The sequence below is a fragment of the Klebsiella sp. GB_Kp047 genome (assembly GCF_040065235.1).
Lineage (GTDB): Bacteria > Pseudomonadota > Gammaproteobacteria > Enterobacterales > Enterobacteriaceae > Klebsiella > Klebsiella quasipneumoniae.
The window spans coordinates 448,736-505,427 of the sequence record NZ_JBEAJG010000041.1; the positions used below are offsets into that span (position 1 = coordinate 448,736).

Annotated in this window: 52 protein-coding genes and 1 pseudogene (2 of these 53 cut by a window edge); 27 read left to right on the top strand and 26 right to left on the bottom strand. The window is 59.9% G+C overall.

Annotated elements, in window-relative coordinates; translation table 11 throughout:
• A protein-coding gene (gene pntB, locus ABLV76_RS22725) for a Re/Si-specific NAD(P)(+) transhydrogenase subunit beta (protein WP_004887040.1) crosses the window boundary here: on the bottom strand, positions 1-63 show its start. Its footprint begins 1,326 nt before the window's first position; only the first 63 of its 1,389 coding nucleotides appear in the window; it begins with the start codon at positions 61-63; its stop codon lies off the left edge, out of view.
• A 10-nt stretch (positions 64-73) separates the two neighbouring features.
• Positions 74-1,603, bottom strand: coding sequence for a Re/Si-specific NAD(P)(+) transhydrogenase subunit alpha (gene pntA / locus ABLV76_RS22730; protein ID WP_348878490.1), 1,530 nt, complete (start codon positions 1,601-1,603; stop codon positions 74-76).
• Between the two features lie 521 nt (positions 1,604-2,124).
• Here pntA and ydgH point away from each other — a divergent pair.
• The 3 genes from ydgH to folM all read left to right on the top strand — a co-directional run bounded on the left by ydgH (position 2,125) and on the right by folM (position 5,394).
• A complete protein-coding gene (gene ydgH / locus ABLV76_RS22735) occupies positions 2,125-3,075 on the top strand; it encodes a DUF1471 family protein YdgH (protein WP_004887044.1) in 951 nt (316 codons plus the stop codon).
• Between the two features lie 177 nt (positions 3,076-3,252).
• Complete coding sequence (locus ABLV76_RS22740) at positions 3,253-4,635, top strand: amino acid permease (protein WP_348878491.1); 1,383 nt, start codon at positions 3,253-3,255, stop codon at positions 4,633-4,635.
• Positions 4,636-4,671: 36 nt separating this feature from the next.
• On the top strand, positions 4,672-5,394 hold the full coding sequence (folM, locus tag ABLV76_RS22745; protein ID WP_004887050.1) for a dihydromonapterin reductase: 723 nt from the start codon (positions 4,672-4,674) through the stop codon (positions 5,392-5,394).
• On the opposite strand, the gene ABLV76_RS22750 is transcribed toward folM, so the two are convergent.
• Positions 5,391-5,726 (bottom strand): GlpM family protein, encoded by a 336-nt coding sequence (locus ABLV76_RS22750; protein ID WP_004887053.1) that lies wholly within the window; start codon positions 5,724-5,726, stop codon positions 5,391-5,393. The two genes, folM and ABLV76_RS22750, sit on opposite strands and share 4 nt — an antisense overlap.
• Positions 5,727-5,854: 128 nt before the next feature.
• On the opposite strand from ABLV76_RS22750, the gene rstA reads away from it, so the two are divergent.
• The 4 genes from rstA to tus all read left to right on the top strand — a co-directional run bounded on the left by rstA (position 5,855) and on the right by tus (position 9,739).
• Positions 5,855-6,571: a two-component system response regulator RstA gene (gene rstA / locus ABLV76_RS22755; RefSeq protein ID WP_017898700.1), complete on the top strand. Its 717-nt coding sequence runs from the start codon at positions 5,855-5,857 to the stop codon at positions 6,569-6,571.
• Between the two features lie 232 nt (positions 6,572-6,803).
• The gene (locus tag ABLV76_RS22760; RefSeq protein ID WP_004887058.1) at positions 6,804-7,166 is read left to right on the top strand and encodes a hypothetical protein; all 363 of its coding nucleotides are present in this window, start codon (positions 6,804-6,806) and stop codon (positions 7,164-7,166) included.
• A gap of 263 nt (positions 7,167-7,429) precedes the next feature.
• Complete coding sequence (gene rstB, locus ABLV76_RS22765; protein WP_004887061.1) at positions 7,430-8,731, top strand: two-component system sensor histidine kinase RstB; 1,302 nt, start codon at positions 7,430-7,432, stop codon at positions 8,729-8,731.
• Positions 8,732-8,806: 75 nt separating this feature from the next.
• Entirely contained in the window at positions 8,807-9,739 is a 933-nt protein-coding gene (gene tus / locus ABLV76_RS22770; RefSeq protein ID WP_062913903.1) for a DNA replication terminus site-binding protein, read from the top strand.
• Here tus and fumC read toward each other — a convergent pair.
• Entirely contained in the window at positions 9,729-11,129 is a 1,401-nt protein-coding gene (gene fumC / locus ABLV76_RS22775; RefSeq protein WP_004887066.1) for a class II fumarate hydratase, read from the bottom strand. The two genes, tus and fumC, sit on opposite strands and share 11 nt — an antisense overlap.
• 338 nt (positions 11,130-11,467) lie before the next feature.
• Positions 11,468-13,114 carry a class I fumarate hydratase FumA gene (fumA, locus tag ABLV76_RS22780; protein WP_023318141.1) on the bottom strand — a complete coding sequence of 549 codons (1,647 nt, stop codon included), beginning with the start codon at positions 13,112-13,114 and terminating at the stop codon, positions 11,468-11,470.
• Between the two features lie 200 nt (positions 13,115-13,314).
• Here fumA and manA point away from each other — a divergent pair, with 200 nt between their 5' ends.
• Both manA and ABLV76_RS22790 read left to right on the top strand, forming a co-directional pair.
• Positions 13,315-14,493 (top strand): mannose-6-phosphate isomerase, encoded by a 1,179-nt coding sequence (gene manA, locus ABLV76_RS22785; protein WP_048294709.1) that lies wholly within the window; start codon positions 13,315-13,317, stop codon positions 14,491-14,493.
• 86 nt (positions 14,494-14,579) lie between these two features.
• Positions 14,580-16,118 (top strand): YdgA family protein, encoded by a 1,539-nt coding sequence (locus ABLV76_RS22790; RefSeq protein WP_348878492.1) that lies wholly within the window; start codon positions 14,580-14,582, stop codon positions 16,116-16,118.
• A 39-nt stretch (positions 16,119-16,157) separates the two neighbouring features.
• On the opposite strand, the gene ABLV76_RS22795 is transcribed toward ABLV76_RS22790, so the two are convergent.
• Positions 16,158-17,186: a Mal regulon transcriptional regulator MalI gene (locus ABLV76_RS22795; protein ID WP_023318138.1), complete on the bottom strand. Its 1,029-nt coding sequence runs from the start codon at positions 17,184-17,186 to the stop codon at positions 16,158-16,160.
• 173 nt (positions 17,187-17,359) lie between these two features.
• On the opposite strand from ABLV76_RS22795, the gene malX reads away from it, so the two are divergent.
• Together malX and ABLV76_RS22805 are read left to right on the top strand one after the other, a co-directional pair.
• Positions 17,360-18,952, top strand: a complete 1,593-nt coding sequence (gene malX / locus ABLV76_RS22800; protein ID WP_023318137.1) for a maltose/glucose-specific PTS transporter subunit IIBC — start codon at positions 17,360-17,362, stop codon at positions 18,950-18,952.
• 52 nt (positions 18,953-19,004) lie between these two features.
• A complete protein-coding gene (locus ABLV76_RS22805) occupies positions 19,005-20,177 on the top strand; it encodes a MalY/PatB family protein (RefSeq protein WP_080837682.1) in 1,173 nt (390 codons plus the stop codon).
• A gap of 13 nt (positions 20,178-20,190) precedes the next feature.
• On the opposite strand, the gene ABLV76_RS22810 is transcribed toward ABLV76_RS22805, so the two are convergent.
• The gene (locus ABLV76_RS22810; protein ID WP_048294707.1) at positions 20,191-21,219 is read right to left on the bottom strand and encodes a CorA family divalent cation transporter; all 1,029 of its coding nucleotides are present in this window, start codon (positions 21,217-21,219) and stop codon (positions 20,191-20,193) included.
• A gap of 308 nt (positions 21,220-21,527) precedes the next feature.
• Here ABLV76_RS22810 and ydfZ point away from each other — a divergent pair, with 308 nt between their 5' ends.
• On the top strand, positions 21,528-21,731 hold the full coding sequence (ydfZ, locus tag ABLV76_RS22815; RefSeq protein ID WP_004151566.1) for a putative selenium delivery protein YdfZ: 204 nt from the start codon (positions 21,528-21,530) through the stop codon (positions 21,729-21,731).
• Between the two features lie 70 nt (positions 21,732-21,801).
• Here the strand turns inward: ydfZ and ABLV76_RS22820 are convergent, their stop codons facing one another.
• The gene (locus ABLV76_RS22820; RefSeq protein ID WP_075201775.1) at positions 21,802-22,281 is read right to left on the bottom strand and encodes a hypothetical protein; all 480 of its coding nucleotides are present in this window, start codon (positions 22,279-22,281) and stop codon (positions 21,802-21,804) included.
• Positions 22,282-22,519: 238 nt separating this feature from the next.
• Between ABLV76_RS22820 and ABLV76_RS22825 the strand changes: the two genes are divergently transcribed.
• From ABLV76_RS22825 to ABLV76_RS22840, 4 genes are all read left to right on the top strand, one after another.
• Positions 22,520-22,873 carry a DUF1304 domain-containing protein gene (locus ABLV76_RS22825; RefSeq protein WP_080841004.1) on the top strand — a complete coding sequence of 118 codons (354 nt, stop codon included), beginning with the start codon at positions 22,520-22,522 and terminating at the stop codon, positions 22,871-22,873.
• A gap of 103 nt (positions 22,874-22,976) precedes the next feature.
• Positions 22,977-24,188 (top strand): selenium metabolism membrane protein YedE/FdhT, encoded by a 1,212-nt coding sequence (gene yedE, locus ABLV76_RS22830; RefSeq protein ID WP_064150134.1) that lies wholly within the window; start codon positions 22,977-22,979, stop codon positions 24,186-24,188.
• Entirely contained in the window at positions 24,185-24,418 is a 234-nt protein-coding gene (gene yedF, locus ABLV76_RS22835) for a sulfurtransferase-like selenium metabolism protein YedF (protein WP_004204092.1), read from the top strand. The genes yedE and yedF overlap by 4 nt, the downstream gene beginning before the upstream one ends.
• Positions 24,419-24,663: 245 nt before the next feature.
• Positions 24,664-25,056, top strand: coding sequence for a DUF1398 domain-containing protein (locus ABLV76_RS22840; protein WP_004204091.1), 393 nt, complete (start codon positions 24,664-24,666; stop codon positions 25,054-25,056).
• A gap of 39 nt (positions 25,057-25,095) precedes the next feature.
• Here ABLV76_RS22840 and ABLV76_RS22845 read toward each other — a convergent pair whose 3' ends face one another.
• Complete coding sequence (locus ABLV76_RS22845; protein ID WP_002903230.1) at positions 25,096-25,254, bottom strand: YqaE/Pmp3 family membrane protein; 159 nt, start codon at positions 25,252-25,254, stop codon at positions 25,096-25,098.
• A 282-nt stretch (positions 25,255-25,536) separates the two neighbouring features.
• Here ABLV76_RS22845 and gap point away from each other — a divergent pair, with 282 nt between their 5' ends.
• Complete coding sequence (gene gap / locus ABLV76_RS22850) at positions 25,537-26,535, top strand: type I glyceraldehyde-3-phosphate dehydrogenase (RefSeq protein WP_023318131.1); 999 nt, start codon at positions 25,537-25,539, stop codon at positions 26,533-26,535.
• A 48-nt stretch (positions 26,536-26,583) separates the two neighbouring features.
• On the opposite strand, the gene aldA is transcribed toward gap, so the two are convergent.
• On the bottom strand, positions 26,584-28,023 hold the full coding sequence (gene aldA / locus ABLV76_RS22855; RefSeq protein WP_004204088.1) for an aldehyde dehydrogenase: 1,440 nt from the start codon (positions 28,021-28,023) through the stop codon (positions 26,584-26,586).
• Between aldA and ABLV76_RS22860 the strand changes: the two genes are divergently transcribed.
• Entirely contained in the window at positions 28,022-28,159 is a 138-nt protein-coding gene (locus ABLV76_RS22860; RefSeq protein ID WP_032425978.1) for a hypothetical protein, read from the top strand. The genes aldA and ABLV76_RS22860 overlap by 2 nt on opposite strands.
• Before the next feature lie 61 nt (positions 28,160-28,220).
• Here the strand turns inward: ABLV76_RS22860 and ABLV76_RS22865 are convergent, their stop codons facing one another.
• Complete coding sequence (locus tag ABLV76_RS22865; RefSeq protein WP_004204086.1) at positions 28,221-29,021, bottom strand: YdcF family protein; 801 nt, start codon at positions 29,019-29,021, stop codon at positions 28,221-28,223.
• Between the two features lie 381 nt (positions 29,022-29,402).
• On the opposite strand from ABLV76_RS22865, the gene ABLV76_RS22870 reads away from it, so the two are divergent.
• On the top strand, positions 29,403-30,728 hold the full coding sequence (locus tag ABLV76_RS22870; protein WP_004204084.1) for an MFS transporter: 1,326 nt from the start codon (positions 29,403-29,405) through the stop codon (positions 30,726-30,728).
• Positions 30,729-30,947: 219 nt separating this feature from the next.
• Here the strand turns inward: ABLV76_RS22870 and ABLV76_RS22875 are convergent, their stop codons facing one another.
• Genes ABLV76_RS22875 through ABLV76_RS22900 form a run of 6 tightly spaced genes read right to left on the bottom strand, consistent with a single transcriptional unit; the run spans position 30,948 to position 38,459 of the window.
• Positions 30,948-32,378, bottom strand: a complete 1,431-nt coding sequence (locus ABLV76_RS22875; RefSeq protein WP_017898712.1) for an amino acid permease — start codon at positions 32,376-32,378, stop codon at positions 30,948-30,950.
• A 9-nt stretch (positions 32,379-32,387) separates the two neighbouring features.
• The gene (gene astE, locus ABLV76_RS22880; RefSeq protein WP_004204082.1) at positions 32,388-33,383 is read right to left on the bottom strand and encodes a succinylglutamate desuccinylase; all 996 of its coding nucleotides are present in this window, start codon (positions 33,381-33,383) and stop codon (positions 32,388-32,390) included.
• A 10-nt stretch (positions 33,384-33,393) separates the two neighbouring features.
• Positions 33,394-34,734, bottom strand: a complete 1,341-nt coding sequence (gene astB / locus ABLV76_RS22885; protein WP_064187288.1) for an N-succinylarginine dihydrolase — start codon at positions 34,732-34,734, stop codon at positions 33,394-33,396.
• A 21-nt stretch (positions 34,735-34,755) separates the two neighbouring features.
• Complete coding sequence (astD, locus tag ABLV76_RS22890) at positions 34,756-36,222, bottom strand: succinylglutamate-semialdehyde dehydrogenase (RefSeq protein WP_049004372.1); 1,467 nt, start codon at positions 36,220-36,222, stop codon at positions 34,756-34,758.
• Positions 36,213-37,235 carry an arginine N-succinyltransferase gene (gene astA / locus ABLV76_RS22895; protein ID WP_080837678.1) on the bottom strand — a complete coding sequence of 341 codons (1,023 nt, stop codon included), beginning with the start codon at positions 37,233-37,235 and terminating at the stop codon, positions 36,213-36,215. The genes astD and astA overlap by 10 nt, the downstream gene beginning before the upstream one ends.
• An 18-nt stretch (positions 37,236-37,253) precedes the next feature.
• On the bottom strand, positions 37,254-38,459 hold the full coding sequence (locus ABLV76_RS22900) for a bifunctional succinylornithine transaminase/acetylornithine transaminase (protein WP_049115197.1): 1,206 nt from the start codon (positions 38,457-38,459) through the stop codon (positions 37,254-37,256).
• 169 nt (positions 38,460-38,628) lie between these two features.
• On the opposite strand from ABLV76_RS22900, the pseudogene ABLV76_RS22905 reads away from it, so the two are divergent.
• A pseudogene (locus ABLV76_RS22905) lies at positions 38,629-38,775 on the top strand (hypothetical protein).
• A gap of 212 nt (positions 38,776-38,987) precedes the next feature.
• Positions 38,988-40,262, top strand: coding sequence for a Glu/Leu/Phe/Val dehydrogenase (locus ABLV76_RS22910; RefSeq protein WP_348878493.1), 1,275 nt, complete (start codon positions 38,988-38,990; stop codon positions 40,260-40,262).
• A 62-nt stretch (positions 40,263-40,324) separates the two neighbouring features.
• Here the strand turns inward: ABLV76_RS22910 and ABLV76_RS22915 are convergent, their stop codons facing one another.
• Genes ABLV76_RS22915 through ABLV76_RS22945 form a run of 7 tightly spaced genes read right to left on the bottom strand, consistent with a single transcriptional unit; the run spans position 40,325 to position 47,807 of the window.
• Positions 40,325-40,978: an HAD-IB family hydrolase gene (locus ABLV76_RS22915; RefSeq protein ID WP_348878494.1), complete on the bottom strand. Its 654-nt coding sequence runs from the start codon at positions 40,976-40,978 to the stop codon at positions 40,325-40,327.
• A complete protein-coding gene (locus tag ABLV76_RS22920; RefSeq protein ID WP_135683123.1) occupies positions 40,959-41,744 on the bottom strand; it encodes an AfsA-related hotdog domain-containing protein in 786 nt (261 codons plus the stop codon). Before ABLV76_RS22920 ends, ABLV76_RS22915 begins: the two co-directional genes overlap by 20 nt.
• A 13-nt stretch (positions 41,745-41,757) precedes the next feature.
• Complete coding sequence (locus ABLV76_RS22925) at positions 41,758-42,963, bottom strand: acetyl-CoA C-acyltransferase (protein ID WP_135683122.1); 1,206 nt, start codon at positions 42,961-42,963, stop codon at positions 41,758-41,760.
• 2 nt (positions 42,964-42,965) lie between these two features.
• Positions 42,966-44,450: an FAD-dependent monooxygenase gene (locus ABLV76_RS22930; RefSeq protein WP_348878495.1), complete on the bottom strand. Its 1,485-nt coding sequence runs from the start codon at positions 44,448-44,450 to the stop codon at positions 42,966-42,968.
• 60 nt (positions 44,451-44,510) lie between these two features.
• On the bottom strand, positions 44,511-45,575 hold the full coding sequence (locus ABLV76_RS22935; RefSeq protein ID WP_023289473.1) for an aldo/keto reductase: 1,065 nt from the start codon (positions 45,573-45,575) through the stop codon (positions 44,511-44,513).
• Entirely contained in the window at positions 45,572-46,759 is a 1,188-nt protein-coding gene (locus ABLV76_RS22940; RefSeq protein ID WP_017898721.1) for an MFS transporter, read from the bottom strand. Before ABLV76_RS22940 ends, ABLV76_RS22935 begins: the two co-directional genes overlap by 4 nt.
• A gap of 49 nt (positions 46,760-46,808) precedes the next feature.
• Positions 46,809-47,807: an aldo/keto reductase gene (locus ABLV76_RS22945; protein WP_017898722.1), complete on the bottom strand. Its 999-nt coding sequence runs from the start codon at positions 47,805-47,807 to the stop codon at positions 46,809-46,811.
• A gap of 100 nt (positions 47,808-47,907) precedes the next feature.
• On the opposite strand from ABLV76_RS22945, the gene ABLV76_RS22950 reads away from it, so the two are divergent.
• The 6 genes from ABLV76_RS22950 to ABLV76_RS22975 all read left to right on the top strand — a co-directional run bounded on the left by ABLV76_RS22950 (position 47,908) and on the right by ABLV76_RS22975 (position 54,287).
• Positions 47,908-48,822, top strand: a complete 915-nt coding sequence (locus ABLV76_RS22950; protein WP_323088472.1) for a LysR family transcriptional regulator — start codon at positions 47,908-47,910, stop codon at positions 48,820-48,822.
• A gap of 135 nt (positions 48,823-48,957) precedes the next feature.
• Positions 48,958-49,389 carry a MarR family transcriptional regulator gene (locus ABLV76_RS22955; RefSeq protein WP_004204063.1) on the top strand — a complete coding sequence of 144 codons (432 nt, stop codon included), beginning with the start codon at positions 48,958-48,960 and terminating at the stop codon, positions 49,387-49,389.
• Entirely contained in the window at positions 49,389-51,041 is a 1,653-nt protein-coding gene (locus ABLV76_RS22960; RefSeq protein ID WP_017898724.1) for an MFS transporter, read from the top strand. The genes ABLV76_RS22955 and ABLV76_RS22960 overlap by 1 nt, the downstream gene beginning before the upstream one ends.
• Before the next feature lie 28 nt (positions 51,042-51,069).
• Positions 51,070-52,155, top strand: a complete 1,086-nt coding sequence (locus ABLV76_RS22965) for an HlyD family secretion protein (RefSeq protein WP_004204059.1) — start codon at positions 51,070-51,072, stop codon at positions 52,153-52,155.
• Positions 52,152-53,522, top strand: a complete 1,371-nt coding sequence (locus ABLV76_RS22970) for an efflux transporter outer membrane subunit (protein ID WP_060655736.1) — start codon at positions 52,152-52,154, stop codon at positions 53,520-53,522. Before ABLV76_RS22965 ends, ABLV76_RS22970 begins: the two co-directional genes overlap by 4 nt.
• Before the next feature lie 105 nt (positions 53,523-53,627).
• On the top strand, positions 53,628-54,287 hold the full coding sequence (locus tag ABLV76_RS22975) for an O-methyltransferase (RefSeq protein WP_017898725.1): 660 nt from the start codon (positions 53,628-53,630) through the stop codon (positions 54,285-54,287).
• Positions 54,288-54,420: 133 nt separating this feature from the next.
• Here the strand turns inward: ABLV76_RS22975 and ABLV76_RS22980 are convergent, their stop codons facing one another.
• Both ABLV76_RS22980 and hrpA read right to left on the bottom strand, forming a co-directional pair.
• Positions 54,421-55,197, bottom strand: coding sequence for a hypothetical protein (locus tag ABLV76_RS22980; protein WP_348878496.1), 777 nt, complete (start codon positions 55,195-55,197; stop codon positions 54,421-54,423).
• Positions 55,198-55,444: 247 nt separating this feature from the next.
• Positions 55,445-56,692 carry the 3' portion of an ATP-dependent RNA helicase HrpA gene (hrpA, locus tag ABLV76_RS22985; RefSeq protein ID WP_348878497.1) on the bottom strand. It continues 2,655 nt past the right edge of the window, so only the last 1,248 of its 3,903 coding nucleotides appear in the window; its start codon lies beyond the right edge, outside the window; it ends in the stop codon at positions 55,445-55,447.

Consider the following 56,692-nt stretch of genomic DNA (forward strand, 5'->3'; position numbering starts at 1 on the left):
CAGGCTGAAAATAAACAGGATTGCAGCAACAATGTATGCAGCTGTAACTAATCCACCAGACATGTGCTACCCCTTATCCTTTGCGAAACATTTTCAGCATGCGCTGAGTCACGGTAAAACCACCGAAAATATTAATGCTGGCGATCAGTACCGCGATAAAGCTCAGGAAGCTGACCCAGCCGCCGTGGCCTATCTGCAGCAACGCGCCAACCACGATAATGCCCGAAATGGCGTTCGTCACCGACATCAGCGGCGTATGCAGCGCATGGGAGACATTCCATACCACGTAGTAACCCACCACGCAGGCCAGCGCGAAGACAGTGAAATGGCCGAGGAACTCTTTAGGCGCCACGTTGGCCAGCCAGCCGAAGAGAATAATCGCCAGCGCTATCAGCGAATATTTGCGCCACGGCGACGCCGGTTTCACCTCTTCTTTCGGCGCTTCCACTTTTTTCGCCGCGGCCTGCGGCTGAGCGGAGACCTGAATCGGCGGCGCCGGCCAGGTGATTTCGCCTTCACGCACCACGGTCACACCGCGCACCACCACGTCATCGAAATCGATGACGATATTGCCGTCTTTCTCTTTGCACAGCAGCTTCAGCAGGTTCACCAGGTTGGTGCCGTAGAGCTGGGAGGACTGGGTCGGCAGACGGCCTGGCAGGTCGGTATAACCGATAATTTTCACGCCGTTGGCGGTGGTCACCACTTCGCCCGGCACGGTGTACTCGCAGTTGCCGCCGTTTTGCGAGGCGAGATCGACCACCACGCTGCCCGACTTCATGGCGTCAACCATTTCCCGGGTGATCAGCTTCGGCGCCGGCTTGCCCGGAATTAACGCCGTGGTGACGATAATATCGACCTCTTTCGCCTGGGCGGCGAACAGCGCCATTTCGGCCTGAATAAAGGCCTCGGACATCACCTTGGCATAGCCGTCGCCGCTGCCCGCTTCCTCTTTAAAATCCAGTTCGAGGAATTCGGCGCCCATACTCTGCACCTGCTCCTTCACTTCCGGACGGGTATCGAAGGCGCGAACAATCGCCCCCAGGCTGTTGGCGGCGCCAATCGCCGCCAGACCGGCCACCCCGGCACCGATAACCATCACCTTGGCGGGCGGAACTTTGCCTGCCGCGGTAATCTGCCCGGTAAAGAAACGGCCGAATTCATGGGCCGCTTCAACGATAGCGCGGTACCCGGCGATATTGGCCATTGAGCTTAGCGCATCCAGCGACTGGGCGCGGGAGATACGCGGCACCGAATCCATCGCCATCACGTTGATATTGCGGGCCGCCAGTTTCTCCATCAGCTGCGGGTTTTGCGCCGGCCAGATAAAACTGATCAGCGTGGTTCCTGGATTCAACAGGGCAATTTCATCGTCATTCGGGGCATTGACCTTGAGGATGACATCAGACTGCCACACCTCGTCGCCGGTCACGATCTCAGCCCCTGCCTGGGCAAAGGCCTCATCGTCAAAGCTGGCCAGCTTCCCGACGCCGCTTTCTACCGCGACGCTAAAGCCGAGTTTGAGCAACTGCTCAACGGTCTTCGGCGTGGCGGCGGCCCGGGTCTCCTGGGCTAGCCTTTCTTGTGGTACACCAATACGCATAGTTTTCCCTTCCATCGGTTTTTGATGATGGTTTACTTTTCTGACCAACAACGACAGGACGGCAAAATCGTCCTCGCCGTCTTTCGCTGTCTGCAAAATGAAACAGTAACAAACTTTTTATAACCTACTGAAAATAGCGATTGTGATCTACAGCGATAAAACAGAAATTTTGATTTTATTGCTTATTGTCAGCACAGATGGTTCCGGGCAGCAATATTTACCTGAATTTGCCTTTCAGGCCTGATAATCCGCTTATCCAGTGGTATAAAACGCCATTTATCGCCATTGAGATCATTGTATTAACATTACATTAACTAATAAAAGTGGTATCGATTATCGTTTTTGCTGGTCAAGCGGCTGTTTTTTCAACATATCGAAAAATGTTATCTTTCCGTCGTATACGATTCGGGCGGCAAGCAAAAAATGACGCAGACAGTCACGGCGATTAAATGCAATAATCAAACGTTTTCAGTCAACAACAACACCAGTATATGGTTTGCGCAAGGCAAAGGATTATTTTTATGAAGCTTAAAAACACCCTCCTGGCGTCTGCTCTCCTGACAACCGCCACGTTGTCTGCCCACGCAGCGACCGAGTTGACCCCGGAGCAGGCGGCTGCGCTGAAGCCCTACGATCGCGTTGTCGTCACCGGCCGGTTTAATGCCATTGGCGACGCGGTGCAAGCGGTATCGCGCAAAGCTGACAAAGACGGCGCGGCCTCATTCTATGTTGTCGACACGTCGGATTACGGCAATGGCGGCAACTGGCGCGTCACGGCTGACCTCTATAAAGACGACGCGCCGAAAGCGGATGCGCCGAAAAATCGCATCATCAATGGCGTGATGGAGCTGCCGAAAGATCAGGCCGTTGAGCTGATGCCTTACGACACCGTCACCGTCCAGGGCTTCTATCGCAGTCAGCCGGAAGTGAACGACGCCATCACCAAAGCGGCGAAAGCGAAAGGCGCCTATGCGTTCTTCATCGTCCGCCAGGTGGACGCCAACCAGGGCGGCAACCAGCGCATTACCGCGTATATCTATAAAAAAGATGCGGAGAAACGCGTTCTGCAGAGCCCGGACGCTATCCCGGCTGATTCTGAAGCCGGCCGCGCGGCGCTGGCCAAAGGCGGCGAAGCGGCGAAAAACGTCGAAATCCCGGGCGTCGCCACCACCGCGGCGGTTGGCTCCGGCACCGGCGTAGGTCGTTTCTTCGAGACCCAGTCGTCGAAAGGCGGACGTTACACTGTCACGCTGCCGGACGGCACCAAAGTTGAAGAAGTGAACAAAGTGACCGCGGCGCAAATGGTGCCGTTCGATAACATCAAGTTCACCGGCAACTATGGCAACATGACGGAAATCTCTTATCAGACGGCGAAACGCGCGGCGAAGAAAGGGGCGAAGTACTACCACATTACCCGCCAGTGGCAGGAACGCGGCGGCAACATCACCATCAGCGCCGATTTGTACAAATAATCGCTGCTGACTGGCTAAAAAGGCGGCGCATCGCCGCCTTTTCATTTTTTTTCATCCCCCGCCATTGCATGGCCCCCGGACACTCCGTAAAATCCCGCGCCTTAGCGCAATCCTCCATTTTTATGCGATTTCGCAAAATAAATATTCTGGAACAGCCATTTTCACCTCGGGAATGCAATGGAAAAGAAACTGGGCCTGAGCGCCCTGACCGCCCTGGTCCTTAGCTCAATGCTCGGCGCTGGCGTATTCAGTTTGCCGCAAAATATGGCGGCCGTGGCCAGCCCTTCCGCTCTGCTCATCGGCTGGGCGATCACCGGCGTCGGGATCCTGTTCCTCGCCTTCGCGATGCTGCTGTTGACCCGTATTCGCCCCGACCTCGACGGCGGGATCTTCACCTACGCCCGTGAAGGGTTCGGCGAGCTGATCGGCTTCTGTTCCGCGTGGGGCTACTGGCTGTGCGCGGTGATTGCCAATGTCTCTTATCTGGTGATCGTCTTTTCGGCGCTCAGTTTCTTCACCGATACCCCTGAGCTGCGCCTGTTTGGCGATGGCAACACCTGGCAGTCGATCGTCGGCGCTTCAGTTCTGCTGTGGGTAGTCCACTTTCTGGTCCTGCGTGGGGTGCAGACGGCGGCGGGGATTAACCTGGTCGCGACCCTCGCCAAGCTGTTGCCGCTGGGAGCGTTTGTCGCCCTCGCCGCCCTGGCCTTTCAGCTGGATACGTTCCGCCTCGATTTCAGCGGCCTGGCGCTGGGCGTACCGGTGTGGGAGCAGGTTAAAAACACGATGCTGATCACTCTGTGGGTGTTCATCGGCGTCGAAGGCGCGGTGGTGGTCTCCGCACGCGCGCGTCACAAGCGCGACGTTGGGCGCGCGACGCTGCTCGCGGTGCTTTCGGCCCTCGCGGTGTATCTGCTGGTCACCCTGCTGTCGCTGGGTGTGGTGCCGCGTAGCGAACTGGCCGAAATGCGCAACCCGTCGATGGCGGGACTGATGGTCAGACTGATGGGCTCGTGGGGTGAAATTGTGATTGCCGCCGGGCTTATCGTGTCGGTGTGCGGCGCCTATCTCAGCTGGACCATCATGGCCGCCGAAGTGCCTTACCTCGCGGCCACCCACAAAGCCTTCCCGCGCCTGTTAGCCCGTCAGAACCGCAACAACGCCCCCTCCGCTTCGCTGTGGCTGACCAATATCAGCGTTCAGGCGTCGCTGGTTTTGATCTGGCTGACCGGTTCGGACTACGGCACCCTGCTGACTATTGCGTCAGAGATGATCCTCGTGCCCTATCTGCTGGTCGGCGCCTTTTTGCTGAAAATCGCCACCCGTCCGCTGCATCAAGCGGTGGGTATCGGCGCCTGCATTTATGGCTTATGGTTATTATACGCGTCGGGACCTGTGCATTTGCTGTTGTCAGTGGTACTTTACGCTCCGGGTCTTCTGGTCTTTTTGTACGCGCGGCGTACGCACCAGCACGATCGTTCGCTCAAACGCCGCGAATTGGCGCTAATTGGTTTATTGCTGGTTGCCGCTGTGCCGGCAACGTGGATGCTGGTGGGGTAAGCGGTCGCCCTGCCGCCTAAATCAAAGGAGATACCCATGGCTGAACTACAGCCCCGCCCGGTTCTGATCACAGGAGGAGGCCGCCGCATCGGCCTCGCGCTGGCGCACCATTTTCTGCAGCAACATCAGCCGGTCATCGTCAGCTATCGCACGCCCTATCCGGCGATCGATGACCTGCGCCAGGCAGGCGCTCTCTGTCTGCAGGCCGACTTCAGCAGCGATGACGGCATTCTGACCTTTGCCGAAGCGGTTAAATCGCATACCAGCGGCCTGCGGGCCATCATCCACAACGCCAGCGACTGGATGGCGGAGAAGCCGGGAGTACCGCTCAGCACGGTGATCAACCGCATGATGCAGATCCACGTCCATGCCCCCTATCTGCTCAACCACGCGCTGGAAGAACTCCTGCGCGGCCACGGCCATGCCGCCAGCGACATTATCCATATCACCGATTACGTGGTGGAGCGCGGGAGCGATAAACATATCGCCTACGCCGCCAGCAAGGCCGCGCTGGACAACATGACCCGCTCCTTCGCCCGTAAGCTGGCGCCGGAGATCAAAGTCAACGCTATAGCCCCGTCGCTGATCATGTTCAATGAAGGTGACGACGAGGCCTATCGTCAGCAGGCGCTGGATAAATCGCTGATGAAAATCGCCCCGGGCGAGAAAGAGATCAGCGACCTTATCGACTATCTGTTTACCAGCCGCTACGTGACCGGCCGGTCATACGCCGTCGACGGCGGTCGCCCTCTGCGTTAGTGGAAGCGGCTCCAGCCAACAATCAACAGCCAGGCACACAGCCCCCAGCACCCCACTGCGCCTGCCAGCGCTAACGGCAGGCGCATGATGCCGGTGAAGTACCACAGCGACAGCAGATAGATAAAATAGGGAACGATCGACCACATGCCGAACACGATAGTGGCGCGCAGGGCTTCAATACCACGCTCGCTGGCAACAATATAGTGGGCGATGAGCGCAAAGGTGGGAAACAGCGGAATAAGCCCGGCGATGGCGTAGTTTTTGGTTTTCGCCAGCACGCCAATCAGCACCACCACCAGCGCGCCCAGCAGCCCTTTGATTAACAGCCCCATGTCCATATGCCTTAACAATGAATCAACAAGTTAGCGCAGCATAGCGGAATTAGCGCTGTTTATAAAACAGGAATGGCGGGTAAAATAGCCGCGGTGTATGTTACTTCTTTTACTGATGTGCAATAGACATGAATAAAATCGTTTTTGTTGAGGATGATCCTGAGGTAGGAGCGCTGATCGCCGCCTATCTCGGCAAGCATGATATGGAGGTGGTGGTCGAGCCTCGCGGCGACCGCGCAGAGGAAGTGATCGCGCGGGAGAAACCGGACCTCGTACTGCTGGACATTATGCTGCCCGGCAAGGACGGAATGACCCTCTGTCGCGATCTGCGTGGGCAATGGCAAGGGCCGATTGTTCTGCTGACCTCGCTCGACAGCGATATGAACCATATCCTCTCCCTGGAGATGGGCGCCAGCGATTATATCCTGAAGACCACACCGCCGGCTGTGCTGCTGGCGCGACTGCGTCTGCATTTGCGCCAGCATATCGCCCCGGCGGGTACAGGCGCGCCTTCGACGCTGACCCCGCACAAGACCATCTCCTTTGGCTCACTGACCATTGACCCGGTCAACCGCCAGGTGCTGCTCGGCGGAGAAAGCGTCGCCCTGTCCACCGCCGATTTCGACCTGCTGTGGGAGCTGGCCACCCACGCCGGGCAGATTATGGACCGCGACGCCTTGCTGAAAAATTTACGCGGCGTCACCTACGACGGGATGGATCGCAGCGTTGACGTCGCTATCTCGCGCCTGCGCAAAAAACTGCTCGATAACGCCACCGAACCCTACCGGATTAAGACGGTACGCAACAAAGGCTACCTCTTCGCCCCCCACGCCTGGGATAACTGAGCGGTCAGTCTGCGGCCCTGAAAGGGGCCCGTTTCACCGCCTGTTCCCCGGCGGCAAGCGCATCGCATTTTTTCGCCACCTTCGCGCTGGCTGACCGCCGCCCATTTGTCATATTGAGTAAATCAATATGTTTCGCCGTACAGAAGCCCATCACATAACCCCTCAATATGATTGTGCTCAAGGACTTAGCGTTGTCAGAGTGGCATAAAGCCTGAAAACACAGGACTTTTGCATGATGAAATACGTTGTACTTTTGGCACTTACTCTCTTCACGTCACTCTCTGGCTGGGCTTTTTCTCTCGATAACGCCGATATCCGGCTCCTCTGTCCACAGCGCGGGCAGATTAAGGTGCTTCTTCACCGCTATCAACATACCCAGCAATCCTGGGGAGATCACCATTTCGAAACCGGCGGCGGATACGTGCGCCAGGGGCCGCTGCTGGTGATCCCGTTTGCTAATCTTGATCAGATGATTTACCACCAGACCACCGGCGAATTTGCTTACTGGTATGCCGAAGCAGAACAGCTGGTGCGCTGTCGGCTGCTGAGCCTGGCCACCCTCTATCCGGTGGATATACCCTACTATCGCGAGTAGCGCCCAGCGGCGCGCAGAATACGCTGGCCACAATCCTGGCCTCATGCAGACGTAAGCCCGCAATGAGTGACAGCGTCACATTTTTAACGGCGTCGCTCCCCCCGGCTGGCTATTGTCAGGGGGCATAAACCCTGCTTTGATAGCGTATCGGTTATGCCCGCGCGGGCTTCGGCTCGCCCCGGTAAATCCGTGACGTTTTCGCCCTGCCCTGCAGATGGTCCGGGGCGCCGGCAGGTTTCTCTTTTTGAATATGCGGTAATGTAATGAAAAAGCTGTTCGTGCAGTTCTATCTTCTGCTCTTCGTCTGCTTTCTGGTGATGACCATGCTGGTGGGCCTGGTCTATAAATTTACCGCTGAACGCGCCGGAAGGCAGTCGCTTGACGATCTGATGAAAAGCTCACTGTATCTGATGCGCAGCGAGCTGCGGGAAATTCCGCCTCGCGACTGGAGCAAGACGCTTAAAGAGCTGGACCTTAATCTGTCGTTCGACCTGCACATCGAGCCGATGAGCAAATTTAAATTGTCGGAAAGCTCGATGCAGCACCTGCGCGCTGGGGATATTGTTGCGCTCGACGACCAGTACACCTTTATCCAGCGCATCCCCCGCAGCCACTATGTGTTATCCGTGGGCCCGGTACCCTATCTCTATTTTCTGCATGAAATGCGCCTGCTGGACGTGGCGCTGATGGCGTTTATCGCTATCTCGCTGGCCTTCCCGGTGTTTATCTGGATGCGTCCGCACTGGCAGGACATGCTGCGCATTGAGACCGCCGCCCAGCGCTTTGGCGAAGGCCACCTCAGCGAGCGTATTCATTTTGACAGCATGTCCAGCTTTGAGCGGCTCGGGGTGGCCTTTAACCAGATGGCCGACAACATTAACGCCCTCATTGCCAGCAAAAAGCAGCTGATTGACGGCATCGCCCATGAGCTCAGGACGCCTCTGGTGCGCCTGCGCTACCGTCTGGAGATGAGCGAAAACCTCACCGAGGCGGAATCGCAGGCGCTGAACCGTGATATCGGCCAACTGGAGGCGCTCATTGAAGAGCTCCTGACCTACGCCCGTCTCGACCGCCCGCAGACGGAGCTCAGCCTGACCACCCCCGATTTTCCCGCCTGGATCAGCGACCACGTCGAGGATATCCAGATGGTCAACCCGCAGCGCGAGGTCTGCCTGGCGACGCTGACCCGCGGCAACTATGGCGCGCTGGATATGCGGTTGATGGAGCGGGTGCTGGATAATCTGGTGAATAACGCCCTGCGCTACAGCAGTCAGCGGGTGGCGGTCAGCCTGACCCTGCAGGGTGCCCGCGCGTCGTTGCAGGTCGATGATGACGGCCCGGGCATTGCCCCCGAGGAGCGCGAGCGGGTGTTCGAGCCTTTTGTTCGTCTTGACCCCAGCCGCGATCGGGCGACCGGAGGCTGCGGCCTCGGCCTGGCCATCGTCCACAGTATCGCCCAGGCGATGGGGGGCGAGGTTCGCTGCGAGGCCAGTCCTCTCGGCGGCGCCCGCTTCTGCTTTAGCTGGCCGGTCTATCATCAGTTGCCCGATTTTACCTCTGCCTGAATAAAAGTTGCACAGCGGCCGCGGGCTGGGTATGCTGTAAAAATCGAATACTATGTTGTAACTAAGGTGAATGCGATGACCAGCTACGACCTCGTTGAACGTCTGAATGATACCTTTCGCCAGATCGAGCTGGAGCTGCAGGCGCTGCGCCAGGCGTTAACGACCTGTCGACTGCTGGCGGGCCGGGTGTTTGAGCTGCCGGCAATCAGTAAAGATGCCGAGCATGACCCGCTGGCGAACATTACTGTCGTCCAGCACACCGGGGAGGCGGCGCTGGATCTCGCCCTGCGACACTATGGCCATCTGTTTATCCAGCAGCAATCGGAAACCCGCAGCAGCAAAGCCGCCGTCCGCCTGCCGGGTGCTATCTGCCTGCAGGTCACCGCCGCGGAACAGCAGGCGCTGCTGGCGCGCATTCAGCAGATCAACACCCTTAAGGCCACCTTCGAGAAAATCGTCACCGTCGACTCTGGCCTGCCCCCCACCGCCCGCTTTGAGTGGGTGCATCGCCATTTGCCTGGATTAATTACCCTCAGCGCCTATCGCACGCTAACGCCCCTTCTCGACCCGAGCACTATCCGCTTCGGTTGGGCCAATAAGCACGTGATCAAAAACCTGACCCGCGACCAGGTGTTGATGATGCTGGAGAAAAGCCTGCAATCGCCGCGGGCGGTGCCGCCCTGGACCCGCGAGCAGTGGCAGAGCAAACTGGAGAGGGAGTATCAGGATATCGCCGCCCTGCCGCAGCGGGCGCGGCTGAAAATTAAACGGCCGGTGAAAGTACAGCCGATTGCCCGCGTCTGGTATGCCAGCGAGCAGAAACAGGTGCAGTACGCCTGCCCCAGCCCGCTGATCGCCCTGATATCCGGCAGCCAGGGGGTCAGCGTGCCGGATATTGGCGAATTGCTCAACTACGATGCCGACAACGTGCAATACCGCTACAAACCGGAGGCGCAGTCGCTGAGATTACTGATCCCTCGCCTGCACCTCTGGCTGGCTAGCGAGTAGCCAGGCTGCCGACCATCAGCTCCGGGCGCACCCAGCTGTCGAATTCGGCTTCCGTCAGGTAGCCCAGCGCCAGCGCCGAGGCCTTCAGGGTCAGCCCCTCATGGTGCGCTTTTTTGGCGATCTCCGCCGCTTTATCATAGCCGATATGGGTATTCAGCGCGGTCACCAGCATCAGCGACTCGTTGAGCAGCTGGTTGATCCGCTCGCGATTCGGCTCAATCCCCACCGCACAGTGCTCGTTAAAGCTCGCCATGCCGTCCGCCAGCAGACGCACCGACTGCAGGAAGTTGTGAATGACCATCGGCCGATAGACGTTGAGCTCGAAGTTACCCGAGGCGCCGCCGATATTCACTGCCACATCGTTACCCATCACCTGGCAGCAGACCATGGTCAGGGCTTCGCACTGCGTCGGGTTGACCTTGCCGGGCATAATCGATGACCCGGGCTCGTTTTCCGGGATGGCGATTTCCCCAATCCCGCAGCGCGGCCCGGAGGCCAGCCAGCGGACATCGTTAGCGATTTTCATCAGCGAGGCCGCCAGACCTTTCAGCGCGCCGTGGGCATGGACCAGGGCATCGACGGTGGCCAGCGCTTCGAATTTGTTCGGCGCGGTGACAAACGGCTGTCCGCTGAGCGAGGCCAGTTCGGCCGCCACCCGCACGGCATATTCCGGATGAGTATTCAGCCCGGTACCCACCGCCGTCCCGCCCAGCGCCAGCTCGGCGAGATGCGGCTGGCTGGCGTCAAGATGCTTCAGGTTATGGTCCAGCATCGCCACCCAGCCGGAGATTTCCTGGCCTAAGGTGAGCGGCGTGGCGTCCTGCAGATGGGTGCGACCGATCTTAACGATATCTCTGAAGGCCACCGCTTTTTCGTTGAGCGTGGCCCGCAGCGCCTGCAGCGGCGGGAGCAATTTTTCCCGCAGGGCAATCAGCGCCGCGACGTGCATAGCGGTGGGGAACACATCATTCGAGCTTTGGCTTTTATTGACATCGTCATTGGGGTGGATTTTTCGCGCCATCCCCCGCTCACCGCCGAGCAGTTCACTGGCGCGGTTGGCCAGCACCTCGTTCATATTCATATTGCTCTGGGTGCCGGAACCGGTCTGCCAGATAGCCAGCGGAAACTCCTGGGGGTGTTTTCCGGCCAGCACTTCGTCAGCGGCGGCGACGATCGCCCCGGCTTTCTCCGGCGTCAGCAGGCCAAGATCCTGATTGACCTTCGCCGCCGCCCGCTTGGTCAGCGCGAGGGCATATATCAGCTCTCCGGGCATTTTTTCGGTCGAGATGCGGAAATGCTCCAGAGAACGCTGGGTCTGGGCGCCCCAGAGTTTATCGGCCGGGACGTCGATGGCGCCCATCGAGTCTTTTTCACTGCGATGCGTTGTCATTACTTTCTCCTTGGATGAAAAGTGCGTCATAGCGACAAAGCTCACCTGCTTAAAAGAGTAAGTATTGGCCAGATTGAAAAGTTGTTTTGGTGGTTCGTGCCGCGAAGCGGCATAAAAAAACCGCCCCGAAGGGCGGCCCAGACCGCTGACAAAATGCAATCGTCGGGATTGCCCGGCGGCGCTGCGCTTGCACGGGCCTACAGAGAATTGCTTAACTGTTTAATATTGCTGTTTTTCGTAGGCCGGGTAAGACGGAAGCCGCCACCCGGCAGAAAGGCGATCCCAATAACGAAAACCGGTTTGTCATCGGCCATAGCCGCCCCGAAGGGCGGCCAGGTTTACTTCACGCAGCGGGCGCACTGCGACGTCTGGATCTGCTGGAAGAAGTCGTTGCCTTTATCATCGACGAGAATAAACGCCGGGAAGTCTTCCACGTCGATTTTCCAGATAGCCTCCATCCCCAGTTCCGGATACGCCACGCACTCAAGGCTGCGGATGCTCTGCTGAGCCAGTACCGCCGCCGGGCCGCCGATGCTGCCGAGGTAGAAGCCGCCGTGCTTGTGGCAGGCGTCGGTGACCTGCTGGCTGCGGTTGCCTTTCGCCAGCATGATCTTGCTCGCGCCGTGCGACTGCAGCAGATCGACGTATGAGTCCATGCGCCCTGCGGTAGTCGGGCCGAGGGAGCCGGAGGCGTAACCGTCCGGCGTCTTGGCCGGGCCGGCGTAGTAGATCGGGTGATCTTTGACGTACTGCGGCAGGGCTTCGCCATTATCAATAAGCTCTTTCAGCTTGGCGTGGGCGATATCGCGGGCCACGATAATAGTGCCGCTCAGCGACAGACGCGTGGACACCGGGTACTGCGACAGCAGCGCCAGGATCTCGCTCATCGGCTGGTTAAGATTCACTTTCACTGCTTCGCCTTCCCCGGCCTGGCGCAGATGCTCAGGGATATATTTCCCCGGATTGCTCTCCAGCTTCTCAATCCAGATGCCGTCGCGGTTGATTTTGGCTTTGATGTTGCGGTCGGCGGAACAGGAGACGCCCATCCCTACCGGGCAGGAAGCGCCGTGACGCGGCAGACGGATCACGCGGATATCGTGGGCGAAATATTTGCCGCCGAACTGCGCGCCGAGGCCGAGGTTCTGCGCTTCCAGCAGCAGTTCTTGCTCCAGTTGCACGTCGCGGAAAGCCTGCCCATGTTCGTTACCTTCGGTCGGCAGGCCATCGTAGTATTTGGTGGAGGCCAGCTTGACGGTTTTCAGCGTCGCTTCCGCCGAAGTCCCGCCGATGACAAAGGCGATATGGTACGGCGGACAAGCGGCGGTCCCCAGGGTGCGCATCTTCTCGACCAGATAGTTTTTCAGCTTCGCCGGGGTGATCAGCGCTTTGGTTTCCTGGTACAGATAGGTTTTGTTAGCCGAGCCGCCGCCCTTGGCGATGCAGAGGAATTTATACTCATCGCCATCGGTAGCATAGAGGTCAATCTGCGCCGGCAGGTTGGTGCCGGTGTTGACCTCTTTATACATATCCAGCGGGGCGTTCTGCGAATAGCGCAGGTTGTCCTGGATATAGGTGTTGTACACCCCCTGCGCCAGGGCGGCCTCATCGCCGCCGCCGGTCCAGACGCGCTGGCCTTTTTTACCCATGATGATCGCGGTGCCGGTGTCCTGACAGGTGGGCAGAATGCCTTTGGCGGCGATATCGGAGTTGCGCAGGAACTGCAGGGCGACGTATTTGTCGTTTTCGCTGGCTTCCGGGTCGTTCAGGATATCCGCCACCTGCTGCTGATGCGCCGGGCGAAGCATAAAGGAGGCGTCGTGGAAGGCATGTTGCGCCAGAAGGGTCAGCGCCTGAGGGTCAACTTTTAGCACTTCCTGGCCGGCAAATTCGGCGACGGAGACGTAATCACTGCTGAGGAGATAATACTCGGTGTCATCCTTTTTGAGGGGAAAAGGATCCTGGTAAACAAACGGTTTATTCGACATTGTACTCTCACTTACTGCTTTGGCTGATTATGTTTCAGGCAGGGACTCCATGTGCCTGTAGAAAAGCGAGTCGATCAATCTTACACAATTTTTTAACAAAAACTGAGACAGGGACGACTTTTTCTTTCAGCAGTTGCTTCTCCAGCGTTTGCTGGTTTAATAGGGCGATAATTTTACTTTGATTGATACAGGGAATGAGAATGCAAAAGCTGATCAACGCCGTACAGAACTATGCCTGGGGAAGCCATACCGCCTTAACTGAACTGTATGGCATCGCCAACCCGGACAACCAGCCGATGGCAGAGCTGTGGATGGGGGCGCATCCGAAGAGCAGCTCGCAGGTCCTGACGGCCGATGGCCAGCCGCGTTCGCTGCGCGAGGTGATTGACGCGGATAAAGCCGCCCTGCTCGGCGACAAAGTGGCGCAACGCTTCGGTGAGCTGCCGTTCCTGTTTAAAGTGCTGTGCGCCGCGCAGCCTCTGTCCATTCAGGTCCATCCTAACAAGCAGGCCTCCGAAGAGGGTTTCGCCCGCGAGAACGCCGCCGGCATCCCCCTCTCCGCCGCCGAACGTAACTACAAAGATCCGAACCACAAGCCGGAGCTGGTTTTCGCCCTGACCCCGTTCCTGGCGATGAACGCGTTTCGCGAGTTCAGCGAAATTGTCAGCCTGCTGCAGCCGGTGGCCAACGCACACCCGGCGATCGGCGCCTTCCTGCAGCAGCCGGACGCGACTCGCCTGAGCCAGCTGTTTGCCAGCCTGCTGAATATGCAGGGCGAGGAAAAAGCCCAGGCGCTGCAGGCGCTGCGCGAGGTGCTGGACCGTGAGCAGGGCGAACCGTGGCAGACCATCCGCCTGATCGCGGAATTCTATCCCGACGACAGCGGCCTCTTCTCCCCACTGCTGCTGAACGTGGTGAAGCTGAATCCTGGCGAAGCGATGTTCCTGTTTGCCGAAACGCCGCACGCTTATCTGCAAGGGGTAGCGCTGGAGGTGATGGCCAACTCGGATAACGTGCTCCGCGCCGGCCTGACGCCGAAGTACATTGATATCCCTGAGCTGGTGGCCAACGTTAAGTTCGAGGCTAAACCGGCGGGTGAGCTGCTGACCCAGCCCCAGCGCCACGGCGCGGAACTGGACTTCCCGATCCCGGTGGAAGATTTTGCCTTCTCGCTGCACGATCTCTCCACCGAGGCCAGCGATCTGGCCCAGGCGAGCGCGGCGATCGTTTTCTGCGTCGACGGCGAAGCCGTGCTGCGCAAAGGCGACCTGAGCCTGACCCTCAAGCCGGGCGAATCGGCCTTTGTGGCCGCCAATGAATCGCCGGTGCAGGTCAGCGGCCATGGCCGCGTGGCGCGCGTGTTCAATAAGCTCCAGTAAACGACTGACCTTTCAGGTCGCGCTTACTGATTATGACAACTCAGCCAGGCGGTCTCTCCGCCTGGCTTCATTTATGGACAAATGCTATGAAAAAATCGCTGGTCGCAGCAGGAATCATCGTGGCGCTGGGCGTGGTATGGACAGGCGGCGCCTGGTACACCGGTAAACAGCTGGAAGGCCGAATTGCCGATATGGTGCAGCAGGCTAACACGCAGCTACGCAGCAGCGCGCCGGAGTCAGGTCTGGAGCTGAGCTATCAGGACTACCAGCGCGGGCTGTTCAGCAGCCATCTGCAGCTGGTGGTGAAGCCCATCGCCGGTCAGGCTAACGGCTGGCTGGCCGCCGGACAGAGCGTGGTGCTTGACGAGGTGGTCGATCACGGCCCCTTCCCGCTGGCCTCGTTAAAAACCTTTAATCTGGCCCCGGCGATGGCTTCGGTCCACACCACGCTGGTGAAAAACGACGCCAGCCAGGCATTGTTCGAGATAGCCAAAGGCACTACCCCCTTCACCGTTGATACGCGCATCGCCTACAGCGGCGACAGCCAGTCGGCGATCGTTCTCAATGCCCTCGACTACGCCAAAGGGGATGAGAAAGTCACCTTCAGCGGCGGCCAGTTCCAGCTCGACGCCGACCGAGACGGCAAAAACATCAGCCTGAAGGGCCAGGCCGGCAGCGGTCAGATCGATGCCCTCAACGAATATAACCAGAAGGTGCAACTGCGCTTCGTCAACCTGACCACCGACGGCGCCACCGAGCTGGCCAGCTTCAACGAGCGTATCGGCCAGCAAAAAATGACCCTCGATAAGCTGGCCATCAGCGTCGAAGGCAAAGAGCTGGCGCTGGTTGACGGCATGGCGCTGGACGGCGGCTCGACGCTGACCAAGGACGGCAAAGGCGTGAACAGCCAGGTGAACTACACCGTCAACAGCCTTAAGCTGCAGGGTCAGGATATGGGCAGCGGCAAACTGACGCTGAAAGTGGATAACGTCGACGGTCAGGCGTGGCACCAGTTCAGCCAGCAGTACAGCGCGCAGTCTCAGGCGCTGCTGGCGAAGCCAGAGCTGGCGCAGAACCCGGAGCTGTACCAGCAGGCGCTTACCGAAACCCTGTTCAATGCGCTGCCGATCCTGCTTAAGGGCAATCCGTCGGTGACCATCTCCCCGCTGAGCTGGCGCAATGCCAAAGGCGAAAGCACCCTCAACCTCTCGGTTCTGCTGAAAGATCCGGCCCAGGTGACCGCTCCGCCGCAGACGCTGGCGGACAGCCTGGATCGCGTGGTGCAGTCCCTTGACGGCAAAGTGGTGATCCCGGTGGATATGGCGACGGAGTTTATGACTAAGATCGCCGGTCTGGAAGGCTACCAGCCAGCCGACGCCGCCAAACTCGCCGATCAGCAGGTCAAAGGCCTGGCGGCGATGGGCCAGATGTTCCGCATCACCACCATGGAAGATAACGCCATCAGCAGCAGCCTGCAGTACGCGAACGGCCAGGTGACGCTGAACGGCCAGAAAATGCCGCTGGAGGATTTTGCCGCGATGTTTGGTCTGGAAGCGCCTTCGCTACCGGACGGCGCGCCGCAGGACGGCCAGCCTCAGCAGGACGACGCCGCCCCGCAGCCGTAACGTATCGGCTCAGGAGACGGCCACCGCGCGCCGTCTCCGTCATTTTCTCGTCACCAGCCGCGGGGGCATGATCTGGTTTCGCGTCTCGCCCGCGCCCTCCTCCAGCCGCCGCAGCATCGACTCCGCCAGCGTTTTGCCCATCTCGCGCGCCGGGGTAGTGACCCAGGTGAGCGGCAGGTCGTCAAGCGCGGCCTCGGGCACATCGGCGAACGCCGCCAGCGCCACCCGCTGCTCGAAGTAGCTGTCGACGCCATCTTCCCCGCTCTGCCTTCCAGCCCGCAGCAGACCGAACCACGCGCCGGTCGCTACCACGTTGTTGTAGCACACCACCGCGGTGATGGTCGGATTTTGCCCCAGCAGCGCGGTCATCGCCTCCGCCGCCTGCTTCTGGCTCGACTCGCACTCCAGCACCCATTCGCTGTGAAACGGCAGACCGTATTTCAGCAAGGTGGCGCAATAGCCGCCGACCCGCTCGGCGCGCGTTAGCGACGAGCTCTGGCCGCCAAGCCAGGCGATCCGCTGATGGCCGCGGCGGATCAGATGCTCGGTCACCAGCTGCGCCGCCTGCATGTTGTCCGGGCGGATCAGGTCGACATCGTCGAGATAGCTGGCGCGGGAAGCGAACACCAGCGGCACCCCCGCCTCCGCCGCCCGCTCGCGCAGCTCGCTGCCGCGGTCGATGGCCCCGGCGATGATCACCCCGTCCACCCCCTGCGCCGCCAGCGTATCAAACCGCTGAGCCATCTTCTCGCCGCTGCGTCCCCCCTGGGTGAGAAACACCATTTTCCCCTGCCTCTCCAGGGCATCGGTGAGGCCGGCGGTTAACTCGGCATAGAACGGTTTAGAGAGATCGCTGACGATAAGGCCAATCACCCCGCTCTGTCCGCCGCGCAGCGAGGCGGCCTGACGGTTGCGCACAAATCCCAGCTGCTCGATGGCCTGATTAACCCGCTCGCCGGTGGCGCTGGAGATGCGCCCTTTGCCGCTCAGCACCAGCGAAACGGTGCTCACGGAGACGCCGGCGGCCAGTGCCACATCATTGATGGTGATCTTTTTTGCGATTGCCATAACCTGCTGGCTGACTCCCTTGCCTGTCGATAAAACGTTTTATCATTGTGTGATCTTTATAAACCTTATTATCGCTTGAATATGTGATTTTTATCGCACTAAAAAGTGATAAAACGTTTTATCTTGCCGTGGCGTTAGTTCTTCCCGACCACTTGAGAATCAGGAACCGTGCTATGACGGCGAAAACCGCACCAAAAATCACCTTGTGGGAATTTTTCCAGCAGCTGGGAAAAACCTTTATGCTGCCCGTGGCGTTGCTCTCGTTTTGCGGGATCATGCTGGGGATCGGCAGCTCGTTAAGCAGTCACGATGTTTTGACCCTGCTGCCGTGGCTGGATATGCCGCTGCTGCAGGCCATCTTTATCTGGATGAGCAAAGTCGGCTCCTTTGCCTTCAGCTTCCTGCCGGTGATGTTTTGTATCGCCATCCCGTTGGGGCTGGCACGGGAGAACAAAGGCGTCGCCGCCTTCGCCGGTTTTGTCGGCTACGCGGTCATGAACCTGGCGGTCAACTTCTGGCTGACGGCGAAAGGCATTCTGCCCACCACCGACGCCGCGATCCTTAAGGCCAACAATATCCAGAACATCATCGGTATTCCATCGATCGATACCGGGATCCTCGGGGCGGTTATCGCCGGGATTATCGTCTGGCTGCTGCATGAGCGCTTTCACAACATTCGCCTGCCGGACGCCCTGGCCTTCTTCGGCGGCACCCGCTTCGTGCCGATCGTCACCACCGTGGTGCTGGGTCTGGTCGGTCTGGCGATCCCGCTGGTGTGGCCGGTCTTCGCCATGGGGATCAACGCCCTCGGGAAGATGATCAATAGCGCCGGCGATTTTGGGCCGATGATCTTCGGCACCGGCGAGCGACTGCTGCTGCCGTTTGGCTTGCACCACATCCTGGTGGCGCTGATCCGCTTCACGGAAGCCGGCGGCACCCTCGACGTCTGCGGCCACAGCGTCAGCGGCGCGCTGACCATCTTCCAGGCGCAGCTAAGCTGCCCGACCACCCACGGCTTCGCCGAAAGCGCCACCCGCTTCCTGTCGCAGGGTAAGATGCCAGCCTTCCTCGGCGGTCTGCCGGGCGCCGCGCTGGCGATGTACCACTGCGCCCGTCCGGAAAACCGGCATAAAATTAAAGGCCTGCTGATCTCCGGGGTGATCGCCTGCGTGGTGGGCGGCACCACCGAGCCGCTGGAGTTCCTGTTCCTGTTCGTGGCGCCGGTCCTGTATGTCATCCACGCCCTGCTGACCGGTCTCGGCTTTACCATCATGGCGGTGCTCGGCGTCACCATCGGCAACACCGACGGCAATATTATCGACTTCGTGGTGTTTGGCATCCTGCATGGTCTGGCGACCAAGTGGTATCTGGTGCCGGTGGTGGCGGCAATCTGGTTTGCGGCCTACTATGCCATCTTCCGCTTCGCCATCACCCGCTTCAATCTGAAAACGCCGGGCCGCGATATCGACACCGCCGCCAGCGTGGAGAAAGCGGTCGCTGGCACCATTGGTAAATCCGGGTATAACGTGCCGGCGATTCTGGCGGCCCTCGGCGGCGCCGACAACATTGTCTCGCTGGATAACTGCATTACCCGTCTGCGTCTGTCGGTACACGATATGAGCAAAGTGGACGCTGCCGCGCTGAAAGCCCACCGCGCCATCGGGGTGGTTCAGCTCAACCAGCATAATCTGCAGGTGGTGATTGGCCCGCAGGTGCAGTCGGTAAAAGATGAAATGGCCACGCTGATGAATACCGTTCAGGCCTGATCTCACCGGTCCCCTTCCGGCACGGAAGGGGACCCTTGCTAAGGAAGTTCCGATGTTTGATTTTTCTATACCCATCGACCGCCACGGCACCTGGTGCACGCAGTGGGACTATGTCGCAGACCGCTTTGGCGTCCCCGACCTGCTGCCGTTCACCATCTCCGATATGGATTTCGCCACCGCGCCCTGCATCCTCGACGCCGTCAGCCGGCGGCTGGCCCACGGCGTGTTCGGCTACAGCCGCTGGCAGAACGAGGCGTTTCTCGGGGCGATTGCCCACTGGTACGCCAGCCGCTTTCACAGCGTCATCGATCCGCAAACGGTGGTTTACGGACCGTCGGTTATTTATATGGTGGCGGAAACCATCCGCCAGTGGTCGCAAGAAGGCGACGGCGTCGTCGTCCATACTCCCGCCTACGATGCGTTCTATAACACTATCACCGCTAACCGCCGACAGATCGCCCCGGTGCCACTGACCCTGACGAACAATCAATGGCACTGCGATATGGCGCGCCTGGAAGCGGCGCTGGCGGAGCCGAAGAATACCCTGCTGCTGCTCTGCAGCCCGCACAACCCAACGGGGAAAGTCTGGCGCCGCGAGGAGCTCCAGACCATGGCGGCGCTGTGCCAAAAGCATGGCGTCAGGGTGATTAGCGACGAAATTCATATGGACATGACCTGGGGCGACCACCGTCATATCCCGTGGAGCGAGGTGGCTCAGGGGCCGTGGGCGCTGTTCACCTCCGGATCAAAGAGCTTCAATATTCCGGCCTTTACCGGGGCCTATGGCTTTATCCCTGAGGCAAACTGCCGCGACAGCTATCTGCAGGCGCTGAAAGCGCGCGATGGACTCTCGTCGCCCTCGGTGCCGGCGCTGCTGGCTCATATCGCCGCCTACCGCGATGGGGCGCCCTGGCTCAACGCCCTGCGCGACTACCTGCAGGAGAACCTGCGCTTTGTGGCTGATACGCTCAATCGCGCCTTTCCTGCGCTACGCTGGCAGCCGCCGGAGGCCACCTACCTGGCGTGGATCGACCTGCGCCCCCTCAACATTGACGACCGCGCACTGCAGCAGGCGCTGATCGCCGGGCAGAAGGTGGCGATTATGCCGGGATATACCTATGGACCCGAAGGCAATGGCTTTCTGCGTCTCAACGTCGGCTGTCCACGCGAGAAGCTGGAGCGCGGTGTCGCAGGGCTGATAGCCGCCCTGCGCAGCCTCAGTTGACGCGCGGCACTGACTACAGATCGTCACGCCGGCGGAACGCCAGGTAGCCGGCGCCGAGGGTAAAGATGCCGACAATCACCACCAGCAGGATAAACCCGTGGTGATTGCTCGCCAGCGGGATCCCGCCGACGTTCATGCCGAAGAAACCGGCCACAATGTTAATCGGTAGCGCGAGGACCGTGATCACCGTCAGGGTGTAGAGGGTGCGGTTGCTCTGCTCCAGCTGGCGGGCGCCGATCTCCTCCTGCAGCAGGCTGATGCGCTCGATCAGGCCGGACAGGTCATTCAGCACCACGCTAAACTCTTCGGTGAACTGACGAAATGCCTGCACCACCGCGCGATCCATCCACGCTGGCGGCCGGTTAAGCAGCCGGAACATTGCCGCCGGTTCCGGCGCCAGCAGCCGTTGAAAACGCAGCAGCATCCGCCGCAGCCGCGCCAGATCGGCCCGATTACGCTGCACGTGATTGCTCAGGAGCCGCTCTTCAATCAGGTCGACGTGGCGGCTGGCCTGGCGCACCACCTGCTCCAGCACCTCCTCCTGCTCCTCCAGCAAAAAGGCCAGCAGTTCAGCGGAGGTATGCACCTTAAGCGTATGCAGACGCGGCAGCATCCATTCGATAAACCGCAATGGTTTGAAACGCGCTGTCACCACCAACTTCGGGCTACAGTAGAGCCACAGCGTGGCGGTTTCCGCGCTGGTGTCTTGCGGACGAAACAGCACGTCGTTAAGCACGGCGAACAGATTTTCCCCTTGCCGTTCAATACGGGTGGTATGCGAGCCGCTGCGGATCTCCTCAAAGAAAAAGTCCGCCACGGGAAAGTGACTGATTAGCCATTTTTCGGCGGTGGCGTGATTGAGATTAAGATGCAGCCAGATAAAGGCCTTATCGTCAGCCAGCGCCTGATAGCTGGCGCATACCTCACCAGAGGCAATAGGCTGTGGGGGGTGATCTTCATGAAACAGATAGCCATACACCAGGCCGGACACTTCCATATCAAAATCGGGCTTTAACATCTTCGCGGTGACGTCTTGACTCATGGCTCCCTCAGGACAGGCACTGGCACCGTTGATGCCCAGATAGCGCCATATTTCGCTATTTTTCGCGGACTGGCAAGGTTAATAATCCTGCCGCAAAACCGTCATCTGAAGGACATATTTCGGGCAGCATGCCTGAGTCATACCCGGCGTGCTGACCAAGCGCATCGCGCGACGATCTGGCCTTCTCGCTGTGCTTTTATTGTCACTATTAAAATAATTTTGATATTCCTCAAAACTTTTTTAGGCGGGAAGCGGTATTAATTTGGCCGCTTAATCATTGCTTACACTGGTTTATTGAGGAGGAGACCATGAAAACCTATGACCGTAATCGTAACGCTATTGCTACCGGCAGTATGGTCATGATCGCTGGTAACGGTACGACGGGCGTGATTAAAGCGATCCATGGCGAGGGGAAAACCGCCGAGCAGCTGCGTCGGGCGGACTGCGTGGAAATCGACGGCTGCGAGGGACGCTTCTGCCCGTTAGATCTGATCCGTCTCGGTTTCCATTAATCCCTGCCGTCAAGGCACCATGAGCAGGCCACCCAGCGTGGCCTCTTCTTTTTCAGGCTGATCCAGGCGCTTAGCGAAAGCTCCACTGAATACTCATCACGAAGATCGCCGGTATAATAATCCCGCCCTCGACGCCGAAGTAATCGGTAAAGTTGTATTGCAGACCATGATAAATATAGGGCGAAAAACCGACGCCGGTGATTTTTTTGGCGGTGCGGTAGGTGCCTGAGTCGCCGCAGTGGCTGAAAGCGTCAAAGAAAAATTCCCCGGTATAGGCATACACCCCTTTCAGCAGCCAGCCGGTGTCGTTTTTCAGCCAGTCGCGGCGCACGCCGAGGGTCAGACAGCGATCGTCGAAGCTATTTTTCATGGTGCCGACCAGCGCGCTGTATTTTGAATCCGCTGAAAACTTGCGCTCCACCGAGAAAAAGTTGTTGTTGAAATGCTCGTTATATTGTCCGTGGTTACCGGTCATGTGATAAACATAGGAGCCGGTATTCATCGAATAAAGATTGAATTCCCCGGCCTGCGCCGACGGCATGGCAACCAACAATAGCCCGGATAACAAGATCCATAATTTATTTAACATTCAGTAACCTACGCCACACCTGTAAAAAAGAACCCGGCATACTATCACCGCGAAGCTAAACCAAAGGGCAATCAGATACACCGACGCTTTTCGCGGCAGGCAAACATGATGCTATAAGCACTATAGCAGTCGCCCTCTCGCCTGGTGAGCGCCAGCGGCTATACTGCTGACACATTCATCTTATTGATTAAGGACTGCTGTGTTAGCCACTCTCCTCGTTGCGCTGGTCGCTATTATTCATCTCGCCATCCTGGTGCTGGAGATGTTTTTCTGGGAAGCGCCCGCCGGGCGCCGGGCCTTTAACCTCAGCGTCAATTTCGCCCGGGAAAGCCGGGTGCTGGCGGCCAACCAGGGGTTGTATAACGGTTTCCTGGCCGCCGGCCTGGCATGGGGGCTGTGGCTGGGGGCATCGGGCGTGCAGGTGGTGATCTTTTTCCTCGCCTGCGTGCTGGCCGCCGGGATATTCGGCGCGCTGACCGCCAGCCGCAAAATTCTCTATATTCAGGCGCTGCCCGCGCTGCTGGCGCTGCTTGTGGTGCTGGCGCAGGCGTAGGGTCTTGATCCAAAACAGAGAAAGCAGGCGCTAAGGCGGATACTATGTGCCCCCTTCGGTCGGTCATCGACCGTTAATACCTTCTGAGTTCAGAGGCATTTTTATGACATGGCAATCCTTCAAACAGGCCTGGCTTATCCGGTTCTGGTCTCCCGTCCCGGCGGTCATCGCCGCGGGCATTCTCTCAACCTACTATTTTGGCATCACCGGCACCTTCTGGGCGGTGACCGGCGAATTTACCCGCTGGGGTGGCCAGCTGCTGCAGCTGCTGGGGGTCCACAGCGAACAGTGGGGCTATTATCAGCTGATCCATCTCGACGGGACGCCGCTGACCCGCATCGACGGCAGGATGATCATCGGCATGTTCGGCGGCTGCCTGGCCGCGGCATTGTGGGCCAATAACGTCAAACTGCGCTTGCCACGCAGCCGGATCCGCATAGTGCAGGCCGTGGCCGGGGGCATCATCGCCGGGTTCGGCGCGCGGCTGGCGATGGGCTGCAACCTGGCGGCGTTTTTCACCGGCATTCCGCAGTTCTCCCTGCACGCCTGGCTGTTTGCCATCGCCACCGCCATCGGCTCCTGGTTTGGCGCTCGCTTCACCCTGCTGCCTCTATTTCGCATCCCGGTAAAAATGCAAAAGGTATCCGCCGCTTCGCCGTTAACCCAAAAACCGCTGCAGGCACGCCGCCGTTTCCGCCTGGGCATGGCGGTCTTTTTCGCCATGATCGGCTGGGGCCTGCTCACCGCCGCAGACCACCCTGCGCTCGGCCTTGCGATGCTGTTCGGCATCGGCTTCGGTCTGCTTATCGAGCGAGCGCAGATCTGCTTTACCTCCGCCTTTCGCGATATGTGGATCACCGGCCGGACGGTGATGGCGAAGGCGATAATCTTCGGCATGGCGGCGAGCGCCATCGGCATCTTCAGCTATGTGCAACTGGGGATGGCGCCGAAAATCATGTGGGCCGGTCCCAATGCGGCGATCGGCGGGCTACTGTTCGGCTTTGGCATCGTGCTGGCCGGCGGCTGTGAGACCGGCTGGATGTACCGGGCGGTGGAAGGCCAGGTTCACTACTGGTGGGTGGGGCTGGGCAACGTCATTGGCTCCACGCTGCTCGCCTGGTGCTGGGACGATATCGCCGCCCCGCTCGCCACCCACTGGCAAAAGGTCAACCTGCTGAACGCTTTTGGTCCCTTCGGCGGACTGCTGGCGACCTATCTGCTGCTGCTGATCGCCCTGCTGCTGGTGATCGCCTGGGAGAGACATTTTTTCCGCCGCCAGTCGGCAGCGGTCCGGACCGTGAAGGAGAGTGCATGAAAAACATCATCCCTGATTATCGCCTGGACATGGTCGGCGAGCCCTGCCCCTATCCGGCGGTCGCCACCCTGGAGGCGATGCCCTCCCTGCAAAAAGGCGAGATCCTCGAAGTGATAAGCGACTGTCCGCAGTCGATCAATAACATTCCGCTCGATGCCAGGAACCATGGCTATACGGTGCTGGATATTCAGCAGGATGGCCCGACCATTCGCTATCTGATCCAGAAGTAATCCCATTTTCCCGCCGGCGACCTTCATCGCCGGCATGGATTTCCCCGTCTCGCCATGTCCTCACCATCAGATGGGCCGTGCAGGCAAACGATTGCAATAGATTGTAACACTTGAAACGGTGTTCCAGTTATCAAATAACCATTAATATAACGCGGCTATATTATTAAAATACGAATAAGTAACTTCGTGAATGGTTTCTGCCGCTACCGGCCAAAGCCGCACACAGCAATACAATAAGGATAGAAATGGAACTGCTGGCCAGGCTGGGTTATTTTTTTGAGCAAGTGCGTGCAGATGCCGATTTTGCCACCTTCGCCAATGAACTACGTCGGCACCAGGTCTCGTGTTACATCTACTTTGTCTCCACCGGCAATATGAATTTCGTGATGGCAAACGACAAGGTGATCACGATAAAAAGCGCCCGCAGCCTGCTGCGCGTGCGCAGCGCCCCCAACCAGCAGCTGACCTCGGCTGCGGTCATCCGCCATTTTGCCGGCGCCATCAACTTTGAACAATACTGTAAGGATCTCGCCAGCGCCGGGGTGTTTAAGTGGAGTGTCGACCTGGACGAGGAGACTCGCCACTACTGGTCGAAGGATAACCGGCTGCTGTATAAAGAGAGCCTGATTCCCCCCTGAGCGGGTCCCGGGGGGAAGTCTGGTTTGCGGGGCCAGCTCTTAATCGCGGGTCTGCACCCAAAAGGCGTGGATCAGGCCTGGAATATAGCCCAGCAGGGTCAAAATAATGTTGAGAATAAACGCCCAGCCGAAACCTTTCCCCAGCAGAACCCCCAGCGGCGGCAGAATGATAGTAAAAACGATTCTCCAGAATCCCATAAGTTCTCCCTTCATCTAATGTCAACATTTTACTAAGCTATTCAATAGTTAAGCATAGACGCTTTTCACCGCTTCGCCAGCAGGCTGCGCCCTCATCTCCGGTAACAAAAATTATTTCCTGCCGTCACGGATAAAAAAGTCCGCCAAAACATCCACTTTTTTGCCTCATGCTGTGGGCCTGACAGCGAACCGCACAGATTGTCAGTTGACCTGGCTGCCAGTCAGGACTAAGCCTGGAGAAGTTTTATCACATCGAGTCGTTTTACCAACCGGAGAATATCCATGAGTAAACTTGGGATTAATGGTTTTGGTCGTATCGGACGTCTGGTGTTACGCCGTTTATTAGAAGTCGACAGCAGCCTCGAGGTGGTGGCCATCAACGACCTCACCTCGCCAAAAGTGCTGGCCTACCTGTTAAAGCATGATTCAAACTACGGCCCCTTCCCGTGGAGCGTCGACTTCACGGAAGATGCGCTGATCGTCAACGGCAAGACCATCACCGTGTATGCCGAAAAAGAGGCGCAGCATATTCCGTGGCAGGCGGCGGGCGCGGAAGTGATTGTGGAGTGTACCGGGTTCTACACCTCGGCAGAGAAATCGCAGGCCCATCTTCAGGCCGGCGCACGCAAGGTACTGATTTCGGCCCCCGCCGGCGAGATGAAAACCATCGTCTATAACGTCAACGATGACACCCTGACGGCGGATGACACCATCATCTCCGTCGCCTCCTGCACCACCAACTGCCTGGCGCCAATGGCCAAAGTGCTGCAGGACGCCTTCGGCATCACCGTAGGCACCATGACCACCATCCACGCCTATACCGGCACCCAGTCGCTGGTGGACGGGCCGCGCGGTAAAGATCTGCGCGCCTCCAGGGCGGCGGCGGAAAACGTCATCCCGCACACCACCGGCGCGGCCAAAGCTATCGGCCTGGTGATCCCCGCCCTGAGCGGCAAGCTGAAAGGCCATGCCCAGCGCGTACCGACCAAAACCGGCTCAGTGACAGAGCTGGTGTCGGTGCTGGAGAAAAAGGTAACTGCGGATGAGGTCAATCAAGCGATGAAGCAGGCGGCCGAGGGCAATGAATCCTTTGGCTATACCGAAGAAGAGATTGTCTCTTCCGATATCATCGGCAGCCATTTCGGTTCAATCTACGATGCCACCCAGCTGGAGATTGTGGAGGCCGGCGGCGTACAGCTGGTGAAAACCGTCGCCTGGTACGACAACGAATACGGTTTTGTCACCCAGCTGATCCGCGTGCTGGAGAAATTTGCCCGCTAAGTGAACGGCGGACAGCCTGCGCGGCCCGCCGATTCTGTATTGAGCGCCTCAGGCCTGCAGATAGACCACCTGGGTCTGCAGGTACTCATTCAGGCCATGGCGGCCATCTGCGCCGCCGATCCCTGATTTACGCCAGCCGGCGTGGAATCCCTGCATCGCCTCAAAGTTCTCGCGGTTGATATAGGTTTCGCCGAACTTCAGCCCCTTAATCGCCTTCATCGCCACGTTGAGATCGCGGGTGTAAATTGAGGAGGTGAGGCCATAATCGCTGTCATTGGCCATCGCCAGCGCTTCATCGAGAGTTGAAAACGCCACCACCGGCAGCACCGGACCGAAGGTTTCCTCATGGATAATATCCATCTCCTGACGCACATCCAGCAGCAGGGTCGGCGGATAAAAATAGCCTTTCCCCTCCAGCGGCTGACCGCCCAGCGCTACCCGCGCCCCCTGCGCCACCGCCTTCGCCACTTTGCGCGCCACCTGATCCCGCGCGGCAGCGTTGATCAGCGGCCCCATCGCGATGTCATCCCGCGCCGCCGGGTCGCCAAACTGCACGGCCTTCATCGCCTCGCCGAGGCGGTTGACGAAGCGGTCGTAAATCCCCTGCTGAACATAGACCCGCTCGACGCAGTTGCACACCTGCCCGGTGTTGATCACCCGCGAGTCCACCACCGCCTTCACCGCCAGCTCCACATCCGCATCGTCCATGACGATGGCCGGCGCTTTGCCGCCAAGCTCAAGGCACACTTTGGTGATATTTTTCGCCGCGGCGGCCATGATTTTCTCCCCCGCCGCCACGCTGCCGGTCATGCTGACCATCGCCACCTTCGGATTGCCGGCCAGCTCCTGGCCGACGGTTTCCCCACGGCCGAGCACCAGGTTAAAGACCCCTTTCGGCAGCCCAACCTGGTGGACGATCTCGGCGAAAGCGATGGCGTTATTGGGCGTGAATTCGCTGGGCTTAATGACGATGGTATTTCCGGTGATCAGCGCCGGCGCCAGCTTGCGGGCGATAAGAAAAAACGGGAAGTTCCACGGCAGGATCCCGGTGGTCACCCCCAGCGCGCGTTTGAAGACAAGGATATTTTCCCCGGGACGGTCGCTCTGCACGATCTCCCCTTCATAACGCCGCGCCCATTCGGCCATGTAGTCGAGATAGTCGGCGGTGAACGCCACCTCCACCGCCGCCAGCTGCTGGATCTTGCCGCCTTCAGCGACGATCAGCCCGGCGATGTCATCGGCACGCTGACGGATGCCGGCGGCAATTTTGCGCAGCCAGCCCGCGCGCTCAATGGCCGGCAGCGCCTCCCAGGCCGGCTGGGCGCGCTCCGCCGCGTCAATCGCCAGCCGCGCCTCTTCCGCGGTCCCGTCCGGGATCCGCGACAGCAGCGCTTCGGTCGCCGGGTTAAGCACGTCGATCCAGCCGTCGCCGTGACCGGAAACGAACTGGCCATCAATATACATCTGGTGTTGAACGGGTGCTGTCATGGCTGCTCCTGTGGTGCATTTGTATTTAACAAGTGATTTTTTTGTTAAATATCGGGCGGATAAGCCGTGGCTTCGCAGCACGTTGGCGCAGTTTTGTGAGCTGATTCATAAAACCGGGCCAAAAATACCCGGTTGAGGTTACATTTCAATAACACAAATTGCCCGTTTGCGATAAATCTGCCGCAAACGGGCATTTATCAGCCGAGGATGCGGGCCTGCAGCGCCCCGGCGAGCCGGTCATCCTCCCGCAGCTGTCGCCAGGCGTCGAGGATCTCCGGCGGGAAAGTCACGTGGCTGATAAAGTCTTTCCCCCGTGGACCGTACCCTTCAGGGGAATCCTGCAGACGCGGCAGTTCGCCGAGCAGCAGCGCCAGGTAGCGGGTCACCGGCCACAGCCCCGCCCCGCCGCCCACGAACCCCAGCTGGCCGTCGGTCTGTTGCAGCACCGGCGTGCAGCCGGGAAAGCTCAGCCACTGCGGCGGCGTCGTCGCCCCCTGCCAGACGCGGGCGAAGGTGGCCATCGTCCGCCGCTGCATGGTGGGGTCCTGAATGACGATCCCGCGACGATGGGGGATCCCCCGACTCTCCAGCATTGTGCGAGTAAAGCGCGCGTTTTCGCCGCAGTTGGTCGACCGATCCTCCACCACCAGCCGCGGGCGAGGAATGTGCCAGAAGTCATGCGCAATATCAGCCAGAATATGCGCTTCCGGACGCCCCTCCACCGCGAGCGAACGGTAGCGCGGATCTTCGCGCACCGCCTCATACAGAAAACCGGTAGAGTGCCCTACGCCGCCGCTGATCAGCAGCGGAACCTCCTGCTCCACCGCCAGTCGGCAGGCGGCGTCGATGGTAGGGATCACGGCGTTGCCAGCCAGCACCACCACATCCACCGCCGGCGGCGCGGTCAGCGTCGCCAGATCGTTTTGCGCCAGCCAGCCGCCGGTCAGGTTTGCCGCCGCCAGCGTCGTCGCCGACAGCGGGGGAAAGTGTTCTGCCATTCTGATCTCCTTAATCACCTCTCAGCCGCGCAGAGAGAATAGTCTGGCCATCATAAACGCCGCCTGCCGGGGCGCAAAGCGACGCTGATTTGTAACTATTTTGAAATAACAAGAAACATCTAAAAACACGCAGGTTGCACCTGAATAACTGACCATGAAAATAACAAAAAACAGCAAAAACAGGTGGAAAATAAAAATTTACCTCGCGGTTACACCAGATAAAAGCGCGTTTTCTTGCCCGCATTGCCGAGGGATAACTTGCCAATTGTAACCATCAACTCTAAGTTGCTTAACAATTACACAACCTTTTTCACATCAGGTTGCACCCTGCACGCACAGAGTGACACCTGACCTTTTACCGTGGCGGGAGAACGTTTCGTAATGAGCAATCCAGCAAGCAACACTGCATCCATTCTGCAGAAAAACAAGAAGGTACTGATCGCGAGCCTGACCGGCAGCGCCATCGAATGGTTCGATTATTTTCTCTATGGCACCGCCGCCGCGCTGGTGTTTAACAAAATCTTCTTTCCGATGGTCGACCCGGTCATTGGTCTGATCCTCTCCTGGCTCTCCTTTTCGCTCACCTTTTTTATCCGCCCCATCGGCGGAGTCATTTTCGCCCATATCGGCGATCGCATCGGTCGCAAGAAGACGCTGGTGCTCACCCTGTCGCTGATGGGCAGCGCCACGGTGGCCATTGGCCTGCTGCCCACCTACGAGATGGTGGGCCTGTGGGCGCCGGCCCTGCTGATTACCCTGCGCATTATTCAGGGCATGGGTATCGGCGGCGAATGGGGCGGCGCGCTGCTGCTGGCCTACGAATACGCCCCGGAAAAGCGGAAAGGCTTTTTCGGCAGTATTCCCCAGGCCGGCGTGACCATCGGCATGCTGATGGCAACCTTCATCGTCTCGCTGATGACCCTGTTCGATGAGGCGCAGTTTCTCGCCTGGGGCTGGCGCATTCCGTTCCTGCTCAGCTCCGTCCTCGTTTTCCTCGGCCTGTGGATCCGCAAAGACATCGACGAAACGCCCGCCTTTAAGCAGGTGAAACAGTCTGGCCAGGTGGCGAAGGCTCCGCTGCGCGAGACGCTCAAACACCACTGGCGGGAAGTGCTGATCGCCGCGGGTCTGAAAGTGGTGGAGACCGCCCCCTTCTATATCTTCTCCACCTTTGTGGTCAGCTACGCCACCACCACCCTGAGCTATCAGAAGTCGCAGGCGCTGGAATCCGTCACCCTGGGCGCGCTGGTGGCCACCGTGATGATCCCGCTGATGGGGCTGCTGTCCGACAAGGTGGGTCGGCAAAAAATGTACACCCTGAGCGTGGTGCTGCTGGGGCTGTTTATCGTCCCGTGGTTCCTGCTGCTCGACACCGGCACCAGCTGGGGCATTATGCTGGCGACGATCGTTGCCTTCGGCATCCTGTGGGCGCCGGTGACCGCGGTGCTGGGCACCCTGTGCTCAGAGATATTCAGCGCCAATGTGCGCTATACCGGGATCACCCTCGGCTACCAGCTGGGCGCCGCGCTGGCCGGGGGCACCGCGCCGCTTATCGCCACCGGTCTGCTGGCGAAATACGATGGTGACTGGCGACCGGTGGCCGTCTACCTGGGCGTGACGGTGGCGATTTCGCTGCTGGCGATATTCTGCGCCAGCCGGATGAAATCCGTCCCTGGCGCGGCGCGCTCCCGGGCGGAAAGCGCCTAACCGCAGCCGGTCCGGGCTACCTCGGCGCCGACCATCCTGCCCGGGTGCTGCGCTTGCGCGGGCCTACAGGGGGATCACGCCGCGGGGGAAACCGCTCATCCCAGGCTCAGTAAGACAGTAGGCCCGGTAAGGTGCCAGCCGCCACCGGGCAGACGAACGGGAACAACGGCTAAGACGCCCTGGCCACCCCCTTTAGCCGGCCGCCAGGGCCGGCGGGTGTCAGGCGCTCTGATTGTCCAGCTGAAGCTGCCCCTCGCGCCGCTGCTTCAGCTTCCAGAAGGCCCACAGCGCGATAAACCACAGCGGAGAAGCCAGCAGCGCCAGCAGCGTGTCCGGGTCAAAGATCATGATGAAGATGGCGAAGGCGAAGAACAGCAGGCTCACCCAGCTCATCGCCACGCCAAAGGGCATCTTAAAGATCGAACCGGCATGCAGGTCCGGACGCTGACGGCGATAAACCAGATAGGCCGCGAGGATCATCCCCCAGCTGAACACCACCATAATCGCCGCCAGGGTCGAGACGATGGTGAACAGGGTCATCACATTCGGCACCAGGAACAGCAGCAGCGTACCGATCAGCATGCAGAAGCAGGAGAACAGCAGGCTGCGCACCGGAATGCGGGTGCTGCGCGACAGAATGCGGAACTGCCAGTGCGCATGCTTCTCCACCGACAGGCCGTACAGCATGCGGGTGCTGGAGAAGACCCCGCTGTTGGCCGAGGACATCGCCGAGGTCAGCGCCACGAAGTTAATCACCGCCGCCGCCGCGGGCAGCCCGGCTTTGGCAAACAGCGTTACGAAGGGGCTGGTCTCCGCCGACACCCCCGGCCAGGAGGCGACAGCGATGATCACCACCATCGACAGCAGATAGAAGATGATAATCCGCAGCGGCAGCGCATTGATCGCCTTGGGCAAAATGCGCTGCGGATCGCGGGTCTCCGCCGTCATCGTCCCCAGCAGTTCGATACCGGTAAAAGAGAAGATCGCTATCTGGAAGCCAGCGAAAAAGCCGGTGATACCGTGAGGCATAAAGGCCGTCGGGTCGGTGAGATGGCTCAGGGAAGCCGTCACGCCGTCCGGAGAGGTCCAGCCGGTGGCAATCATCCAGCCGCCGGTGACGATCAGGGCGATAATGGTGATCACCTTGATCAGGGCGAACCAGAACTCCGCCTCGCCAAACATCTTCACCGACAGCAGGTTGAGCAGGAACAGGATAGCCAGCATGCTGAGGGCCGGCATCCACGCCGACAGCTCGGGGAACCAGTACTGCATATAGCTCCCGCACACCACCACGTCGGCGATGCAGGTCACCACCCAGCTCAGCCAGTAGGTCCAGCCGAGATAAAAGCTGGCCTGCGGTCCGAGATACTCGCCGACAAAGTCGGCAAACGAGCGGTAGTCATGGCGAGTGAGCAGCAGCTCCCCCATCGCCCGCATCACCATATAGGTAAAGAACCCGACCAGTACATAGATAACCAGGATCGAGGTGCCGGCGACGGCGATGTTGCGCCCCGCCCCCATAAACAGCCCGGTGCCGATGGCGCCGCCGAGGGCAATCATCTGGATATGGCGGGCGCCAAGCCCGCGCTTAAGCTGTGACGCGCCTTCACCTCCGGCGGCAGATGGCGCCTGATGTTGATGTTCAGTCATGGTGTTTCCTCAGGCTGGTTGCGGGAGGTGAAGCGCCGCGGCGCGGAGCAGCAGCCCGGCGCGCTGGCCGGTAGCGACCCCGGCATTGGGAAAGAGGATATAGGGGGCACGGGCCTGCACCACCCACCGTTTCTCTGCCTGGCGGGCGATCTCATACCCTGCCGGGAGCGCGGTGAAGTTCTCGACGTTGGCCGCCAGATTGAGCGTAAATTCCCCTTCGCGCTTGATGATGCTCTCCTCGACCAGGAAGTAATCCACCGGCGCTTTATCGCGCGCCGGCAGCGGCGCGTCAGAAATCCAGGCCCGGATCGCCGCGTCGGCGGCGGCGAACAGGCTAAGATCGTTGGCGCCGAACGGCATCACTTTTCCCAGCTCAAGGGTGGCGCTTTGCGCGGCGAACTTTTCGCAGGTGAAGTGGGTGAAGGTCCCGCCCGCTTCGGTATGGCGCACGATGGCGTCCATCCCGCTGGCCTGCAGCAGCTGATAGAAACCGGGCGAAAAATCCTCCTCGTGGGCCGGGAGCAGCGCAAACTGGCGATACAGCGACCCGCGAATGGCGGTATGCATATCGAGATGACTACGGCTGACCGGCCCCGCCGCATCGGCGGCGCGATAGAAGGCCTGCACCGCCTGCTCGAGAGCAAAAGCCCGCCGCGACTCATTGCCCGGGGTGACCGCCAGATGGCGGCCGCCGAACAGGCGATTGAGGTCGTTGTGCAGATAGCGACGCGCGGCGCGGATCGCCGGCAGGTTACCAAAAACGATCAGCAGCGCCTGGGTGAGCGGCTGCCGCCCCTGGCTCAGATCGTGAGTCAGCTGCAGCAGCAGCTCGGTCGGCGCGGTCTCATTGCCATGGACGCCAGCGGAGAGGATCGTCGCCTGACGCCACGGCGTGGCCGGCAGCAACTGCAGGATGCCCTCGCCCAGCCAGCGGGCCTCGATGTCCGCCGGAAAGGTCCACGCCTGCAGGCGGCAGTGCAGTAAATCGTTAACCAGATGCTCCATCTGCCGCTCCTTAACGCTGAAAATCATAGACAGCGCCCAGACGCAGGATCTGCGTCAGCTCATCCAGCGCCTGATAAACCTCGCGCAGCAGCTGCGGGTCTGCCAGATCGCGGGCGTGCAGCCGGTCACGGTAATGTTTTTCCACCCACGCCGTCAGCTGCTGGTAACGTTCGTCGTTCATCAGGCTGTGGGCGTTGACCGCCTTACGTTCAGACTCGTTGAGCACCACCCGCAGCCGCAGGCAGGCCGGGCCGCCGCCGTTGCGCATGCTTTCCCGCAGGTCAAAAACCGCCACTTCATCGATCGGCGACGCGCTGTCGGCCGCGAGATCGCTCAGGTAACGCCAGACGTTTTCCCGCTGGCGGCACTCCTCTGGCACCACAATCAGCATCTTGCCGTCGGGTTTGCTCAGCAGCTGGCTGTTGAACAGATAGGAGGCCACCGCGTCATCGAGCGACACCCGCTCGTCCGGCACTTCCACGCTGGTAAACGGAATATTGAGACTGTCGCTTTTTGCCCGCAGCGTCGCCAATACTGTCGACTGATCGACAAACGCCTGCTGATGGTGGAACAGCACATGGCGATTGCTGACCGCGATAACGTCGTTATGAAACACGCCGCGATCGATAGCCTGCGGCGCCTGCTGGGCAAACACCGTATAGCGCGGATCCAGCTGGTGCAGACGGGCCACCGCTTCGCTGGCCTCGAGGGTCTGCCGCGCCGGATACTTCACCGGGGCGATCCCGCCGCTGGCGCGTCGACCGTAGACAAACAGCTGCACGCCCTGACGATCGTACTCCCGGCAGAAGCGGTTATGGTTGGCCGCGCCTTCGTCGCCGAGGTCGCCATGCTGCGGCAGCGCCGCGTGGTGGGCGAAGTAGCGCGGATCGGCGAAGGTGGCGCGCAGGATCGCCGAGGTGGTGGGCGCCTCCTGCATGCGGTGCAGTTTATTGTTCAGGTTGGCGACGGTGAAATGAACTTTGCCATCGGCGCTATCCGCCGACGGCGAAACGGTCGCCGCGTTGGCAGTCCACATCGACGAGGCGGAGCTGAAGGCGGAGAGCAGCTGCGGCGCCGCCTGGGCCGCCTGGCGGATGACCTGCTCATCGCTGCCCTCGAATCCCAGGTCGCGCAGCAGACGCAGGTTCGGCCGCGGCTGCGGCGGCAGAATCCCCTGCACGAATCCGCGATCGGCAAGGGCTTTCATTTTATACAGCCCCTGCAGCGCCGCCTTTTTAGGGTTAGAGAGACCATCGCGGTTATTTTGCGAGGCTTCATTGCCGACGGAGAGTCCGGCATAGTGGTGCGTCGGGCCGACCAGGCCATCAAAGTTAGCTTCAAAACCAGACATATGTCCTCACAGGATCCGTTATCAGAATGGCAGGCCCGGCGATACGTTCGCCGGAAGCGTCAGCGTGTCGCTGACCAGAGAGGCCATCGGCCAGGCACAGTAATCGGCGGCGTACCACGCTGCCGCGCGGTGGTTGCCGGAGGCGCCCACCCCGCCAAACGGCGCTTTACTGGAAGCGCCGGTCAGCGGCTTGTTCCAGTTGACGATCCCGGCGCGCGCCTCGTCCGCCAGCTGGTCAAACTGTGCCGCATCGCTGGAGATCAGCCCCACGGCCAGGCCATAGCGGGTCTGGTTGGCGAGGCGAATCGCCTCCGGGAAGTCGTCGTAACGGATAACCGTCAGCAGCGGGCCAAAGTACTCTTCATCCGGCACCTCGATACCGGTGACGTCGACGATCCCCGGGGTCAGCACCGTGGAGTGCGGGTCGGGCTGGCGCAGGCGCAGCAGCACCTTGCCGCCAAGCGCCTCCAGTTTCTGCTGCGCCGCCAGCATGTTCTGCGCCGCCTCAAGGGAAATCACCCCACCCATAAACGGCGCCGGCTGGTCATCCCATTTCCCGGCGCGGATCTGCGCGCTGGCCTCCACCAGCCGCCGCAGCAGCGCATCCCCCTGCTCGCCGCGCTGAACAATCAGCCGGCGTGCGCAGGTGCAGCGCTGTCCGGCGGAGATAAACGCCGACTGGATAATCACATGTAGCGCCGCATCGACATCGGCCACATCAGCCACGATCAGCGCGTTGTTGCCGCCCATTTCGAGGGCCAGCATCTTCTCCGGCTGGCCGCCGAAGTAGCGATGGAAGTGGAAACCCGCCGCTGCGCTGCCGGTGAACAGCACGCCGTCGATATCGCGGTTTTCCAGCAGCGCCTGGCCGGTGGCTTTCCCGCCCTGCAGCAGGTTAATCACCCCGTCGGGGACGCCCGCCTGCTGCCACAGCTGGACCGTCAGTTCCGCAGTGGCCGGCGTCAGCTCGCTGGGTTTAAATACGATAGTATTCCCGGCGATCAGCGCCGGAATGATATGCCCGTTGGGCAGGTGGCCCGGGAAGTTGTAAGGGCCGAAGACCGCCATCACGCCGTGCGGCTTGTGGCGCAGCAGCGCTTTACCGTCCGGCATCGTCGACTCGTGAAAGCCCGTCCGCTGGTGATAGGCCTCGATGGAGATGGCGGCTTTGCCGATCATCGCCTGCACTTCGGTGCGGGTCTCCCACAGCGGCTTGCTGGTCTCCCGGGAAATCAGGGTCGCCAGCGCCTCTTTATGCGTCTCCAGCAGCGCGGCGAAACGCTGTACGACGTCAATACGCTCGGCCAGCGGGCGGTGCGACCAGGGATAAAACGCGGCGCGCGCCGCGGCGCAGGCCGCCTGGACGTCGTCGGCCCCCGCGCTGGCCGCCTGCCACAGCAGAGACTGATCCTCCGGGGCCAGTTTGCTCATCGTTGCGCCGCTGCCCGGCTGCCACTGCCCGGCTATGAACTGTGCTTTTACCGCCATGATCTGTTTTCCTCTGGGTTCAGGGTTACCGTATAAACGCGGTCGGTCTCAGTGACCTGCAGCGCATCCAGCGCGGCGGCGTCCAGTGAGACCTGCTTTTCGTGGGCCACCAGCAGCGCCCGAAAATTGTCGAACTGACCGTTGGCGACGAGCGTCGGCGCCGACAGCGTGCCCGCCAACTGCTGAGCCGGCAGGCACTGGCAGTCGCGCACGGCGCGGATCTGATCGGTCTCCGCCTCCAGCACCGGACCGGCATCGAAAATATCCACCGAGCCGCGCCAGCTGAACCCCTCTTTCTCGAGGATCGCCCGCGCGGGGGCGGTGTTGGGGTGCACCTGGCCGATGACCTGACGGGCATTCTCCGGCAGCAGCGAGATATAGATCGGGTACGCCGGCATCAGCTCGGCAATAAAGGTTTTCATGCCGGTGCCGGTCAGCCGGTCGGCATCGGCGAACGGGATCTCGAAGAAGTGATGGCCCAGCGCATCCCAGAACGGCGACTGCCCTTGCTCATCGCTGCAGCCGCGCAGTTCGGCAAACAGGTGCGGCGAAAACCACTCGCGGAAGGCGGCGATAAACAAAAACCGCGCTTTGGAGAGCAGCAGACCGTTGCGGTTGCGCTGATACTCAGGGTCGAGAAACAGCGTACACAGCTCGCTGTGGCCGGTGTGGTCATAGCTCAGATTGAGCAGCTCCTGGGGCTTATAGACCCCCAGCGCTTTCGAGGCGCGGACCGTTTTCTGAATGCGAAAATTGTAAAACGGCTCGTCCAGGCCTACCGCCACCTCAATGGCGCTGACCCCCACCACCCGCGACAGCGCGGTGTCTTCCAGCACAAACAGAAAGCCTTGCTGGCCGCGCGGCAGCGCGCCGGCAAAAGTGTCAATGCTGCGGCGGATCCGGGCGGCCAGGCGCCCGGCATCATGGGGTAAGGAGGTCATGCCGACCCCCGCCCGCGCGGCAAGGCGGACGATGTCGTCAAGATCGTTTTCCCGTACGGGACGAAATAGCATCACAGGCCGTCCTCCCGGTTAGCGGGTTAAGCGGGCAACGGCGCGATCGAGGCGCACGAAGGCTTCCGCAATATCTGCCAGCGGGATATTGAGCGCCGGCGCGAAGCGCAGCACGTCCGGACCGGCAATCAGGGCGATCACACCCTCTTCCGCCGCCAGGTTGGTCAGGGTTTTGGCCTTCCCGCGCAGCGGTCCCGCCAGCTCGGCGCCGATCAGCAGACCGGCGCCGCGCACGGCGCTAAACGCATCGTAACGGGCAGAGAGGGCATTCAGCTGGTCGACGATCAGCGCATGGCGCTCGCCGACGCCCGCCAGCAGCGGCGCATCCAGATGGGCCAGCACGGCGTTGGCGACGGTCGCCGCCAGCGGGTTGCCGCCGAAGGTGGTGCCATGGGTGCCTGGCTGGAAGACCTGCGCCCAGGCCTCTTTCGCCAGCATCGCGCCGATCGGGAAGCCGCCCCCCAGCCCTTTGGCGCTGGTGAGGATGTCCGGGACGACGTTGTAATGCTGGTAGGCGTAGAGATGGCCGGTACGCCCGGCGCCGGTCTGTACCTCATCAAATATCAGGGTGGCATGATGGCGATCGCAAAGGGCGCGCAGCGCCTGGAGGAACGCCGGGTCCGCCGGGATCACCCCGCCTTCGCCGATAATCGGCTCGACAATCACCGCGCAGGTGCGCGAGGAGATCGCCGCAGTCACCGCCTCGATATCGTTATAGGGCAGATGGGTAATGCCCTGCGGCAGCGGCGCATAATCGCTGGAATATTTCGGCTGGCCGCCGACGGAGACGGTGAACAGCGTGCGACCGTGGAAGGCGTGGTTGAAGGCGATGATTTCGCTTTTTTCACCGCCGAACTTATCGTGGGCATATTTCCGCGCCAGCTTAAGGGCCGCCTCGTTCGCTTCGGCGCCGGAGTTGCAGAAGAACACCTTGTCGGCAAAGCTGGACTGCACGAGGGTTTTCGCCAGCTGCAGCACCGGTTCGTTGGTATAGCCATTGCCGATATGCCACAGTTTCGCCAGTTGCCCCTGGAGGGCCTCTGCCAGCGCCGGGTGAGCATGGCCCAGGGCGTTCACTGCGATGCCGCCCGCCATATCAATATACTCTTTCCCCTGCTGGTCCCAGACGCGGGAGCCCGCCGCCCTCACCGGAATAAACGGCGCGGGGGCAAAACAGGGAACCAGGTAAGCGTCAAAATCTTCGCGAGTCATGCTGCCTGACATAATTTATCTCCGGAACGTAAGGCGACGGAAAACGCTCCCGTCGCGTTGGACAATCGACATTAACCCTGACCCTCGGCTTATTTTGGGCACGAGCGCGCCCGCTGCGATGGTAAAAATATTCACCACAGAAAAGTTAAGCCCTATTCTTTGCGCGGGTAATTGTTAATTCATGGTTAATGCCATGTTGTTGTGTGGGCTAATGCTGGCCTGTGAACAATAAGATTGTCAATACGGGGAAACGCAATTTATTCACTTTTTGAAGATCATCAAGATAATGAAAAACATAGAAAAAATATTTTCCTATTCACTTAAGTGAATAAAAAGTGAATTAAAATTCACAGCTTGCGGGTGGTTCTTGTGCGTAGTTATTCACTTAAAAAATAAAAAATCTAACAAAAATTTAAAAATCGGAATTGCCGTCAAATACCGCTTTATAAAATTGGTGATACCATTCATTGCACAGAGTTTACTGCTGTAGCTATTCCACGGTTTTACACGACATAAATAACACTGAGAAACAGGACTCTTATGGAAAAGTTATCTTACGCATCTGAAAGTAGTACATCTCCATGGACCACCTACCTGCGCCAGATCGACCGTGTCGCGCCTTATCTCGCCGATCTTGCCTACTGGGTGGAAACCCTGCGCCATCCGAAGCGTGCGCTGATCGTCGACATCCCTGTGCAGATGGACGACGGCACCATTCGCCACTTCGAGGGCTATCGCGTTCAGCACAATCTTTCGCGTGGACCGGGTAAAGGTGGTGTTCGCTACCATCCGGATGTCGATCTTAACGAAGTCATGGCACTTTCTGCCTGGATGACCATTAAGTGCGCCGCGGTCAATATTCCTTACGGCGGAGCCAAAGGCGGCATCCGCGTCGACCCCTTCTCGCTGTCGGAAGGTGAACTGGAACGCCTGACTCGCCGCTACACCAGCGAAATCGGCATTATCATCGGGCCGCAGAAAGATATTCCGGCGCCGGACGTTGGCACCAACGGCAAAGTAATGGCGTGGATGATGGACACCTACTCCATGAACCATGGCACCACCATCACCGGCGTGGTCACCGGCAAACCGATCCACCTCGGCGGCTCCCTCGGTCGTGAAAAAGCCACCGGACGCGGCGTGTTCGTCACCGGCCGGGAAGTGGCCCGTCGCGCCGGCATCGAAATTGAAGGCGCTAAAGTGGCGCTGCAGGGCTTTGGTAACGTCGGTAGCGAAGCAGCGCGCCTGTTCGCCGGCGTCGGCGCCCGTATCGTGGTTATTCAGGATCACACCGCTACCCTGTACAACGAAGGCGGGATTGATATGGCCGCCCTCACCGCCTGGCAGGCGGAGAAAAAGCAGATCGCGGGTTTCCCGGGCGCCCAGGAGATTGATAAAGAGGCTTTCTGGACCACCCCAATGGACATCCTGATCCCGGCGGCGCTGGAAGGGCAAATCACCCGCGAGCGCGCTGAGAAGCTGACCTGCAAACTGGTGCTGGAAGGGGCCAACGGCCCAACCTATCCGGAAGCGGACGATGTGCTGGCCGAGCGCGGCGTGATCGTGGTGCCGGACGTTATCTGTAACGCCGGCGGGGTGACCGTCAGCTACTTTGAGTGGGTGCAGGACATGGCCAGCTTCTTCTGGAGCGAAGAGGAGATCAACGCCAAGATGGACCGCATCATGACCGACGCCATCATTCACGTCTGCGATAAAGCGGCCGAGAAAGAATGTACGCTGCGTACCGCCGCCTATATCGTGGCCTGCGAGCGCATCCTGATGGCGCGTAAAGACCGCGGCATCTACCCGGGCTGATCCCCGTCAGAAAGTGCACCAGGGGTGGCATTGCGCCGCCCCTTTTTTTTGCCGTCGCGCCGTCAGCCGACGGTGGACCACAGCACCGGCCATCCCCGATGCTGCGCCTCCGCCAGCAGACCCGGACAGGGATTCACCGCGCAGGGGTTGCCAACCACGGTGAGCAGCGGCAGATCCGAGATATGATCGCCAAAGGCGTAGCACGCCGCCAGCGGCTGGCCCTGTTCCTGCGCATAGCACTGAGCATGCGCCGCCTTGTGTTCGCCGATGGCGGTCCGCCAGAGCTCGCCGGTATAGCGGTCATCCACCACCACCGGCTCCGAGCACAGGGCATGTTCCACCCCCAGCGCCGCCATCGCCGGCCAGAGAATGTCGGTCATCGACCCGGAGACAAACACCACGTCATCCCCCCGCGCCTGATGCTGCCTGAGGCGCACCACCACCTCGTGGTGAAAACCATATCCGCCTTCGCGATACAGACGCTCGGCGACCGCCCGCACCCGGAGGCGCGACTCGTGGCGAAACAGCGAGTAATAGTAGCGGTTGATCGCTTCCCGCGGTTGACCCGCTTCGCTAAGCGCCTGAAGCTGGCGGACAATCGCCGCGGCCGTCAAACCGCACTGCAGCGGATATTCCTCGGCATAGCGGTGCAGAAACAGGAACATACTTTTGCCGGTTATCAGCGTTTCATCCACATCAAAAAAGGCGATGCTCATCCCCGTCCCCCTGCTCAATACTGACCAGATAATGTTGATGGCACTGCGCCGCCTGCTCGCACTCTTTGCGAGTGATGTAGTTAAGGTCATAGACGCTGAAGCTAAAGCCAACTTCCGCTTTGCGGGTGCCGGTCTGGTCAAACCCCACCGAGCATTCGCAGGTGAAGCGGCCATGGGCTGAACTTTTGCGTGATACTACGTTGAGGACGATGGTCACCGGCAGCGGAAAAACAAAGCAGGAAAAGGCCACATGCAGCGAGCTCAGGGTAAAGTACTTCTCCGCCATTGCCACGCCGGCCTCCGCCAGCAGGAATTTTTCCGAGGTGGCGATGATGGTCTGCCGCGCCGCCTCGATCAGCACCATCCCCTGAATATGTTGCCCGGTCTGGTGGTCGCAGAGTAACTCCGAGGCATCCTGCAGGATCAGGCGCGCGCAATAGTTATCCTCATCGCGTTTTTCCGGCGAGGTGATGAGGATATTCGCTTTTTTACGTTTATGTACCAGCCGCTGATGATCGCGGTTGTTTTGATAATAGAGATCCTGCAGATTGACGATCTGGCGGATTTTATCCGGATAGTGCTGACGAATAATGCAGATGGTGCGGGAGATGTCGTCGAGCTGTACCCCCTGACCAATAACGATTTTATCGACGCCGGCCAGCTCGCCGCTCCAGACAAATCGCTCAAACTCATTAACCGTCAGCACATTCTCATGCCGCCGGGCAAAATCGGTAAATTTCTCACCCACCACAATTAATTTTTCCATGGCGCTTGTCTCCTCAGATCGTTTTCACCAGTAACGCAATCCCCATCCCGCCGCCGATGCACAGCGACGCCAGGCCGGTCGGTTGATTCTCCCGGCGCAGCGCGTGCACCAGGCTGACCACAATCCGCGTCCCGGAACTGCCCAGCGGGTGACCGAGGGCGATCGCGCCGCCGTGGACGTTCAGGCGGGAAGTAATCTCCTCCTCCGTCATCTGATGCTCTCTGGCCAGTCCCTTGACCACCCCCAACACCTGCGCGGCAAAGGCTTCGTTAATCTCCAGCCGGGCCATATCGCTGAGCTGAAAACCACCGCGGCGCAGGGCGCACGCTATCGCCGGCAGTGGGCCGAGCCCCATCATGGACGGATCGACGCCGCCTTCGCCAAAGGAGACGATCTCCGCCAGCGGCTGCAGGCCATAGCGGGCAACGGCGCGCGCCGAAGCGAGGATCACCGACGCGGCGCCATCGTTCAGCCCGGAGGCGTTGCCCGCCGTGACGCTGCCGTCAGCGCGAAAAGCCGGTTTCAGCGCCGCCAGCTGCCCGGCGCTAAGATCATGGCGGATCGGCTCATCCTCGCGGACCGTGCTGACGCCCCGCTTCGCGCTTACCGTCACCGGCACAATCTCATCGGCAAAATAGCCGGCACGGCTGGCGGCGGAGGCTTTTTGATGGCTCTCCAGCGCATACCGGTCCTGCGCCGCGCGCGAGATCTGCTCCTGCGCGGCGATGGCCTCCGCCGTTTCCCCCATCGGGATCTGCAGCAGCGGATCGGTTAACCCGTCGCGCTGGATCACATCCTCACTGCTGAATGCGCCGAATTTCATCCCGCCCCTTATCTCTCCCTGCAGCAAAAACGGCGCCTGACTCATATTTTCCATTCCGCCGGCGACCACCAGGTCGGCATAACCGCTCTGGATATGGATCGCCCCTTCGGTCATGCTTTTCATGCCGCTACCGCAGATCATATTCAGGGTGTAAGCCGGCGTTTGCACCGGGATCCCTGCCCGCAGCGCAACCTGACGCGCCGGTCCCATTCCCTGCCCGGCGGCGAGGACGCAGCCGCAGATCACCTCATCGATCCACGCCGGGTCAATGCCGGCCTGCTGCAGGTTGTGCCTGACGGTGAGCGCTGCCAGCTCCACCGCGGAGACCGTTTTCAGGGCGCCAAGAAAGCGCCCCACCGGCGTACGGCAGGCCGCGACGATATAGACTTTGTTCATGATTATTCCATTACGTAGAGCGAGGAAAGATACTGCCGCGTCCCGGCTTCGCTGCCGGTAAAGCCCACATAGCCATCGGGATTAACCACCGCGTAGTCATCGGGACCGATCTGTAGCGCCTCAAGAAACGCCTTGTCCGCCGGTTCGAGGGAGCAGAACATAAACCAGCCGGCCTGCTTCAGGCGGGACAAAGGAGGACAGGCGGCGCGGGCGGAAATGATCACCACCTTACCGCTGGCGAAGGCGTCATAGCTGTTGCGAAACGTCGCCTGCGGGGAGGCAAAAACGTACCAGGGAACATGGTGCCCTGCCAGGCCCTCCGTCTCCTGCGCCTGCGTCGCGGTGAAACCGGCGTACTGCAGCGGCAGCTGGTGACGATAGTAGTGACGGTTGCAAAACTCCGGAAAGTAGACCCCATCGATATGATTTCTCGGCACCAGACCGGCGATCAGGCCAGTATCATGGTCGGTGGAGCGCAGCACACCGCTCACCGCGGCGAAGCGCTGGGTGCGATAGGACGCCGGCAGTCGGTCAGTGGCCACGCCGTGCAGACAGAAAGCCAGCTTCCAGGCGAGGTTCACCGCATCCTGGACGCCGGTGTTCATCCCCTGCCCGCCAATGGGACTGAACAGGTGGAAGGCATCTCCCGCCAGCATAATATGGTGCTGCAGATTGTCATCGGCGATGCGGTTATAGAAATTGGCGCTGGAGGACCAGGTGAGCCTCTGCGCCGGCGGCACCTGAGGGCAGTAGCGCGCCAGCGCGGCGTTAATCTCCTGCAGGTCCGGCACCGGACGCGGCGACGGCAAGCGCCCGGCTTTTTTAATCACAATCCTGACCTGATTGTCCGGCATGGGCAGGAAAATCAGAAAGCCTTGCTCATCAATATGGTAGGAGGTCCCCGGGAGCGCCGCCGCTGGGTCGAACTGCACATCCGCCATCACAAAATGCAGCGGATAGTCATGACCGCTAAAGCCGATCCCGGCCAGCTCCCGGACGGTGCTGGCCGCGCCGTCGGCGCCGATAATATAGTCATAAGCGGCGGAACAGGCCCGACGGGCATCGTCGAGCAGGGAGACGTGATAGCGCTCCCCCTCCCGGCGCCAGGAGACCAGCTGGTGCCCGCGTCTCACCTGCCGCCCGGCGGCGGCTAATGCCGTTTCGAGGATCTTCTCCGTCCGCGGCTGCGGGATACTGACATGGAAGGGATAGCAGGTGGCGAGTCGGCGGTTATCAATATGCAGAAATTTGCGGTTTTTATAGTAAGCGTAGACTGACTGCACCTGTTTTCCCTGGGCGATCAGTTCCCCGGCAAGGCCTAAGCCGTGGAAGGCTTTAATGGTCGCCGGACTGACGCTCAGCGCTTTGGACCAGGTGGTGCTGTGGGTATTTTTATCAATGATATCAAAATCAATTCCATACTTATTCAGATAGCAGCCAATGATTAACCCTACCGGGCCGGCGCCAACAATGAGTACTTTTTTCACGATCGAGCCTCTCTGTATGCCCCATGTGGGGCATACGCGTGTTGCCTGGGTGCAGGGTGATTAAGGATAGATATCATCGGCCAGACGACGATCGCCGGCGACATTGCAGATATGCCAGTAGGGGTATGGTTTCTCTTTCTCGCTCACGCTGTTGAGGATCGCCGTCTCCTCGTCGCTCAGCGTCCAGTTCAGCGCCGCCAGGTTATCTTCCAGTTGGGCCAGTTTGGTCGCGCCGATCACCAGCGAAGCGATCCCCGGACGGGTACGCAGCCAGTTGAGCGCCACCTGCGCGACGCTGGCGTTGCGCTGGCGGGCAATCTCCTGCATCACCTCCAGGGTCTGCCAGGCCTGCTCGCGGTTGGCGATCGGCGCGGATTCGAACGGCGTGGCGTTCGCCAGGCGACTACCTTCGGGAAACGCCTGATTGCGCGGGTATTTGCCGGTGAGAAAGCCCCCGGCCAGCGGGCTCCAGACGGTGATGCCGACGTTCTGATCGACGCTGAGCGGGATAATCTCATGCTCCAGTTCACGCGCGGCGATATTGTAATAGCCCTGATAGACGCAGAATTTCTCCAGCCCAAGGCGCTCCGAGATCCCCAGCGCCTTCGCCAGCTGCCAGGCCGCGTAGTTGGAGACCCCGATATAGCGAATTTTCCCGGCGCGGATCAGGGTATCCAGCGTGCGCAGGGTATCCTCCAGTGCGGTGCGCGGATCGAACCCGTGAAGGTGATAGATATCGATATAATCGGTCTTCAGCCGCTGCAGGCTGGCCTCGACGGCATTGATGATATGGTAGCGCGACGCCCCCAGCGCATTCGGGTTGGGGTCGGTTTGCCAGCGCCCTTTCGTGCCGATAATCACCTGCTGGCGTTTTCCCTTCAGCGCGTTGCCGAGCAGCTCTTCGCCCTGGCCGTTCTTATAACAGTCCGCGGTATCAAAAAAGTTAATCCCGGCGTCCAGCGCTTTGTACACCAGATCGTAGGCCGTCTGCTCAGGCACCACGCCGAATTCCGACCAGTTGCGCCCCGGCGCGCCGAGAAAGGCCCCTTTCTCACCAAACGTCATGGCGCCGAAACAGAGCTCCGAAACCGACAGCCCGGTGGAACCTAAATACCGATACTTCATGCTTGACTTCCTTTTAAAGGTGACAACGTCACACTAGCGATAACCAATCCGCTGGCGGTCAGGCAAGCACCGGCCAGAGGAATGTGAGATAGAGAGACGCCAGAGGCGAGCAGCAGCCCGCCAAACCAGGCGCCGCCGGCATTGCCGAGGTTAAAGGCGGCGATATTGCACGAGGAGACCATGCTTTTACCGCTCTCACTGCTGTCCAGCGCCTGCATCTGCAGCGGCGGAATGGTGGAGAACATCGCCGCCCCCAGCAAAAACACCGCCGCGCAGGCACCAGGCAGCGTCTGAATAGCCAACGGGAAAAGGCACAGGACGACGCTCAGCAAAGCGAGAGTCAGCAGCAGCGCCCGGCGGACGCCGCCGTCGGTCAGTCGGCCGCCAAGATGATTCCCGGCGACCATCCCAACGCCGAACAGCATCAGCACCGGCGGAATAAGGTGTTCGCTCATCCCGGTGACGGTTTTCAGCATCGGCGCGATGTAGGTGAAGGCGGCGAAGACGCCGGAGAACCCGAGGGCAGTGATCAGCAGGCTGCGCAGCACCGCGGGATGGCGGAGCACCTTTAGCTCATCACGGATCCGGCTCTGGGCCGACGGTTGCGCCTGACGGCCAGGCACCAGGGCAATGACTGCCAGGGCGGAGAGAACGCCGATCAGCGTGACCATATAGAAGGTATAGCGCCAGCCAAGGTACTGCCCCACCCAGGCGCCGAGCGGCACGCCCAGAATATTGGCCAGGGTGGCGCCGAGAAACACGGCGGAGACCGCCGAAGCTCGTTTATCTACCGGCGCCAGCTCCGCGGCATAGACTGAGCTTATTCCGAAAAACGAAGCGTGAGCGAAAGCGGTTATTACCCTGGCAATAATTAGCATGGTCATATTACCGGCGATCGCGCAGCCTAAATTTCCAATGGAAAATAAGATCATCAAAAATAACAGCGCCGGTTTTTTGCGATAACGGCTTAATAGCGGCGTAAGCAGCGGCGCGCCAATCACCACCCCACAGGCATAAGCGGTAATAGACCAGGCGGCAAGGGTAATGGATATATGAAAATCATGGGCCACATCGAGTAATAAACCCATAATCACAAATTCGGTGGTGCCAATACCAAATGAACCCACGGAAAGCGCATACACCGCCGCAGGCAATCCCGCCGGACGGGAAACAGCAATAGTCATAAGTTACCTTATCTCCCGCCAGAACGGCGGGAGGAACGTATTCAGGAGATTATTTATCGATTAAATTAAAGTCGCCCTGGTTATAGCGTAAGCCGGCGACGTTTTCGGCAGCGAAAATATGATCGATGGTGAGAATATCTTCAGGCGAGAGCATAATATCGGCCGCAGCGGCATTATCGCGCAGGTGATTGATTTTTCGTGCCCCGGGGATCGGCACGATATCTTCGCCTTTGCTCATCACCCAGGCGAGAGCCATCTGCGCCAGGGTGGCATCGTAGCGGCCGGCGACCTGCTGCAGATGGTCGAGCAACTGCTGGTTTTTGCGCATGGTTTCGGCCTGGAAGCGCGGCAGATTGCGACGAAAATCATCGGCAGCGAAGAGGCTGGGGTCGGTGATTTTGCCTGTCAGGAAGCCGCGCCCCAGCGGGCTGTAAGGGACAAAGCCCACCCCCAGCTCGCGGCAGGCCTTGAGGATGCCGCCCTCCGGCTCACGGGTCCACAGCGAGTATTCCGTCTGCACCGCGGTAATCGGATGCACCTTGCAGGCCCGGCGCAGCGTCTGGGCTGACACTTCCGACAGCCCGATGTGGCGAATTTTACCCTCTTTAACCAGGTCGGCCATGGTGCCCACCACCTCTTCCACCGGCACCGCGGGATCGACGCGGTGCTGATAGAGCAGATCGATGGTCTCGATATTCAGCCGCTTCAGCGACCCTTCCACCGCCTCACGAATATGTTCCGGACGGCTGTCGACGCCGGCCATCCGCTCCAGCCCCTGGCCGGTCGGCAGAATACGAAAGCCAAATTTGGTGGCAATCTGCACCTTATCGCGGATGCCTTTAATCGCTTTCCCGACAAGGACTTCATTGTCAAATGGCCCATACACTTCGGCGGAATCGAGGAAGGTCACGCCCATGTCCACTGCGGCATGGATGGTATTTATCGCCTGCGACTCCTCAGCGCCGCCATAGGCAAAACTCATTCCCATACACCCGAGACCCAATGCGGAAACCTGGAACTTCTCTTTTCCGAGATAACGTGTTTTCACCTTATTTTCCTTACGTGCTGAATGTTATTAAATATATACTTCCCTTTTACATTGATAACAATTAATCTATTCCGAACGCGGTGTTAGCTGGAAATTAACAATGAAAACGTTGCCTGATTTGCAACAAATTGAAATATTAATACTCATAGTGAAACATGGTAGTTTTCGACAAGCTGCCAGAGCATTAAATCTTTCACCGCCGGCCCTCACCAGCGCTATTAATCATCTGGAAGAAAAATTAGGCGTGCGCCTGCTCAATCGCTCGACGCGCAGTTTGTCTTTAACCGCCGTGGGTGAGGAATTTCTTAATAATATGACGCCGGTGGTTAATGATTATCGCCGGGTAGTCGACAGTCTGAATTATCACCGTCTGACCCCGGAAGGGGTGGTGAAAGTCAATTTACCGCGCATTGTTCTCGACCTTTTCTTTCAGCGCTATTTTATTGCTTTTAAAACCGCCTATCCTGACGTGACGCTGGAGCTGTTTACCACCGATCGGAAAGTGAATATTATCGAGTCCGGTTTTGACGCTGGCATTCGTTATTCCCGGGATGTGCCCAAAGATATGATTGCCATCCCCTTTGGCGAGAAACTGTCGCTGATCCCGGTAGCCAGCCCGGACTATCTCCGCCAGGCCGGAGCGCCCGACACCCCGCAGTCGCTGATCAATTTTCGCTGTATCAACCGATGTTTTCCCAGCGGCGAAAAGTATCGGTGGGAGTTTATCAGCCCCGACGGCGAGCCAGGCGAAGTCGCAGTCAAAGGCGATCTGGTCGTCGATTCCGATACGGCGATGATCCAGGCGGCGGAGAGCGGACTGGGGATCGCCTTTGTCTATCAGTCGCTGGTCTCCGCGCAACTGAACGCCGGCAGCCTGAGCCGCTTATTGCCCAGCTACCGCTACCCGGCGGATCATTTCTGCGTCTACTATCCGAGTCGCAAACATATTCCCGCGCCCCTGCGCGCTTTTATCACCTGGGTGATGGCGCAGAATAAGAGCATCCTCCATGAGTAAATGGCCTGAGGGGGTATCCTCCTGTTCGCTACAATAAACGCACACACCGTTAACCCTTATTTATCCTTTCCCTTGAATTTCGTCGGTCGTCAGGCATAAACTCGTTAGAGCTCTAACGATTTTGGCAGACGACCTATGGACCATCGACAGCTAAACTTCTCCCATCTTTTATATCTGACCGCCCATCACTGGCGGCTGGCGGTTAATCGTCGGCTGAAAAACCTCGGCCTCAGCCAGGCCAGCTGGGTAGCGGTCGCCGCTATCGCCCGTCATCACCAGCCGCTGTCGCAAAGCGAACTGGCGCAGGAGCTGGGAGTGGAGAGCGCGACCATTGTGCCGCTGATCAACCGCCTGGTGACCCTCGGCCTGGTGGAGCGCGTCACCACCGACCGCGATAAACGCAAGCGGCTGCTGGTGGTCACCGACCAGGGGCAGGCCCTCTTCGAGCAGGTCAAAACGGTGGCGGACGATCTGCGTGAAGAGATCCTGACGGCGATTACTCCGCAGGAGCGGGAACAAACTCAGCGGGTGCTGGAAAAGCTGTTGCGCGAAGTGGAGAAGAAATAATGCCCCGTCGTCAGAGTAACCCTTACGCCCCCCATGACTGGGCGCCGCATGAAAAACCGGCCCTGCTCGGCTCGCCATCGACGCCGCTGCACAGCCCGGCGAAGCGCCTGGCCTACGGGGTGGTCGGGCTGCTGGTGTGCCTCACCGGCGCGCTGGGCAACGCGGTAGTCACCGCCAATCTGCAGCTGCTGCAGGGCACCTTCGCCGCCTGGTCGACGGAGATCGCCTGGCTGCCGGCGGTGTATGTCATGACCAACGTCTCCATCAACCTGCTGCTGGTGAAATTTCGTCAACAGTTCGGGCTGCGCGCCTTTACCGAAGGCTTTCTGGTGCTCTATGTGCTGGTCACCTTCTTCCACCTGTTCGTCAACGATCTCAGCTCGGCGATGATGGTCCGCGCCGCCCACGGCATGGTGGCCGCGGCGCTCAGCTCGCTGGGGATCTACTATCAGGTGCAGGCCTGGCCCGCACGCCACCGCCTTAAAGGGCTGACCATCGGTATCACTGGCTCGTCGCTGGCCATTCCGCTGGCGCGCCTCTTTTCCACCGAGCTGCTGCAGACCGACGAATGGCGCGGGCTCTACTTCTTTGAACTGGGGCTGGCGCTGGTGTCGCTGGCCTGCGTCATCGCGCTGAAGCTGCCGCCGAGCGATCGTAAAAAGGTGTTCGAGAAGAAGGATTTTATCACCTTCTTCCTGCTGGCCCCCGGCATGGCGCTGGTGTGCGCGGTGCTGTCGCTGGGGCGGCTCGAGTGGTGGTTCGAAGCGCCGTGGATCGGCTGGTCGCTGGCGGCGGCGGTGGTGCTGATCGTCGCTGCCATCGCCTTCGAGCATAACCGCAGCAATCCCCTGCTCAATACCAAATGGCTCTCCAGCGGCAGTATCCTGCGCCTCGGTCTGATTATGCTGCTGATCCGCATCGTGCTGGCGGAGCAGAATACCGGGGTGATCGGCTGGCTGCAGTACGTTGGCCTGCAAAACGAACAGATGACCAACCTTGCGTGGTCAATTTTCGCCGGCATTCTGTGCGGGATCATTGCCAGCTGCCTGACGCTTAACCCGCAGAAGCTCTACTGGCCGACCGCCACCGCCCTGGCGCTGATCATGGTGGCCTCGCTGCTCGACAGTCAGTCCAACGCCCTCACCCGCCCGGAACAACTGATGTTCAGCCAGTTTTTGCTTGGCTTCGGCAGCGCCTTCTTTCTGGCGCCGGCGATGCTCGCCGGTATTGGCGGGGTGTTCGCCGATCCGCGCAACCTGGTCAGCTTCTCGGTGCTGTTCGGCATGAGCCAGAACATCGGCGGCCTGCTGGGATCGGCGATCCTCGGTACTTTCCAGACCTGGCGGGAGAAATTTCACTCCAGTCAGCTGGCGGATCAGATCACCACCCTCAACCCGCTGATCGTCGAGCGCCTGCAGCAGTACAGCCAGATGTACCAGAGCCAGATCGGCGACAGCACGCTGCTTAACGTCCAGGCCACGACGCTCCTGCAAAACGCCGCGACGCTGCAGGCCAATATTCTCGCCTGGAATGATACCTATCTGCTGACGGCGGCGATCTCCGCCGGGACGTTAGTGTGGGTTTTCTGGCGCTTAATTCGCTTACGACTGACCGCCCGTATCGCTTTAAAACGCGCCACTGGCAGCAAATAATTATCATCATTTCATCTCTGGAGTCGTTATGAGTCAGCAGGATGCGGCCAAACAACAGGCCAATACCCGAAACAACATTCGCGTGGTCTCCATTTTTACCGCCGCGGCGATAGGCCTCGTCGGCGTACTGGTGATCCTCTATGCCTGGCAGCTACCGCCGTTCACCCGGCATAGCCAGTTTACCGACAACGCCTACGTGCGCGGGCAGACCACCTTTATCAGCCCACAGGTCAACGGCTACATCACTGCCGTCAACGTCAAGGATTTCGCCATCGTTCAGCCGGGCGAGGTACTGTTCCAGATAGACGATCGCATCTATAAACAGCGGGTGCACCAGGCCCAGGCCACCCTGGCGATGAAGGAGGCGGCGCTGCGCAACAACCTGCAGCAGCGCAAAAGCGCCGAGGCGACGATCGCCAAAAACGAAGCCGCGCTGCAAAACGCCCGCGCGCAGAATCTGAAAATCCAGGCCGATTTAAAAAGGGTGCAGGAACTGACCGCCGATGGCTCGCTGTCGATCCGCGAGCGTGATTCCGCCCGCGCCAGCGCCGCCCAGGGGGCAGCGGATATTGAACAGGCGAAAGCGGCGCTGGAGATGTCGCGCCAGGATCTCGAATCGACCATCGTCAATCGCGATTCGCTGGAGGCCGACGTGGCCAGCGCCAAAGCCGCCCTCGAACTGGCGCAGATTGACCTGCAGAATACGCAGATCATCGCCCCCACCGGCGGCCAGCTGGGGCAGATTTCGGTGCGTCTTGGCGCTTACGTCAGCGCCGGAACCCATCTGACTTCGCTGGTCCCGCCGCAGCACTGGGTGATCGCCAACCTGAAAGAGACCCAGCTGGCCGATGTGCGTATCGGCCAGCCGGTTACCTTCACCGTTGACGCGCTCAACGGCGAGACCTTCCACGGCAAGGTGCAGAGTATCTCCCCGGCGACCGGGGTGGAGTTCAGCGCTATTTCGCCGGACAACGCTACCGGCAACTTCGTCAAGATCGCCCAGCGCATCCCGGTGCGCATCACGGTTAACGAGGGGCAGCGCAACAGCGAGCGCCTGCGCCCCGGCATGTCGGTGCAGGTGACCATTGATACCCGCGCGGAGAAGCAGCCATGATCCGCCCGGTCACCCTTGTCATCGTCCTGGCGCTGGTCGGCTGTCAGTCCGCCGATGTCCAGCGCGCGCAGCCGACCCTGACCATCCCTGCCGCCTGGCGGGCCGACGTTGGCCCTGCCAGCCCGGTGGAAGGCGTATGGTGGCGCAATTTTCATGACAGTGCGCTGAATCAGTATGTCGACCGGGCGCTGCGCTATAACAGCGATGTGCTGATCGCCCGCGAGCGGGTCAATGAGTATCAGGCGCGGGCGTATGCCGCCGACAGCAGCCTTTTTCCCTCGCTGGATGCCAGCCTGACCGGCACCCGCGCCCGCGCGCAGTCCGCCGCCACCGGCCTGCCGATCCACAGCACGCTGTACAAAGGCGGCCTGACCGCCAGCTATGATGTCGATATCTGGGGCGCGAACCGCAGCGCGGCCAGCGCCGCCGGGGCCAGCCTCGAGGCGCAGAAAGCCGCTGCCGCCGCGGCCAATTTGAGCGTCGCCACCTCGGTGGCCGTGGGCTACGTGACGCTGCTGTCGCTGGATGAGCAGCTGCGGGTCACGCAGCAGACGCTCCAATCACGGGAAGACGCCTGGCGGCTGGCCAAACGTCAGTTTGAAACCGGGTATACCTCGCGCCTTGAGCTGATGCAGGCGGATTCGGAGCTGCGCTCAACGCGGGCGCAGATCCCGCCGCTGCAGCACCAGATTGCGCAGCAGGAAAACGCCCTCAGCGTGCTGCTGGGGGATAACCCCGGCGCGGTAAAACGCGGCGAATTCGCCGGGCTCACCCCGCTGCGTCTGCCCTCGCAGTTGCCGTCCACCCTACTCAACCGCCGCCCAGATATCGTACAGGCCCAGCGTCAGCTGGTAGCCGCCGATGCCACCCTGGCCTCGTCGCAGGCGCAGCTGCTGCCGTCTATCAACCTGACCGCCACCGGCAGCCTGCAGGACCGGACGCTGCCGGATCTGCTCGACGATCCGCTGCGACTGTGGAGCATTGGCGGTAGCATCCTGGCGCCGCTGCTTAACCGCCAGGCGTTAAACGCCCAGGTGGATGTCTCCATGGCCCAGCGCAACCAGGCGCTGTACAGCTATGAGAAAACGGTGCGCGGCGCGTTCAAAGAGGTCAATGACAGCCTTGACGCCATTAGCCGCTACGGCGAACAGTTGACCGAGCTGCAGGGACAGGTGGCGGTAGCGGAGGAAACATTGCGCATTGCGCAGAATCGCTACCGTAACGGCTACTCTTCGTATCTGGATGTGCTTGATGCCCAGCGAACGCTGTTCTCCACCCAGCTTAGCGTGGTCCAGGTGAAGAATAACCTGCTGCTGGCGCAGATCGATCTGTACCGGGCGCTGGGAGGCGGCTGGATGAACGCGTGAAAGCCTGCGCGCGTCGGTCCGCCACCGTCCGGAGCGCGGAAGCCAGTATTCAGGCCGGGATAGCGTTGCGCCACCCGTCCACTACTACCACCAGGGAGTTAATCTATGCAACAACAGTGGTCTGCTGTCGATAATTACATGATTTCTTCGCTTATTCCTGATGATGACGTGCTGAGACAGGTTCTGGAAAACAACAAACGCGCCGGGCTACCTGAACATGATGTTGCGGCCAATCAGGGGCAATTTCTGGCGCTGTTGGTGCGCATGACCCAGGCGCGGCGGATCCTTGAAATTGGCACGCTCGGCGCCTATAGCGCCATCTGGATGGCGCGTGCGCTGCCCGCCGACGGAAAGCTGATTACCCTCGAGGCCGACCCGACGCATGCGGGGGTGGCGCGCCAGAATATCCGCCTCGCCGGGCTAAACGAGCGCATTGAGCTTATTGAAGGACCCGCGCTGAACACGCTGGAAAATTTGGCGAACACGCCGCCATTCGACCTGATCTTTATTGATGCCGATAAACCTAATAATCCTCACTATCTGGAGTGGGCGCTGCACTATTCCCGCCCCGGGACGCTGATCGTGGGCGATAACGTGGTGCGCGATGGCGAGGTGATTAATGGGCAAAGCGATGACGCGCGTGTGCAGGGCGTGCGTCGGTTTATCGAGATGATCGGCGATAACCCGCGGCTCACCGCCACCGCGCTGCAGACGGTGGGCATTAAGGGATGGGATGGCTTTACGCTGGCGCTGGTGAATGGCTGAGATCCGGGCGGCCTGATGCCCTCACCCCGGCCCTCTCCCCCAGAGAGAGGGAGAAACCCCGCTCTCCTGCCCGGCAGCACCAGCCTGCATGAACCTATGCTGCCGGGCCCGCAGGGCTTTCTGCCGCGGAGGATCATCGAGGATAATAGGTATACTGGTAGTGCAGAGACTGATCTTTCATTGCCCCTGCTGCAGGCTGCTCGCCATACTCCGCGGTACAGTTCCCCTGGTGATCCCACCCTAAACAACGGGCCTGGCGTGCTCCACTATACGTTGAGGTCGTTTCCCGGGATATCCAGCGCCCTTTTTCATCCCAACGCAGCGTCGAGGTGGAGTCCGAGTCAGCCATGCGGCTAAGGCGCCCATCCGTATAGCGGTAATCGACAGCAAGCATGACCATCATACCGCCGTTGACCGTTTTACGGACCAGGCGGTGCCGGTCGTCATACTGATAGGTGGTCGTATGCAGGACTTTGGGCGGTTGCTGCGTCGCGGACACATTTTCGGCGCGCACAATCCGCCCGAGAGAATCGGTATAAAACTGTTCGCGCATCACCATCTTGCTGATATTTCCCGTCGCGCTCCGGGTCTGCCGGATATATTCCCGCATCCATCCTTTATCATTTCGCCAGCGAACATTATCTCTGACGATCGTTGCGCCATGTGCGGTGTTAAGGTCTTTTGCCCGCTCATAGCTTGCCAGCCGGCGGCATCGCGCGAAACGAAGGGCGCCATATTCGTTATTCTGGCTGCCGACGATTTGCACGCTCTGCACTTCGCCGTTCAGCGGCGGAAGGGAGGTCAAAATAAAAAAGTTCGCATCGTTGATCGCCCGCTGTGTTTCATCGCAGGAGGAAGCGTCAACGAAGGGTTTACACGCGGGCATCACAAGGATAGCCAGCGCCAGCATGAGGAATTTGTCCATATCAAGAAGGGTAAAAATAGACTCCGTGTTCTGGTTTTCCTGCGAAACGAGGCTAAAAATACGCGAAGACGGCCGATGACCCAAGCCGGCAGGTCGATTTTCAGATTCCGTTCATTTTTCATTCGGCGGGGAAGCATCAGGGCGGGGAGATAATCGGGTACGGCTTCGCGACCGCCCCCGGGTTTCCCCTGCCCGGCAAGCACTGCGCCGCCGGGCAGGGAAAAGGGTGGGATTACGGCGTCACCTGCTCCATCGCCTGCAGGACACGCTTGTCCGAGATGGGGTACGGGGTCCCCAGCTGCTGGGCGAAGAAGCTCACCCGCAGCTCCTCGATCATCCAGCGGATCTCCCGGACATCGTCGTCCTCACGGCGGTTCGGCGGTAGCTTATTCAGCCACTGCTGCCACGCCTGCTGCACGCTCTCAATTTTCAGCATCTGCGCGCGGTCGCGGTGCGGATCGATAGCCATCTTCTCCAGGCGCTTTTCAATCGCCTGCAGGTAGCGCAGCGTATCGCCAAGACGACGGAAGCCGTTGCTGGTGACAAAGCCGCGGTAAACCAGCCCCGCCATCTGCGCTTTGATGTCCGACAGCCCCAGCGCCATGGTCATATCCACCCGGCCTTTCAGCCGTTTGTTGATATTGAACACCGCAGTGAGGATCTGCTCGACCTGTTTGGCGATCTCTACCACCGTCTCGTTGAGCTCGGCGCGAACTTTATCGTGCAGCTGGTTGAAGCCCTCTTCCGTCCATACCGGACCGCCCGCCTCGTCGATAAGCTTATCCACGCCGCAGGAGATGCAGTCGTCAATCAGATCCAGCACTTTGCCGTACGGGTTGAAATAGAGCCCGAGCTTGGCTTTGTTCGGCAGTTTCTCGTGCAGATACTTAATCGGCGACGGAATGTTAAGCAGCAGCAGGCGACGCAGACCGCGCCACATGGCCTGCTGCTGTTCCTGTGGATTATCAAACAGCTTGATGGCCACGCTGTCGCGCTCGTCCACCAGCGCCGGCCAGGCTTTCACCTTATAGTTGCCGCGCTTCTGTTCATAGCTTTCCGCCAGGGTGCCAAAGCTCCAGATATGCAGCCCGCTCTGCTCGATGCCATCATCAGCGACCGCCGACAGCGTCTCCTGAACTTTGCCCTTCAGCGCCTCTTTCAGCGCCTGCAGCGAGCGCCCTTCCTGCAGCTTCTTGTTTTTATCATCCACCACCCGGAAAGTGATTTTCAGGTGATCGGGCACCTGATCCCACTGCCAGGCTTCGCGGTCGATGGTCACGCCGGTCATCTTACGCAGCTCGCGCTCCAGGGAATCGAGCAGCGGCAGCTCAAGCGGCGTCGCCCGGCCAAGAAACGCTTCCGCATAGTTGGGAGCCGGGACAAAATTGCGCCGCACCGGCTTCGGCAGCGATTTTATCAGCGCGATAATCAGCTCACGACGCAGGCCGGGGATCTGCCATTCAAACCCAGCCTCCTCCAC

Excerpts from the sequence above, each read along its gene's own strand:
- ABLV76_RS22865 (WP_004204086.1), bottom strand. The coding sequence starts at position 29,021 with ATGGCAGAACACTTTCCCCCGCTGTCGGCGACGACGCTGGCGGCGGCA.
- ABLV76_RS22840 (WP_004204091.1), top strand. The coding sequence starts at position 24,664 with ATGGAACTGCTGGCCAGGCTGGGTTATTTTTTTGAGCAAGTGCGTGCA.
- ABLV76_RS22960 (WP_017898724.1), top strand. The coding sequence starts at position 49,389 with ATGCCCCGTCGTCAGAGTAACCCTTACGCCCCCCATGACTGGGCGCCG.
- astE (WP_004204082.1), bottom strand. The coding sequence starts at position 33,383 with ATGGAGCATCTGGTTAACGATTTACTGCACTGCCGCCTGCAGGCGTGG.
- rstB (WP_004887061.1), top strand. The coding sequence starts at position 7,430 with ATGAAAAAGCTGTTCGTGCAGTTCTATCTTCTGCTCTTCGTCTGCTTT.
- ydfZ (WP_004151566.1), top strand. The coding sequence starts at position 21,528 with ATGAAAACCTATGACCGTAATCGTAACGCTATTGCTACCGGCAGTATG.
- ABLV76_RS22760 (WP_004887058.1), top strand. The coding sequence starts at position 6,804 with ATGATGAAATACGTTGTACTTTTGGCACTTACTCTCTTCACGTCACTC.
- ABLV76_RS22935 (WP_023289473.1), bottom strand. The coding sequence starts at position 45,575 with ATGAAGTATCGGTATTTAGGTTCCACCGGGCTGTCGGTTTCGGAGCTC.
- ABLV76_RS22970 (WP_060655736.1), top strand. The coding sequence starts at position 52,152 with ATGATCCGCCCGGTCACCCTTGTCATCGTCCTGGCGCTGGTCGGCTGT.
- ABLV76_RS22845 (WP_002903230.1), bottom strand. The coding sequence starts at position 25,254 with ATGGGATTCTGGAGAATCGTTTTTACTATCATTCTGCCGCCGCTGGGG.
- ABLV76_RS22920 (WP_135683123.1), bottom strand. The coding sequence starts at position 41,744 with ATGGAAAAATTAATTGTGGTGGGTGAGAAATTTACCGATTTTGCCCGG.
- yedE (WP_064150134.1), top strand. The coding sequence starts at position 22,977 with ATGACATGGCAATCCTTCAAACAGGCCTGGCTTATCCGGTTCTGGTCT.
- astB (WP_064187288.1), bottom strand. The coding sequence starts at position 34,734 with ATGTCTGGTTTTGAAGCTAACTTTGATGGCCTGGTCGGCCCGACGCAC.
- manA (WP_048294709.1), top strand. The coding sequence starts at position 13,315 with ATGCAAAAGCTGATCAACGCCGTACAGAACTATGCCTGGGGAAGCCAT.
- astA (WP_080837678.1), bottom strand. The coding sequence starts at position 37,235 with ATGCTATTTCGTCCCGTACGGGAAAACGATCTTGACGACATCGTCCGC.
- yedF (WP_004204092.1), top strand. The coding sequence starts at position 24,185 with ATGAAAAACATCATCCCTGATTATCGCCTGGACATGGTCGGCGAGCCC.
- malX (WP_023318137.1), top strand. The coding sequence starts at position 17,360 with ATGACGGCGAAAACCGCACCAAAAATCACCTTGTGGGAATTTTTCCAG.
- ABLV76_RS22950 (WP_323088472.1), top strand. The coding sequence starts at position 47,908 with ATGAAAACGTTGCCTGATTTGCAACAAATTGAAATATTAATACTCATA.
- ABLV76_RS22925 (WP_135683122.1), bottom strand. The coding sequence starts at position 42,963 with ATGAACAAAGTCTATATCGTCGCGGCCTGCCGTACGCCGGTGGGGCGC.
- ABLV76_RS22870 (WP_004204084.1), top strand. The coding sequence starts at position 29,403 with ATGAGCAATCCAGCAAGCAACACTGCATCCATTCTGCAGAAAAACAAG.
- ydgH (WP_004887044.1), top strand. The coding sequence starts at position 2,125 with ATGAAGCTTAAAAACACCCTCCTGGCGTCTGCTCTCCTGACAACCGCC.
- fumA (WP_023318141.1), bottom strand. The coding sequence starts at position 13,114 with ATGTCGAATAAACCGTTTGTTTACCAGGATCCTTTTCCCCTCAAAAAG.
- ABLV76_RS22810 (WP_048294707.1), bottom strand. The coding sequence starts at position 21,219 with ATGAGTCAAGACGTCACCGCGAAGATGTTAAAGCCCGATTTTGATATG.
- ABLV76_RS22750 (WP_004887053.1), bottom strand. The coding sequence starts at position 5,726 with ATGGGGCTGTTAATCAAAGGGCTGCTGGGCGCGCTGGTGGTGGTGCTG.
- astD (WP_049004372.1), bottom strand. The coding sequence starts at position 36,222 with ATGGCGGTAAAAGCACAGTTCATAGCCGGGCAGTGGCAGCCGGGCAGC.
- ABLV76_RS22900 (WP_049115197.1), bottom strand. The coding sequence starts at position 38,459 with ATGTCAGGCAGCATGACTCGCGAAGATTTTGACGCTTACCTGGTTCCC.
- ABLV76_RS22740 (WP_348878491.1), top strand. The coding sequence starts at position 3,253 with ATGGAAAAGAAACTGGGCCTGAGCGCCCTGACCGCCCTGGTCCTTAGC.
- ABLV76_RS22955 (WP_004204063.1), top strand. The coding sequence starts at position 48,958 with ATGGACCATCGACAGCTAAACTTCTCCCATCTTTTATATCTGACCGCC.
- ABLV76_RS22915 (WP_348878494.1), bottom strand. The coding sequence starts at position 40,978 with ATGAGCATCGCCTTTTTTGATGTGGATGAAACGCTGATAACCGGCAAA.
- ABLV76_RS22795 (WP_023318138.1), bottom strand. The coding sequence starts at position 17,186 with ATGGCAATCGCAAAAAAGATCACCATCAATGATGTGGCACTGGCCGCC.
- ABLV76_RS22975 (WP_017898725.1), top strand. The coding sequence starts at position 53,628 with ATGCAACAACAGTGGTCTGCTGTCGATAATTACATGATTTCTTCGCTT.
- gap (WP_023318131.1), top strand. The coding sequence starts at position 25,537 with ATGAGTAAACTTGGGATTAATGGTTTTGGTCGTATCGGACGTCTGGTG.
- ABLV76_RS22805 (WP_080837682.1), top strand. The coding sequence starts at position 19,005 with ATGTTTGATTTTTCTATACCCATCGACCGCCACGGCACCTGGTGCACG.
- ABLV76_RS22940 (WP_017898721.1), bottom strand. The coding sequence starts at position 46,759 with ATGACTATTGCTGTTTCCCGTCCGGCGGGATTGCCTGCGGCGGTGTAT.
- folM (WP_004887050.1), top strand. The coding sequence starts at position 4,672 with ATGGCTGAACTACAGCCCCGCCCGGTTCTGATCACAGGAGGAGGCCGC.
- ABLV76_RS22965 (WP_004204059.1), top strand. The coding sequence starts at position 51,070 with ATGAGTCAGCAGGATGCGGCCAAACAACAGGCCAATACCCGAAACAAC.
- tus (WP_062913903.1), top strand. The coding sequence starts at position 8,807 with ATGACCAGCTACGACCTCGTTGAACGTCTGAATGATACCTTTCGCCAG.
- ABLV76_RS22860 (WP_032425978.1), top strand. The coding sequence starts at position 28,022 with ATGGCTGCTCCTGTGGTGCATTTGTATTTAACAAGTGATTTTTTTGTT.
- aldA (WP_004204088.1), bottom strand. The coding sequence starts at position 28,023 with ATGACAGCACCCGTTCAACACCAGATGTATATTGATGGCCAGTTCGTT.
- fumC (WP_004887066.1), bottom strand. The coding sequence starts at position 11,129 with ATGACAACGCATCGCAGTGAAAAAGACTCGATGGGCGCCATCGACGTC.
- ABLV76_RS22910 (WP_348878493.1), top strand. The coding sequence starts at position 38,988 with ATGGAAAAGTTATCTTACGCATCTGAAAGTAGTACATCTCCATGGACC.
- pntA (WP_348878490.1), bottom strand. The coding sequence starts at position 1,603 with ATGCGTATTGGTGTACCACAAGAAAGGCTAGCCCAGGAGACCCGGGCC.
- rstA (WP_017898700.1), top strand. The coding sequence starts at position 5,855 with ATGAATAAAATCGTTTTTGTTGAGGATGATCCTGAGGTAGGAGCGCTG.
- ABLV76_RS22790 (WP_348878492.1), top strand. The coding sequence starts at position 14,580 with ATGAAAAAATCGCTGGTCGCAGCAGGAATCATCGTGGCGCTGGGCGTG.
- ABLV76_RS22980 (WP_348878496.1), bottom strand. The coding sequence starts at position 55,197 with ATGCTGGCGCTGGCTATCCTTGTGATGCCCGCGTGTAAACCCTTCGTT.
- ABLV76_RS22875 (WP_017898712.1), bottom strand. The coding sequence starts at position 32,378 with ATGACTGAACATCAACATCAGGCGCCATCTGCCGCCGGAGGTGAAGGC.